Annotated in this window: 55 protein-coding genes and 1 riboswitch (2 of these 56 running past the window's edge); of the genes, 41 read left to right on the forward strand and 14 right to left on the reverse strand. The window is 61.0% G+C overall.

Features of this window, described 5'->3' with window-relative positions:
- From HYX42_RS16205 to HYX42_RS16215, 3 genes are all read right to left on the reverse strand, one after another.
- Positions 1-996 carry the 5' portion of a 7TM diverse intracellular signaling domain-containing protein gene (locus HYX42_RS16205; RefSeq protein WP_293404869.1) on the reverse strand. Its footprint begins 771 nt before the window's first position, so the window shows 996 of its 1,767 coding nt (coding positions 1-996); its start codon is at positions 994-996; its stop codon lies beyond the left edge, outside the window.
- A gap of 89 nt (positions 997-1,085) precedes the next feature.
- Positions 1,086-2,966 (reverse strand): DNA helicase RecQ, encoded by a 1,881-nt coding sequence (recQ, locus tag HYX42_RS16210; RefSeq protein WP_293404871.1) that lies wholly within the window; start codon positions 2,964-2,966, stop codon positions 1,086-1,088.
- A gap of 8 nt (positions 2,967-2,974) precedes the next feature.
- Positions 2,975-3,367, reverse strand: coding sequence for a rhodanese-like domain-containing protein (locus HYX42_RS16215; RefSeq protein ID WP_293404873.1), 393 nt, complete (start codon positions 3,365-3,367; stop codon positions 2,975-2,977).
- A 70-nt stretch (positions 3,368-3,437) separates the two neighbouring features.
- On the opposite strand from HYX42_RS16215, the gene HYX42_RS16220 reads away from it, so the two are divergent.
- Positions 3,438-4,484 (forward strand): homocysteine S-methyltransferase family protein, encoded by a 1,047-nt coding sequence (locus tag HYX42_RS16220; protein WP_293404875.1) that lies wholly within the window; start codon positions 3,438-3,440, stop codon positions 4,482-4,484.
- Positions 4,485-4,615: 131 nt separating this feature from the next.
- On the opposite strand, the gene HYX42_RS16225 is transcribed toward HYX42_RS16220, so the two are convergent.
- A complete protein-coding gene (locus HYX42_RS16225; protein WP_293404877.1) occupies positions 4,616-5,224 on the reverse strand; it encodes a Crp/Fnr family transcriptional regulator in 609 nt (202 codons plus the stop codon).
- A 73-nt stretch (positions 5,225-5,297) separates the two neighbouring features.
- A riboswitch (S-adenosyl-L-homocysteine riboswitch) is annotated at positions 5,298-5,393 on the forward strand.
- Between the two features lie 25 nt (positions 5,394-5,418).
- Between HYX42_RS16225 and metH the strand changes: the two genes are divergently transcribed.
- From metH to HYX42_RS16240, 3 genes are all read left to right on the forward strand, one after another.
- Entirely contained in the window at positions 5,419-8,178 is a 2,760-nt protein-coding gene (metH, locus tag HYX42_RS16230; protein ID WP_293404879.1) for a methionine synthase, read from the forward strand.
- Positions 8,179-8,512: 334 nt separating this feature from the next.
- On the forward strand, positions 8,513-9,322 hold the full coding sequence (locus HYX42_RS16235; RefSeq protein WP_293404881.1) for a glycine zipper 2TM domain-containing protein: 810 nt from the start codon (positions 8,513-8,515) through the stop codon (positions 9,320-9,322).
- 180 nt (positions 9,323-9,502) lie between these two features.
- Positions 9,503-10,804 carry a hypothetical protein gene (locus HYX42_RS16240; RefSeq protein ID WP_293404883.1) on the forward strand — a complete coding sequence of 434 codons (1,302 nt, stop codon included), beginning with the start codon at positions 9,503-9,505 and terminating at the stop codon, positions 10,802-10,804.
- A gap of 15 nt (positions 10,805-10,819) precedes the next feature.
- Here HYX42_RS16240 and HYX42_RS16245 read toward each other — a convergent pair whose 3' ends face one another.
- The gene (locus tag HYX42_RS16245; protein ID WP_293404885.1) at positions 10,820-12,364 is read right to left on the reverse strand and encodes a YifB family Mg chelatase-like AAA ATPase; all 1,545 of its coding nucleotides are present in this window, start codon (positions 12,362-12,364) and stop codon (positions 10,820-10,822) included.
- 224 nt (positions 12,365-12,588) lie between these two features.
- Here HYX42_RS16245 and HYX42_RS16250 point away from each other — a divergent pair, with 224 nt between their 5' ends.
- From HYX42_RS16250 to HYX42_RS16290, 9 genes are all read left to right on the forward strand, one after another.
- On the forward strand, positions 12,589-13,401 hold the full coding sequence (locus HYX42_RS16250; RefSeq protein ID WP_293404887.1) for a TorF family putative porin: 813 nt from the start codon (positions 12,589-12,591) through the stop codon (positions 13,399-13,401).
- A 67-nt stretch (positions 13,402-13,468) separates the two neighbouring features.
- A complete protein-coding gene (glnK, locus tag HYX42_RS16255) occupies positions 13,469-13,807 on the forward strand; it encodes a P-II family nitrogen regulator (RefSeq protein ID WP_007873831.1) in 339 nt (112 codons plus the stop codon).
- 39 nt (positions 13,808-13,846) lie between these two features.
- On the forward strand, positions 13,847-15,409 hold the full coding sequence (gene amt, locus HYX42_RS16260) for an ammonium transporter (protein WP_293404894.1): 1,563 nt from the start codon (positions 13,847-13,849) through the stop codon (positions 15,407-15,409).
- A 169-nt stretch (positions 15,410-15,578) separates the two neighbouring features.
- Positions 15,579-16,517 carry an SMP-30/gluconolactonase/LRE family protein gene (locus tag HYX42_RS16265; protein ID WP_293404896.1) on the forward strand — a complete coding sequence of 313 codons (939 nt, stop codon included), beginning with the start codon at positions 15,579-15,581 and terminating at the stop codon, positions 16,515-16,517.
- Positions 16,518-16,608: 91 nt separating this feature from the next.
- A complete protein-coding gene (gene glcE, locus HYX42_RS16270) occupies positions 16,609-17,718 on the forward strand; it encodes a glycolate oxidase subunit GlcE (protein ID WP_293404898.1) in 1,110 nt (369 codons plus the stop codon).
- 3 nt (positions 17,719-17,721) lie between these two features.
- Positions 17,722-18,489, forward strand: coding sequence for a YoaK family protein (locus HYX42_RS16275; RefSeq protein ID WP_293404900.1), 768 nt, complete (start codon positions 17,722-17,724; stop codon positions 18,487-18,489).
- Positions 18,490-18,493: 4 nt separating this feature from the next.
- Positions 18,494-19,717 (forward strand): glycolate oxidase subunit GlcF, encoded by a 1,224-nt coding sequence (gene glcF, locus HYX42_RS16280; RefSeq protein WP_293404903.1) that lies wholly within the window; start codon positions 18,494-18,496, stop codon positions 19,715-19,717.
- Between the two features lie 264 nt (positions 19,718-19,981).
- Positions 19,982-20,359 carry a VOC family protein gene (locus HYX42_RS16285; protein WP_293404905.1) on the forward strand — a complete coding sequence of 126 codons (378 nt, stop codon included), beginning with the start codon at positions 19,982-19,984 and terminating at the stop codon, positions 20,357-20,359.
- Between the two features lie 15 nt (positions 20,360-20,374).
- A complete protein-coding gene (locus tag HYX42_RS16290) occupies positions 20,375-20,902 on the forward strand; it encodes an EVE domain-containing protein (protein WP_293404908.1) in 528 nt (175 codons plus the stop codon).
- Here the strand turns inward: HYX42_RS16290 and HYX42_RS16295 are convergent.
- Positions 20,820-21,506: a hypothetical protein gene (locus HYX42_RS16295; RefSeq protein WP_293404910.1), complete on the reverse strand. Its 687-nt coding sequence runs from the start codon at positions 21,504-21,506 to the stop codon at positions 20,820-20,822. The genes HYX42_RS16290 and HYX42_RS16295 overlap by 83 nt on opposite strands.
- Positions 21,507-21,615: 109 nt before the next feature.
- On the opposite strand from HYX42_RS16295, the gene HYX42_RS16300 reads away from it, so the two are divergent.
- Complete coding sequence (locus HYX42_RS16300; RefSeq protein ID WP_293404912.1) at positions 21,616-22,296, forward strand: YafY family protein; 681 nt, start codon at positions 21,616-21,618, stop codon at positions 22,294-22,296.
- A gap of 246 nt (positions 22,297-22,542) precedes the next feature.
- Here HYX42_RS16300 and HYX42_RS16305 read toward each other — a convergent pair whose 3' ends face one another.
- From HYX42_RS16305 to lplT, 3 genes are all read right to left on the reverse strand, one after another.
- A complete protein-coding gene (locus HYX42_RS16305; RefSeq protein WP_293404914.1) occupies positions 22,543-23,037 on the reverse strand; it encodes a glutathione peroxidase in 495 nt (164 codons plus the stop codon).
- 200 nt (positions 23,038-23,237) lie between these two features.
- Positions 23,238-24,095 carry a DMT family transporter gene (locus HYX42_RS16310; RefSeq protein WP_293404916.1) on the reverse strand — a complete coding sequence of 286 codons (858 nt, stop codon included), beginning with the start codon at positions 24,093-24,095 and terminating at the stop codon, positions 23,238-23,240.
- Between the two features lie 112 nt (positions 24,096-24,207).
- On the reverse strand, positions 24,208-25,488 hold the full coding sequence (gene lplT, locus HYX42_RS16315) for a lysophospholipid transporter LplT (RefSeq protein WP_293404918.1): 1,281 nt from the start codon (positions 25,486-25,488) through the stop codon (positions 24,208-24,210).
- A gap of 238 nt (positions 25,489-25,726) precedes the next feature.
- Between lplT and alr the strand changes: the two genes are divergently transcribed.
- Together alr and HYX42_RS16325 are read left to right on the forward strand one after the other, a co-directional pair.
- The gene (alr, locus tag HYX42_RS16320) at positions 25,727-26,821 is read left to right on the forward strand and encodes an alanine racemase (protein ID WP_293404920.1); all 1,095 of its coding nucleotides are present in this window, start codon (positions 25,727-25,729) and stop codon (positions 26,819-26,821) included.
- A gap of 97 nt (positions 26,822-26,918) precedes the next feature.
- On the forward strand, positions 26,919-28,655 hold the full coding sequence (locus HYX42_RS16325; RefSeq protein WP_293404923.1) for an AIPR family protein: 1,737 nt from the start codon (positions 26,919-26,921) through the stop codon (positions 28,653-28,655).
- Between the two features lie 129 nt (positions 28,656-28,784).
- On the opposite strand, the gene HYX42_RS16330 is transcribed toward HYX42_RS16325, so the two are convergent.
- Positions 28,785-29,729, reverse strand: coding sequence for a DMT family transporter (locus HYX42_RS16330; protein ID WP_293404925.1), 945 nt, complete (start codon positions 29,727-29,729; stop codon positions 28,785-28,787).
- A complete protein-coding gene (locus HYX42_RS16335) occupies positions 29,729-30,703 on the reverse strand; it encodes a 2-dehydropantoate 2-reductase (protein ID WP_293404927.1) in 975 nt (324 codons plus the stop codon). The genes HYX42_RS16330 and HYX42_RS16335 overlap by 1 nt, the downstream gene beginning before the upstream one ends.
- Before the next feature lie 80 nt (positions 30,704-30,783).
- Between HYX42_RS16335 and radA the strand changes: the two genes are divergently transcribed.
- From radA to HYX42_RS16420, 17 genes are all read left to right on the forward strand, one after another.
- Positions 30,784-32,172, forward strand: a complete 1,389-nt coding sequence (gene radA, locus HYX42_RS16340; RefSeq protein ID WP_293404930.1) for a DNA repair protein RadA — start codon at positions 30,784-30,786, stop codon at positions 32,170-32,172.
- A 134-nt stretch (positions 32,173-32,306) separates the two neighbouring features.
- The gene (locus HYX42_RS16345; RefSeq protein ID WP_293404932.1) at positions 32,307-33,344 is read left to right on the forward strand and encodes a tripartite tricarboxylate transporter substrate-binding protein; all 1,038 of its coding nucleotides are present in this window, start codon (positions 32,307-32,309) and stop codon (positions 33,342-33,344) included.
- 4 nt (positions 33,345-33,348) lie between these two features.
- Positions 33,349-33,819, forward strand: coding sequence for a nuclear transport factor 2 family protein (locus HYX42_RS16350; protein ID WP_293404934.1), 471 nt, complete (start codon positions 33,349-33,351; stop codon positions 33,817-33,819).
- Between the two features lie 29 nt (positions 33,820-33,848).
- The gene (locus HYX42_RS16355) at positions 33,849-34,319 is read left to right on the forward strand and encodes a nuclear transport factor 2 family protein (protein WP_293404936.1); all 471 of its coding nucleotides are present in this window, start codon (positions 33,849-33,851) and stop codon (positions 34,317-34,319) included.
- A 35-nt stretch (positions 34,320-34,354) separates the two neighbouring features.
- Complete coding sequence (locus HYX42_RS16360) at positions 34,355-35,335, forward strand: tripartite tricarboxylate transporter substrate binding protein (protein ID WP_293404939.1); 981 nt, start codon at positions 34,355-34,357, stop codon at positions 35,333-35,335.
- A gap of 58 nt (positions 35,336-35,393) precedes the next feature.
- Positions 35,394-35,795, forward strand: coding sequence for a DUF1924 domain-containing protein (locus HYX42_RS16365; RefSeq protein WP_293404941.1), 402 nt, complete (start codon positions 35,394-35,396; stop codon positions 35,793-35,795).
- A gap of 26 nt (positions 35,796-35,821) precedes the next feature.
- Complete coding sequence (locus tag HYX42_RS16370; protein WP_293404943.1) at positions 35,822-36,301, forward strand: diheme cytochrome c; 480 nt, start codon at positions 35,822-35,824, stop codon at positions 36,299-36,301.
- 4 nt (positions 36,302-36,305) lie between these two features.
- Positions 36,306-36,998: a cytochrome b/b6 domain-containing protein gene (locus tag HYX42_RS16375; protein ID WP_293404945.1), complete on the forward strand. Its 693-nt coding sequence runs from the start codon at positions 36,306-36,308 to the stop codon at positions 36,996-36,998.
- A gap of 104 nt (positions 36,999-37,102) precedes the next feature.
- Positions 37,103-37,771, forward strand: coding sequence for a response regulator transcription factor (locus HYX42_RS16380; RefSeq protein WP_293404947.1), 669 nt, complete (start codon positions 37,103-37,105; stop codon positions 37,769-37,771).
- Positions 37,768-39,126, forward strand: a complete 1,359-nt coding sequence (locus tag HYX42_RS16385) for an ATP-binding protein (RefSeq protein WP_366931160.1) — start codon at positions 37,768-37,770, stop codon at positions 39,124-39,126. The genes HYX42_RS16380 and HYX42_RS16385 overlap by 4 nt, the downstream gene beginning before the upstream one ends.
- A 24-nt stretch (positions 39,127-39,150) precedes the next feature.
- Positions 39,151-39,558, forward strand: coding sequence for a c-type cytochrome (locus HYX42_RS16390; protein ID WP_293404949.1), 408 nt, complete (start codon positions 39,151-39,153; stop codon positions 39,556-39,558).
- Positions 39,559-39,695: 137 nt separating this feature from the next.
- The gene (locus tag HYX42_RS16395) at positions 39,696-40,331 is read left to right on the forward strand and encodes a YbhB/YbcL family Raf kinase inhibitor-like protein (protein WP_293404952.1); all 636 of its coding nucleotides are present in this window, start codon (positions 39,696-39,698) and stop codon (positions 40,329-40,331) included.
- Between the two features lie 295 nt (positions 40,332-40,626).
- Positions 40,627-41,061, forward strand: coding sequence for a glycerate kinase (locus tag HYX42_RS16400; RefSeq protein WP_293404954.1), 435 nt, complete (start codon positions 40,627-40,629; stop codon positions 41,059-41,061).
- 121 nt (positions 41,062-41,182) lie between these two features.
- Positions 41,183-42,121, forward strand: coding sequence for a branched-chain amino acid transaminase (locus HYX42_RS16405; protein WP_293404957.1), 939 nt, complete (start codon positions 41,183-41,185; stop codon positions 42,119-42,121).
- A gap of 111 nt (positions 42,122-42,232) precedes the next feature.
- A complete protein-coding gene (locus tag HYX42_RS16410) occupies positions 42,233-42,442 on the forward strand; it encodes a zinc-finger domain-containing protein (RefSeq protein WP_293404960.1) in 210 nt (69 codons plus the stop codon).
- 115 nt (positions 42,443-42,557) lie between these two features.
- Positions 42,558-43,559, forward strand: a complete 1,002-nt coding sequence (waaF, locus tag HYX42_RS16415; protein ID WP_293405442.1) for a lipopolysaccharide heptosyltransferase II — start codon at positions 42,558-42,560, stop codon at positions 43,557-43,559.
- Positions 43,560-43,597: 38 nt separating this feature from the next.
- Entirely contained in the window at positions 43,598-44,650 is a 1,053-nt protein-coding gene (locus tag HYX42_RS16420; protein WP_293404963.1) for a nitronate monooxygenase, read from the forward strand.
- 40 nt (positions 44,651-44,690) lie between these two features.
- Here the strand turns inward: HYX42_RS16420 and HYX42_RS16425 are convergent, their stop codons facing one another.
- The 3 genes from HYX42_RS16425 to HYX42_RS16435 form a co-directional block, all read right to left on the reverse strand.
- Positions 44,691-45,932 (reverse strand): ATP-binding protein, encoded by a 1,242-nt coding sequence (locus HYX42_RS16425; RefSeq protein ID WP_293404966.1) that lies wholly within the window; start codon positions 45,930-45,932, stop codon positions 44,691-44,693.
- Positions 45,933-46,088: 156 nt separating this feature from the next.
- A complete protein-coding gene (locus HYX42_RS16430; RefSeq protein WP_293404968.1) occupies positions 46,089-46,811 on the reverse strand; it encodes a response regulator transcription factor in 723 nt (240 codons plus the stop codon).
- Between the two features lie 198 nt (positions 46,812-47,009).
- A complete protein-coding gene (locus tag HYX42_RS16435; RefSeq protein ID WP_293404970.1) occupies positions 47,010-48,395 on the reverse strand; it encodes an AmpG family muropeptide MFS transporter in 1,386 nt (461 codons plus the stop codon).
- Positions 48,396-48,426: 31 nt separating this feature from the next.
- Between HYX42_RS16435 and HYX42_RS16440 the strand changes: the two genes are divergently transcribed.
- The 8 genes from HYX42_RS16440 to HYX42_RS16475 form a co-directional block, all read left to right on the forward strand.
- Positions 48,427-49,266, forward strand: a complete 840-nt coding sequence (locus HYX42_RS16440; RefSeq protein ID WP_293404973.1) for a M48 family metallopeptidase — start codon at positions 48,427-48,429, stop codon at positions 49,264-49,266.
- A gap of 125 nt (positions 49,267-49,391) precedes the next feature.
- A complete protein-coding gene (locus tag HYX42_RS16445) occupies positions 49,392-50,555 on the forward strand; it encodes an HPP family protein (RefSeq protein ID WP_293404975.1) in 1,164 nt (387 codons plus the stop codon).
- Between the two features lie 230 nt (positions 50,556-50,785).
- Positions 50,786-52,432 (forward strand): allophanate hydrolase, encoded by a 1,647-nt coding sequence (gene atzF, locus HYX42_RS16450; RefSeq protein WP_293405444.1) that lies wholly within the window; start codon positions 50,786-50,788, stop codon positions 52,430-52,432.
- 52 nt (positions 52,433-52,484) lie between these two features.
- Positions 52,485-53,492, forward strand: coding sequence for an ABC transporter substrate-binding protein (locus HYX42_RS16455; RefSeq protein WP_293404977.1), 1,008 nt, complete (start codon positions 52,485-52,487; stop codon positions 53,490-53,492).
- 2 nt (positions 53,493-53,494) lie between these two features.
- Positions 53,495-54,376, forward strand: coding sequence for an ABC transporter permease (locus HYX42_RS16460; RefSeq protein ID WP_293404980.1), 882 nt, complete (start codon positions 53,495-53,497; stop codon positions 54,374-54,376).
- Positions 54,373-55,194 carry an ABC transporter ATP-binding protein gene (locus HYX42_RS16465; RefSeq protein WP_293404982.1) on the forward strand — a complete coding sequence of 274 codons (822 nt, stop codon included), beginning with the start codon at positions 54,373-54,375 and terminating at the stop codon, positions 55,192-55,194. Before HYX42_RS16460 ends, HYX42_RS16465 begins: the two co-directional genes overlap by 4 nt.
- Before the next feature lie 8 nt (positions 55,195-55,202).
- A complete protein-coding gene (locus tag HYX42_RS16470) occupies positions 55,203-55,409 on the forward strand; it encodes an AtzG-like protein (RefSeq protein WP_293404984.1) in 207 nt (68 codons plus the stop codon).
- Positions 55,406-56,227 carry the 5' portion of an AtzE family amidohydrolase gene (locus tag HYX42_RS16475; protein ID WP_293404986.1) on the forward strand. The gene runs 576 nt beyond the window's last position, so only the first 822 of its 1,398 coding nucleotides appear in the window; its start codon is at positions 55,406-55,408; its stop codon lies off the right edge, out of view. Before HYX42_RS16470 ends, HYX42_RS16475 begins: the two co-directional genes overlap by 4 nt.

Genomic DNA, 56,227 nt, shown 5'->3' on the forward strand with positions numbered 1-56,227 from the left:
GCCGACGGCAATGTTGAGCAGGATAAAACTGGCGTGGGTTGAATAAACGAGATCTGCGACGCCCGCCAGCGGCATGGCGTATATCAGGCCCAGCATGACAAGGTCAAAGTACCGGGAGTAACGCATCGGCGTGCAGACCGCGCGTGCAAACCACAGGGAGATCGATGCGCTGCACAGATTGAACATCACTGCGCCTGCATCGTTGAGCTGGGGTGACTGTGGCCAGGCGTACAGGCCGGCAAGCCCGCTGGAGACCGCCTGCGCACAGGCAAACAGCAGCATTTGCAGCGCCAGCAGTCCGAATGCCAGATCGCGGTAACTTGCCGCGTTAAAGGCGGCAAGCGCCACCATCACCGCGACAAAGCCGAAATAAATGCCCAGCAACATCTGCTCGTTCTGGCGGCTTTCAATGTATTCGGCGTCGCTCAGGATCTGCGGCGGCACCGAGTAGGGCATGCGCAGCTGCCTGACCTGTATGTAATAACGCACGGTCTGCCGGGTGTCGGCGGCGAGCTCGAAGACGGGGTAGCGTCCGCGCTGCGACCAGACGCTGCGCGGCAGATGATCGCCCGCCTGCTGCACCACCCACTGGCCGGACAGGTTGCGGTAATACAGCGTCGCCTCGTCCAGCGTTGGCATGGGAATCGCCAGCCGCCAGCGCGCAGCAGGGCTGGCAATGCTGGCATCAAAGCGCATCCAGAGGGAACTGCCGCCCAGAACCAAAGGCAGCCTTTTGTCCAGCGGCTTGAATACGCCTGCATCCTGGAGCTCGATCTGGTCGATGGTGAAGCTGTTGCTGCCGTCAACCAGGAATTCAAGCGGTGGATCAATGCGGACAGCCTGGCTCTCGGCGTCCAGTGCGACGGACTTCAGTTGCGCTGCGGCAGGCTGCGCGATAAGCAGGGTCGCCAGCGCGATCAGGCACCACAGGCCCCGACAGGCGTCAGCCAGCCTCGACGAGCGGGTGTCTGACCGGTGTTTGGGGTGATGATGCATTTTTTGATTTTGCAGCAAGCCAGCCATTTGAACCACCCTGTTCCCGGACTATCAGGGTTAACAGTCGCAGGCCGGCGGGCTGCCGGACATCAGGCGGCCGCGCATACACGCAGAACTTCTGCGCCATAAGCTTCCAGCTTTTTGACGCCCATGCCGGCAATGCCTTCAAGTTCGTCCATGCTGGTGGGCGCGCGCTCGGCCAGCGCCCGCAGCGTCGAGTCGTGAAAAATCACAAACGCCGGCAGGTTGTGTTCGCGCGCCACTTCGGCGCGCCAGGCCTTGAGCCGGCCCAACCGCTCCAGCGCACCAGCGTTGAGGGCGGCCTCGGCCATGCCCTTGACCGATGTTTTGGTCGCTTTTTTCCCTCGGCTGGTTTTTTCCGCGGCCAGCTGTTCGCGCAACATGACAGCGGTCTCGCCCTTGAGCACCTGCCGCGCATCCGGCATCAGCTGCAGGGTGTTGAAAGCGTCGACATCTACACGCACCATGTTTTTGGCAATCAGCTGGCGCAACACGGCGCGCCACTGCGCTTCGCCGAGGTCTGCGCCTATGCCAAAGGTGCTGAGCTTGTCGTGCTGGTACTGCACGACCTTTTCAGTCGGCTTGCCGCGCAGGATGTCCATCAGGTGGCCGGCGCCGAAGTTGATGCCGCTGGCCTGCTGCACGCGGTAGATGCAGCTCAACATCTTGCGGGCGGGCTCGGTGGCGTCCCAGACCGCAGGCGGGTTGAGACAGTTATCGCAGTTACCGCAAGGCTGGCTGTCTTCACCAAAATAATGCAGCAGGCTGACGCGCCGGCAGCGTGTGTCTTCGGCCAGGCTGAGCAGTGCATCGAGCTTGCCGCGCATCACCACCTTGAACTCTTCGCTGGCCGCCTCGCTGGTGTCTATCATGCGGCGCTGGTTGACGACATCCTGCAGGCCATAGGTCATCCAGGCGTCAGAAGGCAGGCCATCGCGGCCGGCGCGACCTGTTTCCTGGTAATAGCCTTCGATGTTTTTGGGCATGTCCAGGTGGGCGACAAAACGCACGTCGGGTTTGTCTATGCCCATGCCGAAGGCGATCGTCGCCACCATCACCATGCCGTCTTCGCGCAAAAAGCGGTCCTGCCGCTGCTGGCGCAGGGCGCTGTCCAGGCCTGCGTGATAGGCCATGGCCTTGATGCCTGCGTCCTGCAGGGTGTCGGCGATTTCTTCAACCCGCTTGCGCGACTGGCAATAGACAATCCCGGCCTCACCCGCATGTTCGCTTTCAATGAAGCGCAGCAGCTGTCTGGTGCCGTCGGTCTTCTCGACGATGGTGTAGCGGATGTTCGGCCTGTCAAAGCTGCTGACAAAATGCCGGGCGTCTTCGAGCTTGAGGCGCTCGACCATGTCCTGGCGGGTCAGTGCATCTGCAGTGGCGGTGAGCGCCATGCGCGGCACATCGGGAAAGATTTCATGCAGCAGGCTGAGTGAGCGGTATTCAGGGCGGAAATCATGGCCCCACTGGCTCACGCAATGTGCTTCATCAATCGCAAACAGGCTGAGCTTGCCGCGTTCATGCAGCGAACGCAGCAGGTCTTTCATGCGCGGCGTGTTCAGGCGCTCCGGCGCGGCATAGACCAGTGTCAGTTCGCCGCGCAGCATCTGCTTTTCAAGCGCACTGCTTTCCTCGAAACCCTGCGTCGAATTGAGGAACGCCGCCGACACGCCGGCCTCGTGCAGGGCGCCGACCTGGTCGTGCATGAGCGCAATCAGCGGCGAGATCACGATGGTCACGCCATGACCGGCGTTCTGGCGCGCAATCGCGGGTATCTGGTAGCACAGCGATTTGCCGCCGCCGGTCGGCATCAGCACCAGCGCGTCGCCGCCTGCAATCACATGGTCGACGATGGCCCGCTGCGGCCCGCGAAACTCGCTGTAGCCGAAGACTTCACCGAGGATGTCCAGCGGCGTGGGAATGAGGGTGATGGCGGACTGATCTGACAAGGCGCGGCTTACATCTGTTCCCAGGGCAGGCCGTCGAAGCGCCAGCCCGAGATGGTCGAGCGGCGAAACGCTTCGTCAAGTTCGCCTTCAAAACCATGCACCACGTGCTGTACATCGGTAAACCCGGCGGCTTCCAGCGCCTTGCCCGCATCGCGTGTACGCTGGCCGGAACGGCAGATCAACAGCACCGGCTGGTCCTTGCCGCTGCCTTCGCGCAAGACGGCCTCCGCAAACTTCTGGGCGTCCGGTTGCAGGTCGGGGTATTCATACCAGGGTACGTTGACCACATTGGGTGGCCGGCCAACATACAGCGACTCGATTTCCATGCGTACATCGACAAACAGGCTGTTGGTGTGGGACTGGAGCCAGTCCCAGGCTTCTTTGGGTTGCAGGTTTTTCATGGCTTGGGGAGTAAGCCCGTATTGTCATTGAAACCATTGCGTAAATAACAGACCGCCTAAAATGACGGCCATGAAGCCCATCACCTATACCCGCGGCCAGCAGCTGCCAGCCATTCTCGAGAAACGCATTGCCATTCTTGATGGCGCGATGGGCACCATGATCCAGCGTTTCAAGCTCAACGAAGCACAGTACCGTGGTGAACGTTTCAAAAACTTTCACAAGGACGTGAAGGGCAACAACGAGCTGCTCAGCCTGACCCGGCCCGATGTCATCCAGGACATTCATGAAGGCTACCTGGCCGCCGGCGCCGACATGATAGAAACCAATACCTTCGGCGCGACCACCGTGGCCCAGGCCGATTACGACATGGCCGACCTGGCGATTGAGATGAATCTCGAGTCGGCCCGCATTGCCCGCGCCGCATGCGATAAATTCTCGACGCCCGACAAACCGCGTTTTGTGGTCGGCGCCCTTGGTCCCACGCCCAAGACGGCCAGCATCAGCCCCGACGTGAACGACCCCGGCGCGCGCAACACCAGCTTTGAAGAGTTGCGCAAGGCCTATTACGAACAGACCGAGGCGCTGGTCAAGGGCGGCAGCGACGTGCTGCTGGTCGAGACGATTTTCGACACGCTCAATGCCAAGGCCGCATTGTTCGCCATTGACGAGTATTTCGACAATACCGGCGAGCGCCTGCCGCTCATCATCAGCGGCACCGTGACAGATGCATCAGGCCGAATCCTGAGCGGCCAGACGGTGACGGCCTTCTGGCACAGCGTGCGTCACGCACAACCACTGGCCATTGGCCTCAACTGCGCGCTGGGTGCTGCGCTCATGCGTCCCTACATCCAGGAGCTTTCCCGGGTGGCGGGCGACACCTTCATCAGCTGCTACCCGAACGCCGGTTTGCCCAACCCCATGAGCGATACCGGCTTCGACGAAACGCCGGATGTGACCTCACGCCTGCTGCATGAGTTTGCCGCTGAAGGCCTGGTCAATATCGTGGGTGGCTGCTGCGGCACGACGCCTGACCATATCCAGGCGATTGCGAGTGCTGTGGCACCCGTCGCGCGGCGCCAACTCTCATCCGGCGTTTTCTACCGCGAGGCAGCCTGAATTCAAGTCTGAGCGGCCTCTAACGGAGCAGTGTCTTCGCAAGTAGAGCCGCGGAACCGGCTTTGCCGGGCTGCAGGCGAAGCGGCCCCCTCGGGGGGCAGGAAGCTACGCGAAGCGAGCGACCGTGGGGGCTACGTCGGCATTAAATGGTCGATTTCCTGCTGCATGGCTTGCACGAGCTGGCTGTACATCTTGAGCTTTTCCGCCGTGTCGCGCAGCCGCTCCGCGATCCGCAGCGACACGGCGAACATCAGCTTGGCGGCGGTTTTGGGGTCGTTCTCGCCCATTTTTTCAAGCGCTTCGCGCGACAGAACCGCACAGCGCACGTCGGTGCTGGCGGTGCATGAGGCCAGCCGGGGCTGGCCATCGACCAGGCCCATTTCGCCGATCAGGCTGCCCGGACCGACCACGTTCACGGTAAGGGGGGCGTGTCGGCTCACCACGATGCTCTCCACAGTCACTTCGCCTTCGAGCAGCAGAACCATGTAACCGGTATCGGTCCTGTCGCCTTCGTTGATGAATGTGGTTCCCATGGCGATCCTGCGCGGGATCATGTAGCTCACCACGGTCAGGGCCTCATCGGGCGAAAGCTGCATGAGCGCAGTGGGCGCTATCAGCAGGCTGGCTGCCAGCTCTGCGGTGCTTGAGCCTTCGACGGCCCGCATGCGTTCTTTGGGCCGCATGCGTTCTGGCGCGTCAATCGGTGCGGGCCGGCCTTTGCCAAAAAGCTTGTCGAACATGGTCATTTTTCGATTTTTGGCCTGGGCGTGTGTTCCGGTTGGCGCAAGTGTGCGCAGGCGTTTAAAATGATGGTAACCCAAGGAGCGTTGCAGCGAAACCATGATTTCGTCAGGCTTGGGTTACAGGTTGCGCCAGCCGGTGCCCCTGCAGCAACGACGCTCACCTGAGCGCCCATTAAGCCCCAAGGTGAGTCGTGTCCCAAACTGAAAATTCCAGAATCGTTCCGTCCATGAAACTGTCCGGCCTTGAGCCGGTGCAGATTGGCGATGGCACCTTGTTCGTCAACATCGGCGAGCGGACCAATGTCACGGGTTCCAAGGCCTTCGCGCGCATGATCCTGAACGGCGACTTTGAAGCTGCACTTGCCGTGGCGCGGCAGCAGGTCGAGAACGGCGCCCAGATCATCGACATCAACATGGACGAGGCCATGCTGGACAGCCAGGCGGCCATGGTGAGGTTTTTGAACCTGATCGCCAGCGAACCCGACATCTCGCGCGTGCCCATCATGATCGACAGCTCCAAGTGGAGCGTGATCGAGGCCGGCCTGCGTTGCATACAGGGCAAGGGCATCGTCAATTCCATCTCGATGAAGGAGGGGCTGGACTCTTTCAAGCATCAGGCAAAACTGCTCAAGCGTTATGGCGCGGCTGCCGTCGTCATGGCCTTTGATGAAAAAGGCCAGGCCGACACGTATGAACGCAAGGTCGAGATCTGCGAACGTGCCTACCGCGTGCTGGTTGATGAACTCGACTTCCCGCCTGAAGACATCATCTTCGACCCCAACATCTTTGCCATTGCCACCGGCATCGAAGAGCACAACAACTACGCGGTGGACTTCATCAATGCCACGCGCTGGATCAAGGAGAACCTGCCGGGCGCCAAGGTGTCGGGCGGCGTGTCTAACGTGTCGTTCAGCTTCCGCGGCAATGACCCTGTGCGCGAAGCCATTCACACCGTTTTCCTCTATCACGCCATCAAGGCGGGCATGGACATGGGCATCGTCAATGCCGGCATGGTCGGTGTGTATGACGACCTCGAGCCCACGCTGCGTGAACGCGTTGAAGACGTGGTGCTCAACCGCCAGCCTGTATATAAAGAGGGCGAGCAGGAACTCACACCGAGCGAGCGCCTGATTGAAGTTGCTGAAACTGCGAAGAGCGGCGCGAAAGACGACAGCAAGAAAAACGAGTGGCGCGCGCTGCCGGTGCGCGAGCGCCTATCACATGCCCTGGTACACGGCATGAACGAGTTCATCACTGAAGACACAGAAGAGATGTACCAGGCCATCCTGGCAGACGGTGGGCGGCCATTGCATGTGATCGAAGGCCCGCTGATGGACGGCATGAACATCGTTGGCGACCTGTTTGGCCAGGGCAAGATGTTCCTGCCGCAGGTGGTCAAGAGTGCCCGCGTGATGAAGCAGGCCGTGGCGCACCTGCTGCCCTACATCGAGGCTGAAAAACTGCTGCTCGAAGCCGCAGGCGGTGACGTCAAGACCAAGGGCAAGATCATCATTGCCACGGTCAAGGGCGATGTGCATGACATCGGCAAGAACATCGTCACGGTGGTCTTGCAGTGCAACAACTTCGAGGTCGTCAACATGGGCGTGATGGTGCCCTGCCATGAGATCCTGGCGCGCGCCAAGGTTGAGGGTGCCGACATCGTCGGGCTGTCGGGCCTGATCACACCCAGTCTTGAAGAAATGCAATACGTGGCATCCGAGATGCAGAAGGATGACCATTTCCGCATCCGCAAGATCCCGCTGCTTATCGGTGGAGCGACCACGAGCCGCGTACACACGGCCGTGAAGATCTCGCCGCACTACGAAGGCCCGGTCGTCTATGTACCGGACGCCTCCCGCAGCGTGAGTGTGGCGCAAAGCCTGCTGTCTGACCAGGCGGCAAAGTACATCGATGAACTCAATACCGATTACGACAAGGTGCGCAGCCAGCACGCCAACAAGAAGCAGGTGCCTATTTGGCCGCTGGCAAAGGCACGTGCCAATGCGACGAAGATCGACTGGGCCGGTTATACGCCACCCGTGCCCAAGTTCACCGGCCGCCGCGTCTTCAAGAACTTCGATCTGGCTGAGCTCGCGAAATACATCGACTGGGGGCCATTTTTCCAGACCTGGGATTTGGCCGGGCCTTTCCCTGCCATCCTCAAAGACGAGGTCGTCGGTACAGAAGCCGTGCGTGTGTATGCAGACGCGCAGCGCATGTTGCGCCGCCTGGTCGAAGGACGCTGGCTGACGGCCAATGGTGTCATCGGCCTGTACCCGGCCAACAGCGTGGGCGACGACGTTGAAATCTACACGGATGACTCGCGCACTGAAGTGGCCATGACCTGGTTTGGCCTGCGCCAGCAGGCGGAAAAAACGGCGGTTGAAGGCGTGATGCGGCCCAGCCGCTGCCTTTCAGATTTTGTCGCGCCCAAGGCGTCAGGCGTTGCCGACTACATCGGTTTGTTTGCTGTCACGGCCGGTTTGGGGGCGGAGAAAAAAGAGAAGTATTTCCAGGATGACCATGACGATTACTCGTCCATCATGCTGAAAGCCCTGGCTGACCGGCTGGCCGAAGCCTTCGCCGAAGCCATGCACCAGCGGGTGCGTACAGACCTGTGGGGCTATGCGCAGGGCGAAACGCTCGATGTTGAGGCGATGATCGCCGAAAAATACCGCGGCATACGCCCTGCACCGGGCTATCCGGCCTGCCCCGACCACAGCGTCAAGCGGGACATGTTTGAACTGTTGAAGGCTGATGACATCGGCATGGCCCTGACAGAGAGCCTGGCCATGACGCCCGCAGCCAGTGTCAGCGGCTTTTACCTGAGCCATCCTGACAGCACCTACTTCAATGTTGGCAAGATCGGGGACGACCAGTTGCAGGATCTTGCCGCGCGGCGCGGCGCGCGCGCAGAAGATTTGCAACGCCTGCTGGCACCCAATCTTTAATTCCAATTCCGATTAAAAACAATCACTGCGTTGCTTCGTCTTGCCGTGCTACAGCACTGTCTGCGACTTCGCGCCTTGTTCTCGCTTCTAATGGGAACTGGATAGGGTCGGCTTGGGCGAGCTTTACGGCGGGTTTACCGTAAACGGCCGGTATTTACAAAAAGACACGTGGCGTTTATTGGCCTTGTGTACCTTTTGGCCTGTAAAGCGTTGAGAGATTGCGCAACTCGCCAAAAGAGTGGCCAGCATGGTACAACCGCAAATTATGGGCTGGCGGTTGCCCTGACAGCCCGCCAACAGAGCGCCCAGAAAAGTCATACCGGAGGTCATTGCCATGAACACATACAACACGGATAACCTGCAACCAGGCCAGCAACCCGCTTCTGCGGCGAACAAGCCGCTGTGGGCCGCAGTCGGAATTCTGGGCGTCGCCGTGCTCGCCATGGGCGGCTTCATGATTTACCAGCAGTCGAAACAGTCGCCGCCTGCGGAGAAGGTCGCCCTGGCGGCGCCATCACAGGCAGCGCTGGGTGCGCCGTCCATGGCGGCTTCCGCAACCGCCGCCGATGACATGATCGAGAAACCTGCTGCAGCTGCCAAACCCGCGCCTGTGCCAGTGCCTGCACAAAAGGTGGTCAAGCCAAAACCGGTTCCGAAACCCCAGCCTGCGACAGCAGGTGTCTCGCCCTCGCCTTCCTCGGTGCCTGTGCCGGTCGCGGTTGCGCCAGCACCTGTGTGCGGTTATTGCGGGTCGATTGAATCCGTCACACCGGTGACGCGCTCCACCAAACCGCCGGGAGTGGGTGTTGGTACGGTTGCCGGCGGTGTGCTTGGCGCCGTGCTGGGCAACCAGATAGGCCAGGGCAATGGCCGCACGCTGGGCACCATCATAGGCGCGGTGGGCGGCGGCTTTGCTGGCAACGCCATCGAAGGCCAGATGCGCAAGGAAACTGTCTATCAGGTCAATGTCCGCATGGAAGACGGCTCCCACCGCACCATTGAGGTCGCCCAGCCACCTGCAGTGGGCAGCCGTGTGACGGTCGAAGGCTCGACCATCCGCAGCAATGATGGCGCCGTATATCGCGCTCCGGCGCCGGTGACGCCGAACGTCGTGCAGCCCGCCCCAGTGCAGCAGGGCGGCTGATAGCCGGAATGGCACGCTCGCCAAAAGGCACCGCATGAAAATGCGGTGCCTTTTTTCATGGCCGTCACCTCGGATTCTCCTGAAGGGCGGACGCTATCATTGCCCACCTGAAAGCGCCAATGCGGTCCGGGATTGTGTCCGTGACGCAACTGGCTTCACCTGTCGACGAAAAAAAGCAATATGTTCCGGCTTGTCCTCATTCTCTTTGGCGCTGATGCGCTGATCAAGCGCTGGAAGATTTTCTTTTTTGCCGGTCTGCTGACCATGGCCGCAGCCGCCGTGTTGCTGGTTGACCTGGTGGATGGGGTGGCCAACGTCACGACCTGGGTGCTTGGCCTGTTTCTGCTCATCCAGGGACTGGCAGAGATAGCGGTAGGCGCCAGCCATACCGGTTCGCGCCGCCGGCTTGAAATGCTCCGGGGCGTCGCCATGGTCGTCGTCGCAAGCCTGGTGCTGGATTTTCCGTGGGACAACGCGTTGACTGCTGGTGTGCTTTTCGCCGCTGCATTTTTCTTCAATGGTGTCCTGCGCATTGCCTCCAGCCTGCTGGTCCGGTACCCGCGCTGGCGCCTGTCCAACCTGATTGGCTGGGGCTACCTGCTGATGGCCGTGCTCCTTGTCACCGAGTGGCCGCTCAGGCCGGAAATGAATGTTCCCTTTTGTCTGGGCCTGGCTTTGCTGGCAGGCGGCCATGTGCTGGCTCGCGGTGCCTGGCGCCTGCGACGGCTGCCACGCGGCTCAAGGCTGGCAGCCATTGAAATTTACCGCCGCCGCAGGGATTTCGCGGACATCCCTTCGCCTCCTCGCCCCGCTGTGGCAAATGCGGACAATCCGCATGCCATGGTTGTTCACGTCTGGACCGCTACTGGTCTGGCCGATGAGCGCGTACGCATGCCGCTGATCGACAGGTATCTTTTTGCCCTGTCGCGCAAGGGCAGCGTGACCACGGGTCATGTGGCGCTGTCGTGTGGCAATGATCTTTACATCAGCCATCATCCGCGCGTGCGGCTCAACATCACGCAGCAAAACGTGGTTGACCAGGTGCGGGCTACCAGCAGTAACGATCATCCTGGGATGTGGCTGCCTTCCTATGCGCAGGAGGCCAGCGACACCCGGCCCGCGACTGTCAATATCCGCTTCCGTGTGTTTCAGCTCTCGCATCTGCAGGCTTTCTGGGACGATTACCAGCGGGATGACACCTATAACCTGACCAGTCGCAACTGCTCGGTTGCGGTGACGGAGGCGATTGACGCCGCAGTCGAAGGCGTATTTGCCGACAAGCCCTTCTGGCGAACCTTGCTGCGGCTTGCGGTGCATCCGGACATGTGGCTTGCCGGCAGTGTCAGGGTGCGGGCGGAATCCATCGCCTGGACGCCGGGGTTGGCACTGGACTACGCCAGCGCCCTGAGGCGCATCACGCATCCCCGCCATGACCTGAAAATGCATCTGTCGCACTGGTTGAAAGCGCGGCGCCGTCATTGAAGACGCCGCGGTCTGTCAGGTGGCGGCCTTGAGCGAACGCCGGTATTGAACCGCTTCGGCCACGTGAGTCACCTGAACTGTTTCCGCGCCGGCGAGGTCGGCAATGGTTCGTGCGACTTTCAGGCAGCGGTGAATGCTGCGGCCTGACCAGCCCAGCCGGGCTGCCGCCGTGTTGAGGAATTTTGCAGAGGCAGCGTCCAGCCGGCACTGCTCGTCAATCGCCTGGCCTTCAAGCGCCTGGTTGCTGCTGCCTTGCCGCGCGATGGAGCGTTGCCTGGCCTGAACCACACGCTCGCGTATGGCTTGTGTTTTCTCGCCGGGCGCGCTGTTGATGAGTTCATCTGCAGCCAGACTGCCCACTTCGACGTGCAGGTCAATGCGGTCCAGCAAGGGGCCGCTCAACTTGCCCTGGTAGCGCGAGACCTGCTCTGGCGAGCATCGGCAGGTGCGCAGGGTAGAGCCGAGATAACCGCAGGGGCAGGGGTTCATGGCGGCAATCAGCTGGAAGCGTGCAGGGAACTCGGCCCGCTGTGCAGCCCGCGAGATGGTGATGTGGCCTGATTCAAGTGGTTCGCGCAATGCTTCCAGCGCTGCGCGCGGAAACTCCGGCAGTTCATCCAGGAATAAAACGCCCCTGTGCGCCAGTGAGATTTCGCCCGGGCGTGGCGGGGATCCGCCGCCAACGAGCGCCACGGCGCTGGCTGTGTGATGCGGGGCGCACGTGGGCCTGACAGCCCATTGGTCGAGCGAAAAGCGCCCGCCCAGTGACCCGACCGCAGCGCTCTCAAGCGCCTCTTCGGTGGTCATGGCCGGCAGCAGGCCTGCAAAGCGCTGTGCCAGCATGGATTTGCCGGAGCCCGGGGCGCCGACCATCAGCACGCTGTGTCCGCCTGCTGCCGCGATCTCCAGCGCCCGCCGTGCCGCTGCCTGCCCCTTCACGTCTGCCATGTCGGCATAAGGTATGTGGACAGATGGTTCGGCGGCATGGATGCGGCTCCAGCCCTCCTGCTCTTCTGTGGCGGCATCGCCCGGCAAAAACCGTCTCACAACGTCCAGCAGATGCAGTGCGCCGTAAATTTCGGCGCCCGGTACCAGGGCGGCTTCCTGGGCGCTGCCCGCCGGGAGTACCAGTCTCGGCATGCTGCTCGTGTGGCCGCCAGCATTGCGGTTGATGGCCAGGCTCATGGCCAGCGCGCCGCGTACAGGACGCAGTTCGCCACCCAGCGACAGCTCGCCGGCAAATTCATAGCCCTGCATCTTCAGGGGGTCGAGCTGCCCGCTGGCGGCAAGAATACCCAGCGCGATCGGAAGATCAAAGCGGCCGGAGTCCTTGGGCAAGTCCGCAGGAGCCAGATTGACGGTGATTCTTTTGTTGGACGGAAACTCCAGCCCGGTATTCTGAATTGCAGAGCGCACCCGCTCGCGGGCTTCCTTGACCTCTGTTTCTGCAAGCCCCACAAGCGTGAAGCTGGGCAGCCCGTTTGCCAGATGAACCTCTACAAAAACCGGGCGCGCCTCCATTCCCAGCAGTGCACGACTGTGCACTAAAGACAAGCTCATCCGAAAATCCCCCCATGAAATGCATCAATGTTGTGCATATTTGCGACCAACTTGGTGCATCTTTATTTTTAGTGGTATTTACCCCACGCAAGCTATAACGCGTCAGTCCTTGCGTCGGTAGACTTCGCCTGTTCATGCAAGGAATTTGCTTTGGCACGGTCCGTGCTAGACGGTACTCGCTTGAATAGCCTCGTTAACTTAAACAACTCTCTCCGGAGCATTCCATGAAACTTATCCCCATCCAGATCGCTCTCGCGGCCGCTGTGGCCCTGTCAGGCGCTGCATCCGCGCAAACCGCAGCTGCACCGGCTGCACCTGCATCCCCATGGTCTTTCAACATTGCCCTGACCTCGAACTACAAGTTCCGCGGCCAAGACCAGGATACTTCGCGCACCCGCAGCTTTAAGCCTGCCCTGCAAGGCGGCATTGACTACGCATTTGCCAACGGGTTTTACCTCGGCAACTGGAACTCCACGGTCAGTTTCTTGGATCCTGATCCTGCAAACACCACCGGCAAGCGCGCCAACCTGGAAATGGACTTCTACGGCGGCTACAAGTGGGCCATCGGCGACTGGGGCTTTGACATTGGCCTGTTGCAGTACTACTACCCCAATGCCACCAAGGCCAACACGACGGAAGCCTACATCGGCACCAGCTACGGCCCAGTCTCTGCCAAATACTCCAACACCCTTTCCAAGGGTTACTTCGGCACCGGCATCGGCACCGTCGCCGCTCCTACCAGCGATGGCCGCGGCACCCAGTACCTGCAGTTCGCTTTCGCCAAGGAGTTCATGCCCAACTGGACTTTCAAGGCTTCCGTTGGCCAGACCACCTTCAAGAGCGCAGTCAAGGCAGCGGGCATCCCCAACTTCACCGACTACAGCCTCGGTGTGTCGTATGACTTCGGCAACTCCCTGTCGCTGGCTGGTTACGTCCAGGGTGCAAGCCAGAAGAACTCCTACAACTACACCGTTGGTGGCGTGACCAAGTCGCTCAATCGCGACACCTTCATCCTGACCCTGACCAAAGCGTTCTAAAGCCACAAAGGCGGCAGCCCGGTGGGCTTGCCGCCTTTTTATAAATCATCCTGGAGGAAATCTGAACATGAAACTCGTTACGGCCATCATCAAACCGTTCAAGCTGGACGAAGTGCGCGAAGCACTTTCCGGTATTGGCGTCCAAGGCATTACGGTCACTGAGGTCAAGGGTTTTGGCCGCCAAAAAGGGCACACCGAGCTGTACCGTGGCGCTGAATATGTTGTTGATTTCCTGCCCAAGGTCAAGATTGAAGCTGCCGTGTCTGACGACCTCGTCGATCGTGTGATCGAAGCCGTCGAAGGCGCTGCACGCACCGGAAAAATTGGTGATGGCAAGGTTTTTGTCTACAACCTTGAGCAAGTAGTGCGTATCCGGACCGGCGAAACCGGCAAGGAAGCGCTGTAAGGCCTCACCCATCTACAAGCCAAAAAAGAGAACACTGACATGAAAAAACTACTTGCTTCCCTGGTACTGGGATTGAGTTTGCTGGCCTCGGGCGCCGCCGTGCTTGCGCAGGCACCTGCTGCTTCCGCCGCTTCCGCCGCTTCCGCTGCTCCTGCAGCTGAAGCCAAACCGGCCGCCTCTGCAGCTGCTCCCGCTGCTTCTGCCGCACCAGCCTCCGCAGCTGCTGCACCAGCGCCTGCTGCCGCCGCTTCTGCTCCTCCTGCACCCGTTCCCAACAAGGGCGACACCACCTGGATGATGGTGTCCACCCTCCTCGTGATCCTGATGACCGTCCCTGGCCTGGCCCTGTTCTACGGCGGTCTGGTCCGCAGCAAGAACATGCTGTCCGTCCTGATGCAGGTCATGGTGACCTTCTCCATGATTGTCGTCCTCTGGGTGCTCTACGGCTACAGCCTGGCATTCACGGAAGGCAATGCCTTCTTCGGCGGCTTTGACAGGCTCTTCATGAAGGGTATCTGGGACAACGCTGCCGGCACATTTGCGAGTGCGGCAACCTTCAGCAAGGGCGTCGTGATTCCCGAGATCGTCTTTGCTGCATTCCAGGCTACCTTCGCCGGTATCACCTGCTGCCTGATCGTCGGTGCTTTCGCAGAACGTATCAAGTTCTCCGCAGTACTGCTGTTCATGGCCCTGTGGTTCACCTTCAGCTACGCTCCTGTTGCCCATATGGTCTGGTTCTGGATGGGTCCTGATGCCTACACCGGCAAGGAAGTCGTCGATGCAATGAACGCCAAGGCCGGTTACATCTGGCAGATGGGCGCCCTTGACTTCGCCGGCGGTACTGTCGTGCACATCAACGCCGCTGTTGCCGGCCTGGTCGGTGCCTACATGGTTGGCAAGCGTATTGGCTACGGCAAGGAAGCCATGGCTCCTCACAGCCTGACGCTGACCATGGTCGGTGCTTCCCTTCTGTGGGTGGGCTGGTTCGGTTTCAATGCCGGCTCCGCACTCGAAGCCAACGGTTTCGCAGCTCTCGCCTTCATCAATACCCTGGTTGCAACCGCAGCTGCTGTGCTGGCATGGTCTGTTGGTGAAGCGCTGATGCGCGGCAAGGCTTCCATGCTCGGCGCCGCATCCGGTGCAGTGGCAGGCCTCGTGGCCATCACGCCAGCAGCCGGCAACGTCGGCATCGGTGGCGGCCTGGTTATCGGCCTGGTTGCCGGCTTCGCATGCCTCTGGGGTGTGAACGGCCTGAAGAAACTGCTGGGTGCTGACGACTCGCTCGACGTGTTCGGCGTGCACGGTATCGGCGGTATCCTCGGCGCCCTGCTGACCGGCGTGTTCAATTCGCCAAGCCTGGGTGGCCCTGGCTACACCGCTGACTGGGTGACAGCCACCATGGTTACTGCTGCCGATTTCTCCGTGGTGTCGCAACTGTGGATCCAGGCCAAGGCTGTGCTGATCACCATCGTCTGGTCCGGTGTCGTGTCCTTCATCGCTTACAAGGTTGTTGACCTGACCATCGGTCTGCGTGTCAGCGAAGAAGATGAACGCGAAGGCCTGGACATCACGTCCCACGGCGAAACTGCCTACAACCGCTAAGAATTAACCGGACTGCCCTGAATTCGAAAGCTTTCAGGGCGCTCTGTTAATAGCTAGAGAGTCTCCTTTGGATGTTCAGCCTGCCGGTGCAAACTGGCAGGCTGTTTTTTTTGCCTGTACAGTTTGTGATCACACCCGACCAAGCTGACCAAAGCTGAACAAGGCATCCATGACCTGGCAAACTGTCGTCACACAACCCTCTGCCCTGGGCGAATCACCCTTCTGGCACCCTGACGAGCAGATGCTTTACTGGGTGGATATTCCCGGCAGGCAGGTTCACCGCCTCAATGTCTTCATGGGCAGCATTGAAAGCTGGGCCATGCCGTCGGAGCCCGGCAGCATCGCACCCGTGAAAGACGCTGCAGGCGGAAGCGACGGCCTGGTGATCGCCTTGCGCGACGGCATTTACCGCGCGAGGCACTGGGGCGCTGAGCTGCAGTTGATCGCGCCTGCCCTGCATGACCCGGCCAGCAGCCGCTTCAATGACGGTAAAGCCGACCCGGCGGGCCGCTTCTGGGTTGGCACGATTTACGAGCCGCGTAACGCGGCAAAGGCGCAACTTTATTCACTCGATGCCCGGACTCCAATGCCCGGCCAGATGTATGGATTGCGAGTCATGGCCGGTGGCGCCACAACCGCCAACGGACTGGCCTGGTCACCCGATGCCAAAACCATTTACTGGTCAGATACGCCCTCACACACCATACGCGCCTGGGACTGGGACATCGATGCCAACACCATGGGCGGCGAGCGCATCTTCAAGCGCTGGCCGGCCAAACCGGCAGGCTGGCAGAGCGGCATGCCCGGCTACGATGGCCGCCCTGATGGTGCGGCGGTTGATGTGCAGGGCAACTATTACGTGGCCATGTTTGAAGGCGCGCGTGTGCTCAAGCTCTCGCCGCAGGGTGAGGTGCTCACAGACATACCTGTGCCCACGCAGTGTCCGACCATGCCCTGTTTTGGCGGCGCCGACCTGCATACGCTCTACCTCACCAGCGCGCGCCAGAACCGACCTGATGCCGAGTTGCAAACCTACCCCGACTCGGGCTGCGTGTTCTCCATGCAGGTCGATGTGCCGGGGATGCCGGTCAATTTTTTCATCGATTGAGCAGTTGCATCCGGCGCGCCAAAAAAACCGAACAGCCCGCGTTCAAAAAATTCAAACTCTGCGACCTGCACCCCGCGTAACATCAAGGCCCATGGATTTCCACGCTAACGCCATTGCTTCCCTTGCCGACCGCGTGCGCAGCGCCGCTGCAGTCGCAACGCCACTGCGCATCAGAGGCGGGGGCAGCAAGGATTTTTACGGCCAGGCGTTGACAGGCGAGGTTCTTGAAACAACGACGCTTGCAGGTGTGACCAGCTATGAGCCCAGTGAGCTGGTCGTCACTGCAGGCGCCGGCACACCGCTGGCGGAGCTCGAAGCCTTGCTGGCCGGGCATGGCCAGTGTCTGCCTTTCGAGCCGCCGCACTTTGCCGGCAAGGCAACGGTTGGCGGCATGGTGGCCAGCGGCTTCAGCGGTCCGGCGCGTGCCAGTGCGGGGGCGGTGCGCGATTATGTTTTGGGCCTGCAGCTCATCAACGGCAGGGGTGAACACCTTACCTTTGGCGGCCAGGTCATGAAAAACGTCGCCGGTTACGACGTTTCACGCCTCATGGCCGGGGCCATGGGTACGCTGGGGCTGATCACCGAAGTCAGCCTCAAGGTGTTGCCGGTGGCCCCTGCCGAAGCGACCTTGCGCTTTGAATGCAGCCAGGCCGAAGCCCTGCAACGCCTCAACGCATGGGGCGGTCAGCCGCTGCCGCTCAATGCCAGCTGCTGGCTTGAGGAGAACGACACCGGCACGCTTTACCTGCGCCTGCGCGGCGCCATCGCAGCGGTTGAAGCGGCCTGCAAAACGCTGGCTGCCTACGGTGGTGAAAGAAAAGAAAACGTGGCGTCGGACTGGGATGCCTGCCGTGACCAGCGATTGCCGTGGTTTGTCGAACGCTCTGATACGCATGATCTTTGGCGACTGTCGGTGCCGCAAACCGCGCCCGTGCTCAACCTGCCTGAGTCCCCCCTCATTGAATGGCATGGTGCGCTGCGCTGGGTACGGGCCTCTGCAGAACATGCACAAAGCCTGCGCGATGCAGCAGCGGCTGCAGGTGGCCACGCCACGCTGTTCCGCTCTGCCGCCCATGGCGGCAGCAAGCTGGCACGGCTTGATGCGCTCAAGCCGCCGCTTGATCGTATTCACCACCGGCTCATGCATGAGTTTGACCCGGCCGGCATCTTCAACCCCGGCCGCATGTATTGCGGGCTGTAACGCATGCGCCGCCTTCGCCACCTTACCGGGCAGCACCGCACGCCTGCCACCAACCGCCTGCTGGGGGCCGTGCTGGCCTTTGTGGCTGGCGCCATCAACGCGGGCGGGTTTCTGCTGGTCAGCATGTACACCTCCCACATGACCGGGTTTGCCTCCATGCTGGCCGACAACCTGGTGCTCGGCAACATGAAGCTGGTGCTGGGTGCGGCGGGTGCTTTGCTCACCTTCACGGCGGGCGCAGCCACCACAGCCATACTGGTCAACTGGTCCCGCCACCACTGGCTGCGAAGTGAATACGCGCTGCCGCTGATCATCGAGGCGGCGTTGCTGCTCGTCTTCGGCCTCATGGGGGCCAACATGGGCCACCAGACCCCGTTTGCCGTGCCTATGACCGTCCTGGTCCTCGCCTTCACCATGGGCCTGCAAAATGCACTGGTGACCAAAATTTCATCGTCCCAGATCCGCACCACCCACATGACAGGCGTGATCACCGACCTCGGCATTGAAATCGGCAAGCTGCTGTACTGGAACCGCACGTCAAGGCCGCCCGAGTCGCGCGTGCGTGTCAACCGCATCAAGCTCCGGCTCTTCGGTACGCTGGTTGGCATGTTCATCACCGGTGGGCTGGTGGGGGCGCTGGGCTTCAAGTACGTGGGGTTCATCTGGGTCGTGCCGCTGGCCATCCTGCTGTTTGCCCTGTCGCTGCCGCCGCTTTACTCAGACTGGCGGCGCAGATTGCGGCGCAAGGCCCTGATTGAGGCCAGGCCCTGAACCCATGCAAACCCATCTCGCCCCGCAATACAAAAACACTGCCGACGGCCAGGAGGCCGAAGCCATACTGCGCAAGTGCGTGCACTGTGGCTTTTGCACCGCCACCTGCCCCACCTACCAGTTGCTCGGTGATGAGCTCGACGGCCCGCGCGGCCGCATCTACCTTATCAAGCAGGTGCTTGAAGGCGAAACACCCACGCGCAAGACGCAGATGCATCTCGACCGTTGCCTGACCTGCCGCAACTGCGAGACCACCTGCCCCAGCGGCGTTGAATACGGCCACCTGGTCGACATAGGCCGCAAGCTGGTGGATGAACAGGTCCCCCGCCCTGCCGGTGAAAAAGCCCTGCGCTGGGCCTTGAAGGAGGGCTTGCCCTCGCCGTTGTTTGCGCCTGCCATGAAGCTCGGGCAATCGGTGCGCGGGTTGCTGTCTGAATCGCTCAAAAACAAGGTGCCCGCCAAACAGGCGGCTGGCACATGGCCAACGTCCAGGCATGCCCGCAAGGTCTTGATGCTCGAAGGCTGCGTGCAGCCGGCCATGATGCCCAACATCAATTCGGCCACGGCCCGAGTGCTTGATGCGGCAGGCATTGAAACCGTGGTGGCGGCCAAGGCCGGTTGCTGCGGCGCAGTGAAGTTTCACCTCAACGACCACGAAGGCGGCAAGGCCGAGATGCGGCGAAACATCGATGCATGGTGGCCGCATATTGAGGGCGGAATTGAAACCATCGTCATGAACGCCTCAGGCTGCGGCGTCACCGTGAGGGACTACGGCCACGTGCTCAAGGACGACGCGCAGTATGCAGCCAAAGCCGCACGCATCAGCGCCCTGACGCGCGATCTCAGCGAGTTGTTGCCGGAACTGGTCGAGCCGCTGCGCGCACGCGTTGCCGCCAAAGGCGGGCAGATCGCCTTTCACCCGCCCTGCACCCTGCAGCACGGGCAAAAGCTGCGCGGTGGCGTTGAAAAACACCTGGGCGATCTCGGCTTCAACATCAAGGTGGCCAGTTGCGAGTCGCACCTGTGCTGCGGCTCTGCGGGTACCTATTCGGTGCTCAACCCTGGCATCGCCTACCAGCTGCGCGACCGCAAGCTGGGCAACCTCGGCGAGATGAAGCCCGAGGTGATTGCCTCTGCCAACATAGGCTGTATCACGCACCTGCAAAGCGGCACCGCGACACCTGTGCGGCACTGGGTCGAGTTGCTGGACCAAGCACTGATGCGCTGACATGGCGTGAGATCCCTGGTCTTTTCAAGCAGGGGCCGCAGAACCGGCTCTGCCGGGCTGCAGGCGCAGCGGCCCCCTCGGGGGCAGCCAGTTTTTGGGGTCAGAGCCCAAATTTGCCCAGCCTTTGGCTTGCCCTGCGGGTGCGGTGCAGACACCGCAGCAAAATTGGTGTCTGACCCCAATAATTGGCGTGGGGCCATACTGACACCACGCTGTCAGTAGCAGGTCATCATGATCAAGGCTTCTTCAACAAAGGAGCTTCCCATGAAAAATGCCATCAGCTGGTTTGAAATCGGCACCACCAACCTCGCCAAAGCCACCGCCTTTTACGAGGCCGTGCTGGCCCACAAGCTTCGGCCTGAAAACATGGGGCCATCTGAAGGGGCTGTGTTTGCCTATGACCGGGCGGCAGACGGGATCGGCGGCGCACTCATGTGCGGCCCGACAGCGCCCACGCCTGGCGCGCAGGGCACGCTGATTTATCTGGACGCGTCGCCTTCACTTGACGCAGCACTGGCAAGAGCCGCTGCAGCTGGCGGCAAGGTCGCGCTGCCGCGCCAGGCATTGCCGCCGGGCATGGGCTTTTTTGCCCACATCACCGACCTTGACGGCAACCGCGTCGGTTTGCATGCGCTGGCTTGAACCGGAGTGAATGCCATGACGCAAAAAAACTGGATAGCCGTGGCGAGTGCAGAACATGCCAGGCTGTGTCTTCATTCCAGGCCGGGCTTCATGCAGGTCAACCACGGCAAACTCGCGCCCTTGAAACGGATTCAGCCCGGCGACCTCGTGGCCTATTACTCGCCCACCGTGGTACGCGGCGTCAAGGATGCGTTCCAGAGTTTTGTCTCCATCGGCATCGTTCAGCCCGGCCCGCCCTACACAGGCGTCATGGGAAATGGCTTCGTACCCTGGCGGCGCGATGTGGCCTATGTCAAATCGACAGAAGCCTCCATCCTGCCGCTGCTCGACGACCTTGAGTTCGTGGAAGATCGCCAGCGGTGGGGCTACAAGTTCAGGTTCGGTTTGTTTGAAGTTAATGACCACGACATGTGCCTGATTGCGCGGGCCATGCAGGTAGATCTATCGGCCATTGATTCCCTCATACAGGTTCAGGCATCTTCTCGCGCAGAAAACGCAAAAACTGGTCCGGCAGACGGCCACCAGTTGCACGAGCAAGCTTGACTGATGACCATGCCTGAGCGTACATGCCTCGCCAGTAATAGGCCGTAGCCATGGACGCGTGGACGTAGCCCTTTTCGGGCTCCCTGGCTAGCGCTTCCGCGTAGAGGCTGTCTGACCGGGCCAGTAGACGTTCCCTGTCTTCTTGCGACATCTTCTGGTCGTCAACCGCGCACAGCGCCATCACGCGTGCGGCATCGGGTGCCATGCCCCGAACGTATCGGTTAAAGGAAAGTGCCTTCTCGAACTGCTGCACCGAATCGCAGTTCTTGCCTTTGTCGTGAAGTACAACGGCGAAACCAAAATAAACTTCAGGATTGTCAGGAGCAAGAATCCAGGCCTGATTGAAACGGCGCATCGCATTTTCGAGGTCGTCGCGGCCATAAAAAGTAAATCCGTTTTCGACGAACGCAGCGCTTGCTCTCTCGCGGCTTCCGTACTGGCGCACAGTGTCAAAAATCAGTTTCTCATCAGCCGCACGCAGAGCAGGGTTGGCGCTTCGATCAAGGCCTCTATAGCCCGGGAGTTGATCTGCAGGCTGGGCGAAAGCAGGCACAGCTACCGAGAGGGGTGTTGCCAGCAATATGGGGATCAAATACTTGCGCATGAAACTCCTGACGATGCGGCATGTGCTGAAGGCTGCCACGAACCCATTGTCACTTGGCCTTGACCACACGCAAAATGTTAGTTCTACCCACCAAACTTAAACCCGCTTCATGCGCCGCGCAGACCGCCTCTTTCACCTCGTCCAGCTGATTCGCGGCCGCCGCCTGAGCACGGCTGATTTTCTGGCGCAGCGGCTGGAGGTCTCTGCGCGCACCGTGTACCGCGACATCGCGGACCTGCAGCATCAGGGTGTGCCGATTGAAGGCGAAGCCGGTGTGGGTTACAGGCTGGGCGCGGGCTTTGATTTACCGCCGCTGATGTTCACCCAGGCCGAAGCGCGGGCGCTGGTGGCATCAATACGGCTCGCGCAGGCCTGGCTGGACCCGGCGCTGGCGGCAGATGCACAGGCGGCGTGGGGCAAGGTGTTGTCGGTGCTGCCGGCCGCCGCGCAGGCCGCCGCCGAAAGCCTGCCGGTGTATGCCCCGGTGATTGCGCCGGATGCTGATCTGCAACAGACCCTGCAGCAACTGCGCGAGGCAGTCCAGTCACGCCACAAGCTCAAGGTGTCTTACCGCGACCTGTCTGGCCAGGCCAGCGAGCGAGTGCTGTGGCCGCTGGGCTGCTTTTACTGGGGCGCGGTCTGGACGCTGGGCGCCTGGTGCGAGTCGCGGCAGGCGTTTCGCAGCTTTCGCATTGACCGCATGCATGCCGTCACACTCCTCGACGAGCGCTTCGTGCATGAAGAAGGCCGAACGCTGGCGGATTTTCTGCGTGGGGTGAAGTCGCGTTGAGATTTGGTTTCCCGGCTGTTGATGATTTGCTACATATTTTGTAGCGGCTCACGTACGTATTTAAAGGGTTACAGCCTGATTTGATGCTTAAAACAGGCCATTTTCCCCGGTTTTGAGCGGTTTTTTCAGCTCAAGACTGCAAACAAGCTCAAAAAGTTAATATGGAAGTTAACTTTCGCTGTATTTTTAACGTATACGTTAAAAATTAAACCATTGTCACCGCTGCAACGCCTTTGGCCCGGCATTTCACGCCGCCAGCGCAGTCTCAATGTCCTTGGCCAGGTCTGCCGGTTTGTCGGTGGGCGCGTAGCGGCGAATCACCTTGCCGTCCTTGCCGACCAGGAACTTGGTGAAGTTCCACTTGATGGACTTGCTCCCCAGCAGGCCGGGAGCTTCCGCGCTCAGCCATTTGTAGAGCGGGTGCGCGGCGGGGCCGTTGACGTCGATTTTGGACATCATGGGGAAACTTACGCCGTAGTTGAGCTGGCAGAACTGCTCGATTTCCCCATCGGCGCCCGGGTCCTGCGAGCCGAACTGGTTGCACGGAAAACCCAGCACAGCCAGGCCCTTGCCGGCGTAGCTCTTGTGCAGATCTTCGAGCCCACCGAACTGCGGCGTGAAGCCGCATTTGCTGGCGGTGTTCACGATCAGCATCACCTTGCCCTTGAACTCGTCCAGCGGAACGTTCTTGCCATTGATGTTGGTCGCTTCGAAGCCGTAAACCGTGTCTGCGCTGCTCATGAGTGCTCCAGTTGTTTTGGCGACTTTAACCCGCGGGGTGGGGAATGGCTAGATGGACGGCGGTCTTGCCCTTCACAACCAGGCCGGGACTCGCCCCGGCGCGCGAGGCACTTTTCTTTGCTTCGCCAAAAGAAAACTAACGAAAAGAAAAGGCGACCCCCGGCCTGGTAGTAAAGGGCGCAAATCCTCACCGAGCGCAGTCATTTCTCTGATGCCAAAGCCGCCAGCAAAGCCGCAACAACAATCAATCCCCCACCAACCAGAATCCGCGGCGTAAAAACCGCAGCACCCAGCAAGGCAGCCGACCCACTGGCAAAAAGAATCTCCGTCAGCATGACCAGCGACGTGGTGCTCGCAGCCAGCCGCGCCGCCCCGTACTGAAGCGCCGCATTGCCCACAAGAAAAGCCACACTCAAACCAATCGCCACAGGAATGCCTGCAGCGGCAAGTGCAGGCGCCGGAACCGCGTGCTGCGCCATGCCGACTAGCGCCACGCCAGTCGCGAGCATGGCGCCGCCGCCGAACATCGCCAGCATGCGTGAGCTGTCGGGCACAGCTTTCATTTTGCGCAGCAGTGCGTTGGTCACCGCAAAACTGAAGCCACCCAGCAGCGCCAGCCAGTCGGCCGCAGTTTGCGGAATCGGCCAGGGTGAATCAGGTGTCTTCAAAACAATGAGCACGCCTGCCATTGCCAGCACCAGCCTGAGCAATGAGCCCCTCGATGGCTTTTCACCCAGCAGGTACCAGCCCACCAGCACTGACCACGCCGGCATCAGGTAAAACAGCAGCACCACCCGCACGACATCGCCTACCGTGACGGCCCAGTTGAAGCCGACGTTGGTGAAGCCTGCAGCAATCGCCAGCAGCCAGAGTTGGGGGTGGGTCAGAAAGCTGCGCCAGCTCGCTGGATACGCGATGAGCAGCGCGACCAGTGCAAAAACATAAACCAGCGCGGTAGACCAGAGCGGGTGCAGCCCGTGCTCTTGCAACTGCCGGAAGGGCCACCATGACACGCCCCATACAAAAGCATTGCAAACCAATGCTCCCGCGGCCTTCATGGCCCCCACGCTTTTCACTGCGTGTAATGCGCTGCCCCCCGAGGGGACTGATTTTCCTTGGGGCGGCCCGGCGGAAAATCGCCCACCGCCTTCCTGCTGCTTCATCAGCTTGTCAGTGACTGTTATCGCTGCGGGCGATGGCGAGCAGATGGTCGACCTGCTCCTTGTGCTTGACGAGGTTGCTCTTGTGCCAGTACTGGATGAGGGCCATGAAGCTGGCCACCACGACGCCGAAGCCGGTGATGGCACCGAAGGCCGACAGGCCCATGCCGGTTGACAGGCTGTAGCCTGCGCCCAGCGCAAGAATGCAGGCCTGTTCGTTGAAGTTCTGTACGGCAATCGAGCGGCCCGCACCCATGAGGTTGTGGCCGCGGTGCTGCAACAGCGCATTCATGGGCACGACCAGGAAGCCGCCCAGGCCGCCCAGCAGGATCAGGAAAGGCGCAGCCACCCAGACATTGCTGATGAAGTTCATCAAAATGACCAGCACACCCATCGCAATGCCCAGTGGCATGACACTGGTGGCCTGGTCCAGCCGCATCTTCATGGACGCGACGATGGCGCCGACCGCCGTGCCTATGGCCACCACACCCACCAGTGACGAGGCCTGCGTGGTGCTGTAACCGAGCGCCGCCGCGCTCCAGGCCAGCACGATGTAGCGCAGGTTGCCCGACACCCCCCAGAACAGCGTGGTGGTAGACAGCGAAATCTGACCAAGCTTGTCGCGCCACAGGGCCGAGTTGCAGTTCCAGAAGTCAGGCAGCAGTTCAAGTTTGTTGCGCGGCATGGGCCGCATCTCGACGCCGGTATTGGGTATGCGGGTGTTGAACCACGCGGCAACGGCATACAGCAATATCAGCACGGCAATCGCGGCTTCGGGGGCGGTGTCCACGCCGGTTTCAAGAAACGGCAGGTCTATGGACAGCAGCCTTGAAGACACATGGTGCCCGACCAGCTGGCCGCCCAGCAGCACGCCCAGAATGATGGATGAAATCGTCAGCCCCTCGATCCAGCCGTTGGCCTTGACCAGTTGCGACGCGGGCAGCAACTCGGTCAGGATGCCGTACTTGGCCGGCGAGTAGGCTGCAGCGCCCAGGCCGACGATGGCATAGGCCATCAGGGGATGCGTGCCGAACAGCATCATCAGGCAGCCCGCCACCTTGATGGCGTTGCTGATGAACATGACCTTGCCTTTGGGCTGCGAGTCGGCAAACGCGCCCACAAATGGTGCGAGCACAACGTAAAACAGCGCGAACATCGGCACCAGTGCCGCAGGCTGCCACTTGGGCGCACCGCTGGTCTTGAGCAGCTCGACGGCGGCCACAAACAGCGCGTTATCAGCCAGCGAGCTGAAGAACTGGGCTGCCATGATGGTGTAAAAACCGCGCTTCATTAAACTTCGTGTGTCACTTCATGGGCATGCACCAGCACTATGGGCTGCTGCAAAAATTGGGGGTGTCTCCAGACCAAGCTGGTTTATAGCATGGGGGCTGCTGTCAAAATCCATAGTGCAGCTGTGTAAAGCACTTAATGTCTGTTTTGTAAACTTCGGGCTCGGGCTTACCCTGATTCCTGGTGTTGTCAAAATAAACAACGCACCACCCGAATCACCGCCGTCCCCATTTACCCGAATGCCCCGTCCCATACTCGCCACCATACACACCGCCGCCCTGGCACATAACCTGGCGCGTATGCGTGCGGCGGCGCCTGACGCGAGGGTCTGGGCCATCGTCAAGGCCAACGCCTATGGTCACGGTATAGAGCGCACGTTTGATGGCCTGCGCAGCGCCGACGGCTTTGCGCTGCTCGACCTGTCTGAGGCGCAGCGCCTGCGCGCACTTGACTGGCGCGGCCCCATTCTTCTGCTGGAAGGCTGCTTCGAACTGCGTGACCTTGAGTTGTGCTCACGCCTGGGCCTGTGGCATGTGGTGCATTGCAACGAGCAGATCGACATGCTGGCCACCCACAAGACGCAGCTGCCGCACCGCGTGTTCCTGAAGATGAACTCGGGCATGAACCGCCTCGGCTTCACGCCCGAGCGCTACCGCGCTGCATGGACGAGGCTCAACGCATTGCCGCAGGTTGAAGAGATTTCGCTGATCACGCATTTCTCTGATGCAGATGGGGCCAAGGGTGTCCAGGCGCAAGTCGCGGCCTTCGAAGCCGTTACACATGACCTGCCCGGCGAGCGCAGCCTGAGCAACAGCGCCGCCGCCCTGCGGCATGGCGATGTGATGGCGCCAAAGTCCGACTGGATCCGCCCCGGCATCGCCGTGTACGGCAGCTCGCCTGACTTTCCCGAGCGCAGCGCGGCCGAGTGGGGCTTATTGCCGACCATGACGCTGGCCTCAAAAATAATTGGCGTGCAGGAGCTGCAGGCCGGTGACACGGTGGGCTATGGCTCCAGCTTCACGGCGGACGGCCCGCTGCGCATAGGCGTGGTGGCCTGCGGTTATGCAGACGGCTACCCGCGTCACTGCACCACCGGCACGCCGGTGCTGGTTAATGGCGTGCGTACGCGCATGGTGGGCAGGGTCAGCATGGACATGATCACGGTTGACCTGTCGCCCGTGCCAGATGCCCGCATCGGCAGCGACGTCACGCTGTGGGGCCGGGCAGCCAATGGCGAGGTGCTGTCGATTGACGAGATTGCGCTGGCCGCTGGGACGGTCGGCTATGAACTCATGTGTGCGCTGGCGCCGCGGGTGCCTGTGGTTGTGGGTTAGGTACTCTGTGAGGTTCGCACTGACTAACCGGTGCAATCGTTAGCCTTGCGTATTGACGACAGATAGCTTGGTGTAACTACCTTAAATTGGAGATGAAATGGCGACTCTCTTGGACTGGAATGCCCTAGAAACCAAGCTTCAAACTTATAAGGAGCAATATGACTGTGAGAACGTGAGCGCTGCTCTCCCTTGCTTGGTGTTGGAGTACGCACTCGCGATAGACCCAGAGGAGGTCGAAGATTCAATTACGGATGGCGGTGATGACCGAGGTGTGGACGCCGTATATGTGGACTCCAGAGAAGGAAGCAACGTAATACATCTTTTCCAGTTTAAGCATGTAACCACCTTCGAAAAATCCAAAAACAATTTCCCCTCGAACGAGATAGACAAGCTTCTTTCTTTTTGTGCCGATCTTCTTGAGAACGCTCCGGGCTTGAAAAAGACCTGCAATGCGGTGTTATGGGAGAAGGTCCAACAAATCTGGGATGCATTACAAAAACCAAATCCTTCTTTTGAGATTCATTTGGCGGGAAACATGCAAAGTCTGTTGCTAGCTCAGAAAAAGAGACTAGAAGGCGCATTAAAGAAATACCGAAGCTTCAGCATTTACGAACACACACTCGAATCTATTGTGGCGATGCTGCTACAGCACAAACACGTAAAAGTAGATGCGCATTTGCAGTTGGTCGATACCAATTATTTTGAAAGAACTGACGGCAATATACGAGGGTTGATTTGTACGGTCGAGGCACAAAGCATAGTCAGATTGATCGCGGATGAATCCCGTGAAGAAGTGAATGCAGCGGTTTTTAATGACAACGTGCGCGTGTATCTGACGAAGAAAAATCAGATCAACCGAAAAATAATTAGCTCCGTTGTATCAGATAAAAATTCTGAATTTTGGTATTTGAACAATGGCATCACCATGACATGTGATTCTTTTGCCTATCAAGCCGGTCAGCGAGCACCACTGGTAACGATTAAGAACCTCCAGATTGTTAATGGCGGACAGACATCTAATGCGCTGTTTGAGGCCAATCGAGAGCATCCTGACAAAGTGAAGACGGCTTTAGTTCTCGTTCGCATATACGAGACCAAGACTAAAGAGATTAGCAACAAAATTGCAGAATCCACAAACAGCCAGACGCCGATCAATACCAGAGATTTGAGGTCGAACGATGAGATCCAAAAAACTCTTGAGTCCACCTTTTTGGACCTCGGTTATTACTATGAGCGAAAAGCAAAAATGCATGCGGAAGCGCCGAAAGCAGCGCGTATCGACGCGTTAGTGGCAGGACAGGTATGTCTCGCTTATCACTTGTGTAAGCCGGAGGTGGCGAAGAAGGATAGGTCGAGAGTTTTTTCTGATCTTTACGATGAGGTGTTCAACGAAGGCTTGACTCCGAAGACGATTCTTACGCCATTAAAAGTGCTCGAAAAAATTGAAGAAATAAAAAGAGATTTACAAAGAAAAATCCGAAAACAGGAGAAATTCGATCCGGACAAACGGTTTCTAATCGATGGTGCTTACCACGTGCTCTATGCGGTACACGCGCTTTGCGTCCACAGAGAAATCGATCCTTTCGACCAAGTAAAGGCATTTAAACTAATTGAAGAAGCTACCAAAATTGTTTCTGACTTGGTTAAGGCGGAAGTTCGCGCTGATGACGGCTTTTCTTTCAATAGATTTTTCAAAGACGCGAAAACCCGGATAAAAATTGATGGCGCTATTTCAAGCCATCGTTTACGAAAGATAACCTCGAGGGCAACAGCAAAATCTAAAGCTAGCCCAGAAAAATCCATTCGTAAAACAAAGCAGAGTAAGGTGGCGTAAATTTGAGCCTAGAGCTTCTGCTCGCTCGCCGAGCTCCGCAAGAGTCTGGAGCTTGAGCTTATGTGTTGCGTTTTAGCAATGCCGATGATCTGAGAATCGAAGATTGTGATGATGATTTTGAAGAGGAGTCTAGTCATCTGCAACGGTGCGGGTTGGCGAGCGCTTGCGTAGCCCCAGTGCCATCACCGTACCCACCACCAGCAGCGCACCGGCCACCTGCATCGGTGCAATCGACTGGCCGAGGATCAGCCAGGCCAGCACCATCGCACACACGGGCTCGACATTCATGATGGCCGAGTTGCCGGCCACGCCCAGTTTGGGCAGCACGGTGAACATGATGGTGAAGGCCGTGCCGTATAAAAACGTCAGCGCCGCCAGGCCCCACCACCCAGCCGCGGCCTGCGGCATGTGAAAGCCGCCCTGCGTGGCGACCATGCCCAGAGCGACGATGCCCGCCAGGCCCAGCGTGCTGGCACTGCGCAGGCGGCCGTCAAGGCCGGCGGTTTCATGTTGTGTCAGCACCAGCGCAAGCCCGAAGGATGCGGCTGCGGCCATCGCAAACGCCACACCCGCGCCTATGCGCGCCCACTGGCCTGCCGCGCCAAGTCCCGATGCGGCGCCGAACACATCCAGCGCCATGCACACGCCGACCAGAATGAAAGGCATGGCCAGCAGGGTGGCGCGCTCGGGTTTGTGGCCGTAAAAAATGCGGTTCCAGATGGCCGTCCACAGCGGGTAGGTGTTGAAGGCCAGCAGCGCCAGCACCACGGGCAGGCGCGCCACGCCTGAATAAAGACACAGGCTTTGCACACCTATCAGCAGGCCGATGGCAAGCAGAAAAGTCTTGTGCCTGCCCGTCAGCGCCACCCTGGCGCCGTGAAGCATAAAAAGAACCGTCACGATGCCGGCTGTCACAAAGCTGCGAACCGTCACGGCTGTGGCCACATCGACCCCGTTGTTGAACGCAAATCGCGCTGCCACATGGTTGGCGCCCATCATCAGTGCGATGAGCAAAAGGGTTGCAAAGGCAGTGCCACTGAGTGCGCGTGTCGGCTTCGCTGCCGTCACCGCCATCAGTAAAGTCCCCGCATGCGCGCATTCAGCCGCGCCAGTCCCAGCAGCGCGTCGGTAAACGGCGTGGCCACACCGGTCAGTTGCCCCAGTTCGCGTACGGCAGAAACCAGCGCATCAAGCTCAACCGGCTTACCCGCCTCAACGTCCTGCAGCATGGATGTCTTGAACGCGCCCAGCTTGCGTGTGATGACGTGGCGCTCTTCCGGTGTCTGGTCAATCGGTATGCCGACACGCGCGCCGATTTCTTTTGCCTCAAGCATCACGTTCGAGGTGAAGCCGCACACCAGTTCGTCACCCATGATGAGGTCCGACGTGGCACCTGTCAGCGCGCTGATGGGGTTCATGGTCATGTTGCCCCAAAGCTTGTACCAGATGTCTTTCTGGATCTGCGCCGACACCGGCACCTCAAAGCCAGCCCTTGCAAGCAGCGCTGACAGTGCTTCAACGCGCGCTGTCTTCCGGCCCGAGGGTTCGCCGATGATGAGTGTGTTGCCCTTGTGGTGGCGTATCAGGCCGGGCTCATCCACCAAGCCACTGGCATGCACCACGCAGCCGATGATGTTCGCCGCGGGTATCGCCTTTTCAAGCGTGCCGTCAGGGTCAACCGTGCTCAGCCGCTGGTTGGCGCGCGCGCCGCCAAAGCCCTGCAAAAACCACCAGGGCACGCCGTTCATCGCGGTCAGCACGATGGTGTCCGGTCCTATCAGCGGCGCGATGTGGCGCGCCACTTCAGCCAGGGCCGGGGCCTTGACGGCGAGCACGACCAGGTCCTGCACACCAAGGTCTGCCGGTTGTGCGCTGGCCTGTACTTGCTGCGCGGTGATGTTGCCACCGTCGTTCAGCCGCAAGCCGTGCTGCTGCAGGGCTGCAAGCGTCGCGCCGCGCGCCACCACGCTGACATCGCAGCCCGAAGCGGCCAGTTTGTGGCCAATCCAGCCGCCAATGGCGCCAGCGCCGTAAATACAGACCTTCATTGTTTTATTCCTGGTGAGAAGTAGCTGGTAAAAACAGTGAGTACTGTTTATTTATACAGCCATGCAGTAACATTGCACGCATGGCAAAAGACAAGACCATTTATACCTGCACCGAGTGTGGCGGTATCAGCCCCAAGTGGCTGGGCAAGTGCCCGCACTGCAATGCGTGGAACACATTGATTGAATCAGTGGCCGAGAACAGCTCCGGCGTGAAGAACCGCTACAGCAACCAGCACCAGGGGCTGGCCAAGGCCTCAGAGCTCACCCTGCTGTCTGACATCGACGCGACCGACATGGAGCGCACACCCACCGGACACGAAGAACTCGACCGCGTGCTGGGCGGTGGCATTGTTGAAGGCGGTGTGGTGCTGATTGGTGGCGACCCCGGCATCGGCAAATCAACGCTGTTGCTGCAGGCGCTTGATTCATTGCAGCGTGCGGGTCACAGCACTCTTTACGTTACGGGCGAAGAAAGCGGCGCACAGATCGCCCTGCGCTCGCGGCGGCTTGGGCTTGAAGGTTCGCAGGTAAAAGTCCTGGCTGAAATCCAGCTCGAAAAAATTCTCGCTACCCTCGAAGCAGAGCGACCCATGATCGCCGTCATTGATTCCATACAGACGGTGTATTCAGACCAGCTCACTTCTGCACCAGGCTCGGTCGCCCAGGTGCGAGAGTGCGCAGCGCACCTCACACGCGCCGCCAAGGCCAGCGGCGTCTGCATCGTGCTGGTCGGCCACGTCACAAAAGAAGGCGCGCTCGCCGGCCCGCGTGTGCTTGAGCACATGGTCGATACCGTGCTGTACTTTGAAGGCGACACCCATTCAAGCTTTCGCCTGGTGCGCGCCATCAAGAACCGCTTCGGCGCAGTCAACGAGATTGGCGTTTTCGCCATGACCGAAAAAGGCCTCAAGGGCGTCAGCAACCCGAGCGCAATTTTTCTCAGCCAGCACACAGAACCGGTACCGGGCAGCTGCGTGATGGTCACGCTTGAAGGCACGCGCCCCATGCTGGTCGAAATCCAGGCGCTGGTGGACAGCGGCGGCCCCAGCCCGCGGCGGCTTTCTGTCGGGCTGGATCGTGACCGCCTGGCCATGCTGCTGGCCGTGTTGCACCGTCACGCCGGTGTCGCCTGCATGGACCAGGACGTGTTCGTCAACGCCGTGGGCGGTGTGCGCATCAGCGAACCTGCGGCCGACCTGGCCGTGATGCTGGCCATCACCTCCAGCCTGCGCGGCCGGCCGCTGCCCAAAGGCTTTATCGCCTTTGGCGAAGTCGGCCTGGCCGGTGAAGTGCGTCCCGCCCCGCGCGGCCAGGAGCGCCTGAAGGAAGCCGCCAAGCTCGGCTTCAGCATCGCCATCGTGCCCAAGGCCAACGCGCCGAAAAAGAACGACAAGGCTTTCGAAGGCCTGACCATTCACGTGGTCGAACGCATTGAGCAGGCGCTGGAGGTGGTGCGCAGCCTGAACTGAGAAGGTTCTCCGCAACCACCGGCGTTAAGGTAGATGACCGATACCCTCTGGGCATCACTTGTATGTTTTCGCACTCTGCCCTGAAAAGCTAAGCATGCTTATCGTTTCCTCCATAACAAGGACTGGAGACAAGCATGAAGCCAATGCAATGGCGTCTGAGGAAAAAACGCGTGCCCGCCGATGTACTGTTTCCGGGTTTCTGGACAGCCGCCGGAAGACCCCTCTTGGCGGCAGCCCTGCTGGCCGTTTGCCTGGCACCTGCCGCGCAGGCCCAGACGGCCACCTGGCCTGCCAAACCCATCAAGATCGTCGTGCCCTACCCGCCGGGCAGCAGCCCCGACCTCATGGGCCGGCTGCTGGCGCAGAGCTTCCAGGCCACGCTGAAACAGACGGTGGTGGTCGACAACAAGGCCGGCGCACTGGGCATCATTGGCACGCAGGAGGTCGCGCGCAGTGCGCCTGACGGCTACACACTGTTGCTGACCACCAATACCACGCAGGCCGCCAATGTCGCGCTGGTGAAAGACCTGCAGTACGACCCCATCAAGGACTTCGCTGCCATCAGCCTGCTGGCTACCGCACCCATGATGCTGCTGGTGCCCGCTGATTCGCCCATCAGGAATGTTGATGAACTGGTGCGCCAGGGTCGCGCGGCAGGCAAGGGCCTGTCTGCCGGTTATGGCTCGGCTGCGTCGCAGGTCTCAACGGCCAAGCTGCGTTTTGCGGGCAAGCTCAACATCGTAGATGTGCCGTACAAGGGCATACCGCTGGCGGTCAATGACATGCTGGGCGGGCAACTGGCCTTCACCTTTGCAGACCTGCCGCTGGCGCTTCCCCTGCTGCGATCAGGTCGCGCAAAAGGGCTGGGCGTGACATCGCTGCAGCGCGTCGCAGCAGATCCGCAGATACCTGCGCTGGCTGAAACCTTTCCCGGCTTTGAGGTCACAGGCTGGCAGGGCCTGGTTGCGCCTGCAGGCACACCCGATGCCGTGATTGAAAAGCTGCATGATGCCGTGAAGAAGGCGCTGGCCGAACCGCAAAACGTCGAACGCATGAAAAGCCTGAGCTTCACGCCCTCCACGTTCACGGCAAAGCAGTTCTCCGGCTTTATCGTGCAGGAAGTGGCCAAGTGGAAGGAAGACGCCAAACAGGCCGGCATGACGCCGCAATAAAGACATGGCGTTTGTTGCTTCAGAAACCTTCAGCTTCGGCACCTGGATGGCCGTACACGAGACCGTGCAGGCCTATGCGAATGCGCTCGACCATGGCGACATCGACGGCATCCTCGCGTGTTTCGATGCCAGCGCCGAGTGGCACTATTCCCCGACGGCCATGCGCCGCGGCCACGACGAGATACGCGCATTTTTTGAAGAGCGCATGAGCGTCTGGGCGCGCACCAGCCATGCCGTCTGCAGCCCGGTGCTCACGCCCGGCAGCCGGCCGGGCGAAGTGCGGTCTTCGGCCTACTTCAACTCAGAGCACATCCTGCAGGACGGTTCGCGTTACCGCGGCTGCGGACGTTATGTAGACAACATCGATCTGTCGGGCGAGCGCCCGCTCATCACTCGCCGGCAGGTGCTGGCCCATATCCTCGAAGGTTCGAACCGCGTCTACAACTATCTGCCGCGACTCGTGCCTGCTTCCTGAAATCCAACCACTCACCTGAAAGAAAATCCATGCCTTCCAGCTCCAGCAAGTTCACCTTTGACACCTGGTACCGCGTCAACGAAGCGCTGCAGGGTTATGCCGATGCGCTGGACCGCGCCGACATGGACAAGCTGCTCTCGTGGTTCGATGAAAAAGCCAAATGGCTGTATTCACCCACCGCCATGCACCAGGGCCATGACCAGATACGCGCATTTTTTGAAGAGCGTCTCGGCAAGTTTGCGCGCACCAGTCACAACGTCTGCCCGCCCGTTCTCAAGGCCGGGCCTGAAGAAGGCGTGGTCGAATCCACCGCCTATTTCACCGCTGAGCACCTGCTGTTTGACGGTTCGCGCTACCGGGTCAACGGGCGTTATGTAGACCTTGTAAAAGTCAGCGGCGAGCGCGGCAGCATCCTGCAGCGATCAGTGGTTGCCCATGTCACCGAGGGCACAGACCGCGTCTACAACATGCTGCCGCGCAAGGTCTGGCAGCCGAAGTAGGCAGTCGTCGAATCCCACCTCTTGAAAGCCCGGCCATGAACAAGAAATCCGTGAATGTTTTGTTCAGCGCTGCTGCGCTGATGCTGACGGCGTTTGCCGTATCGCCGGCGCGTGCCGACTTTCCCGAGCGCCCGGTGCGCTTCATCGTGCCCGCCACGGCGGGCGGCACGGCCGACATCCTGGCGCGCCTGCTGGCGCAGAAGCTGGGCGATGTATGGGGCAAGCCGCTCATCGTTGACAACAAGCCCGGCGGTCCGGGCGTGGTGGCCGACGAAACGCTGGCCCGTTCAAAACCCGACGGCTACACCATGGGCCTGGCGACCAGCAGCCGTGCCATTGCACCGCTGGTCCTCAAGGGCCTGAGCTACGACGTGAAGAAAGATTTCGCCGCAGTGGCAACGGTGGCCACCTCGCCCGGCCTGCTGGTGGTGAACAGTTCTGCACTCGATGTCAAAACAGCGAAAGAAGCTTTTGACCTCGCAAAGGCCAGCCCCAACAAATACAACTACGCCTCACCCGTCGCGCTGACCAATGGGCACCGCAGCATGGAACTGCTCAAGCGCGCCTCCGGTGCCCAGATCCAGCACGTGCCCTACAGGGGCGGCGCGCAGGCTGTGACGGATCTGGTCGGCGGGCAGGTGCAGTTCCTCGTCATCTCCATCCCCACCATCATCGGCCAGGTCAAGGCCGGCAAGGTGCGCGCACTGGGTGTCACCACATTGCAGCGCTTTGAAGGCATGCCCGATGTGCCCACGCTGGCAGAAACCGGCTTTCCCGGTTTTGAGTCGCAGGAGTGGTATGGCATTTACATGCCGGTGGGCGTTCCGGCGGCCATCATTGACAAGGTGGCGGCGGACGTACAGCGCATCCTGCGCAGTCCTGATGTGCGCGAGCGTTTTATCGCGCTGGGTGCGGTTCCCGCGCCGGGCGGGCCTGCCGATCTCGACCGTATGTTCCAGAAAGAATCGGACCTGTGGACCCGGCTGGTTGGTGAGATCAAGCTGCAGGCGGACTGAGCCCCTGTTAAGAAAGTCTTAATTTGCGCTGCCTACCATGGCTATCCATGGAGGTGCCATGCATATTTCGTCTCACTTTTTCCGCGCGCTGATCGTCGTCAGTGCAGCCCTCGGCCCGTTTGCCCACGCCATCACACCGGCAGAGCAGCTTGCCGCGTACACCGCACAGGCCGGTGCGCCCGCGCAGGCTGCACGCGGGCAGCAACTCTTCAACGCCAGGCATGGCAAGGAGTGGAGTTGTGCCTCCTGCCACACAGGCATGCCTACGGTGGACGGCAAGCACGCCAGCACCGGCAAAACCATCGGCCCCCTGGCGCCTGCCTTTAACCCGGAGCGTTTTACGGACACCGCAAAGTCCGACAAATGGTTCCGGCGCAACTGCAATGACGTGATGGGCCGTGAATGCACGGCTGCCGAAAAAGCCGATGTGCTGGCCTGGCTGCTGACGCTCAAGCGCTGATCTACAACTCTTACCGAAAGACAGCCATGTCACTTTTGCAATCCAGTCTCTTCGCCGGCGTGTTCACCGGCTTTGCGGTCATCTCCGGCCTTGCCCTGGCGGATGGCCCTGCCAACACCGTGCCGCTGTTGCCCAAATACAAGCAGGAGTGCGCTGCCTGCCATACGCCTTACCCGGCGGGCATGCTTCCTGCGGGCTCATGGAAACGGGTGATGGCCGGTCTGAACAAACACTACGGCACCGATGCGTCGATGGATGAAGCCAGTGTGCGCGAGATCAGTGCCTGGCTGGGCGCGAACGCCGGTACCTACAAGCGCGTGAGCGAGGAACCGCCGCAGGACCGCATCACCCAGTCAGCCTGGTTTTTGCGCAAGCACAATGCGCGTGAAGTAGCACCCGAGGTGTGGAAGCGTGCGTCTGTGGGCAGTGCCTCCAACTGCGTGGCCTGCCACACGAATGCGGCGCAGGGCAATTTCAACGAGCGCGACATCCGGATCCCGAAGTAACAACATGGCCAATACCGATAAAAAAATCCTGGTGTGGGATGCACCCGTGCGCGTTTTTCACTGGCTGATGGTGCTGAGTTTTGCCGGTGCCTGGCTGACGGCTGAAAGCGAACGCTCGCGCCTCATTCATGTGACGCTGGGCTACACCCTGGGCGGCCTGGTGGCGTTTCGTATCCTCTGGGGGCTGGTGGGTACGCGTTATGCGCGGTTTACAGAGTTTGTGCGTGGCCCGGCTGCCATCAGGGGTTACCTGACGCACATGCTGCGGCTTGCAGGCCATGTGTTTGCGCCGCGCGCTGATTCCGCGCGTCAGCAGGCGGGCGCTGTCCACACGGCCCAGCCAGAGCACCATGTGGGTCACAACCCGGCTGGTGCCGTGGCGATAGTGTTGTTGCTGCTCTCCAGCGTGCTTATTGTTGCAACCGGCTGGGCCACCTACAACGACATCGGGGGCAACTGGATTGCCGAATTGCATGAAGGTGCTTCGTCGTTCATGCTGGCTTTGGTGTTTGTGCATGTCGCGGGTGTGGCGCTGGCGAGCTGGCTGCACCGTGAAAACCTGGTGCGCGCCATGCTCGACGGCAAAAAAGACGGCGTGGCCCATCAGGGCATTCGCCGCAGCTGGTCCGTGCTGGCGGTCATCATGCTGCTGGCAGTCATCGGTTTCTGGTGGCTGCAGTGGCGTGGTGCCGCTTGACGGCAGGCCGCACAATACGAGGCCTGGCAGGACTTCGGCGAAAACATCGCCGGTGCCGGCCATGGCCCCGGCAAAAAACAATGTACTGACACAGGCACGCATCCATGCGCGTACTACTTGCTGAAGACGATCCGATTCTTGGCGACGGCCTGCAGGCCGGGCTTCGCCAGTTGGGTTTTCAGGTCGACTGGGTGCGTGACGGCCTGGCTGCAACGCGCGAGCTGGCTGGCGGCGCCTATGCCGCTGCGGTGCTGGACCTCGGTCTTCCCCTCCGGGATGGCCTGGATGTGCTTCGCGCCACACGCTCCCGCAACATCAACACCCCCGTGCTGGTGCTGACCGCACGCGACGCCGTGCCGGACCGCATCACAGGCCTTAACCTGGGCGCAGATGACTACGTCGTCAAACCGGTGGACCTGCATGAACTGGCCGCGCGCCTGCGTTCGCTCGTGCGCCGTGCGAATGGGCAGTCGCAGGGCATCCTGCATTGCGGCGCTGTGTCGCTGGACCCGTCAGCGCGCCAGGTGCTTCATGACGGCAGGGCTGTAGCCTTGTCGTTGCGCGAGTTCGACCTGCTGCACGCGCTCATGCTGCACCCGGGCCGCGTCATGTCGCGGGAGCAGCTTGAGCAGCAGCTTTACAGCTGGGGTTATGAGGTCGACAGCAACGCCGTCGAGGTGCACATCCACCACCTTCGCCGCAAGCTGTACCCTGGCCTGATCCAGACCGTGCGCGGCGTTGGATACATCATGCCGAAGGAGGTCATTGCGTGACACTCACGGTGCCGCACCAGTGGTCGTTGCAGCGCCGTCTGCTGATGCTGGTGCTTGGCATGGTGGCCGCCTTGTGGGTGGTTGCAGCAGGCGTGACCTGGTATGACGCCCGCCATGAACTTGACGAACTGCTTGACGGCCACCTCGCGCAGGCAGCCGCCCTGCTGATCGTGCAGCAGGCCACCGAAGGGAGTGACGACGGCATTGCAGATGCGCCATCGCTGCACAAATATGCGCCGCGTGTGGCGTTTCAGGTATTTCACGAAGGGCGGCTGGTCATGCGCTCTGCCAACACGCAGGCCGTGCCCATGTCGCCCGTGAGCGCCGGCTTTGCCACCGTCACCCTGGCCGACGGCCAGGACTGGCGCGTCTTTGGCGCGAGGGGCGCACACAATGATGTGCAGGTGTATGTCGGTGAGCAGACAGCCGCGCGTCACGAAGTCATGCGCGCCATCCTGCGCAGCGTTCTCTGGCCGTTGATGGTCGCCTTGCCCCTGCTGGCGCTGGCTGTCTGGTGGGCGGTGCGCCGTGGGCTGCTGCCCCTGTGGCAACTGGGGGATGCGCTGGGTCAGCGGCAGGCCAGTGACCTTGAGCCCGTGGTGCTGGCCCACATGCCGTCTGAAATGCAGGCGCCCGTCAAGGCGCTCAACGACCTTTTCGCGCGTGTGGCGCGCATGGTGGAGTCCGAGCGCCGCTTCACTGCTGATGCCGCGCATGAACTGCGCACCCCGATAGCTGCCATTCGTGCCCAGGCCCAGGTCGCGCTAGGCGCCGGCACGGACACCGCGCAGCGTGAGCATGCGCTGCGGTTCACGCTGGCGGGCTGCGACCGTGCCACCAGGCTTGTAGAGCAATTACTGACGCTGGCGCGTGTAGAGGCTGCACCTGCGGCGAATGCATCGGCACTCGACATGGCCGAACTGGTGCGCCGCGTGGCAGCCGACCTGGCGCCGGACGCACTGGCACGCAAGCAGCATCTCGAGCTTGATGCCGCGGACGGCTGCATCCTCATGGGCGACGAGGTGCTGACAGCTGTGCTGGTGCGCAATTTGCTGGACAACGCCATTCGCTACAGTCCCTTGCAGGGGACTGTCCGCGTGCACGTGGCCACCGGGGACGGGTCGCTGTCACTGCGCGTGGAAGACAGCGGCCCCGGCCTGGATGATGAAGCCTTGAGCCGCCTGGGCGAGCGGTTTTACCGCCAGCCTGGCCAGGACCAGCCAGGCAGCGGCCTGGGCTGGTCAATAGTAAAAAGAATCGCGGCGGTCACCGGCGCAGAGCTGGAGTCTGGCCGTTCCCCCGAGCTTGGCGGGCTGGCCGTGAATGTGCGCTGGCCAGTGGCTACCAGGCCATGAATGGAATTTTTGAAGGTTGAAACCATGAACTCCACCCGACTTGCGTGCCTTCCCTTTCTTGCACTGGCGCTGACCCAGCTTCAGACGGCGGGCGCGCAAACCCTTCTGACCGGCGAGCAGGTCTACAAACAGACCTGTGCGGCCTGCCACGGCAGCGGTGTGGCGGATGCCCCCCAGTTTGGCGACCGCAAAAAATGGAAACCCCTGATCGCCGAAGGCCAACACGTGCTCACCGCCCATGCCTGGGTGGGGGTGCGAGGCATGCCGTCCAAAGGTGGCCGTGCCGATTTGTCGCTTGAAGAGTTCGCCCGCGCCGTGGCATTCATGTCACGCGAGGCGGGCGGAAAGTGGCAGGACCCGGACCCCAAAATGATGGAGAAAATCCGGCATGAAGAAAAGCGCCGGATCGCGAGCGTCAATCACAAGAAGTGACATGCCCAACCACAGGCGTTTGTGCTTGTGCCCGGCGGGGGTGCGTGAAGGCGGTTTTTCCTACAGCTGGCCTGCCCGCGTGCGGTTAACTTCAATCCTGTCACCACAACATCGCTTGCCGCAGGAGCCAACTTTCCATGCTTGAAAACCTTCCCGATGCCCTTGGCCATGCACTGCGCGACCTGCGTGCCGGCATGGACGAGCTTGCCTTCAACACGGCCGGGCTGCGCAGCGGTATGGCGGCCATCACGGTCACCAGCCTGGCATTTGTTGACCACGGACCGGTTCCCGCACGTTACACCGCCGATGGCGAAGGCCTGTCACCACCGCTGCAGTGGGGCGGCGTGCCGGCAGGCACCGAGTCGGTGGTGCTGATTGTTGAAGACGCCGACGCCCCCACGCCGCGCCCGCTGGTGCATGCCATCGTGGTAGATCTGCCCGCGGGTGACGGCGGCCTGCCCGAAGGCGCGCTCAGAAGCCCCGACCACGAAGGCCAGGAGGTGCATGAGGGCCGCAACTCCTACCTGATGGCCGGCTGGCTACCACCCGACCCGCCGCCCGGCCACGGCAAGCACCGATATGCCTTCCAGGTGTTTGCGCTGGGCGCCATAGGCGTGGGCGAGGAATTCGGCGACACCCCCGGCCGCGACGCCCTGATGTACGCCATACGCGAGCGCGCCATTGCCAGCGGCCTGTTGATCGGCACCTATGAGCGGCCGGACACGTCCATCCCCATGGACAAGCTGGTGCCTGTGATACCTGCTGGCGCCTGATTAGCGACAGAAGTGAGTAAATTTGCTATAAATTTAGTAGCTGTTCACGTGCGTATTTATTGGCCTGCAGCCCGATTTGATGCCTGAAAATCAGCTTTTTGGGCTGTTTTTTTCATTTTTTAGCGCCCGCACGGCTTTTGGAGGACGAAAAGTTAATACCTATATTAACTTTTCATAATTTTTAACGTACACATTAAAAATATGCCGTAAAGCGCAAAAAATCTTTTAATGCGCATGGCCTCTATCTAAGCGTTGCCCACAAGTCTGGCTATTTCGGTGCTGCGAAAATAGCCCCATGAACTTTCAAAAGATATTCGTCCCCATCGCAGGCATCGCCGCCGTCGTCCTGGCTTACCGTTTCTACGGCTGGCAGGGTGTGGCCGGTGTGGTGTCCATGCTGGTGTTCTGGGTGCTGCTTAACTTCAACCGCATGATGCAGGTGCTCAAGCGCGCCGCCAACCGGCCCATTGGTTATGTTGACAGCGCCGTCATGCTCAACGCCAAACTCAAGCCCGGCATGACGCTGATGCATGTGATTGCCATGACCAAGGCACTGGGCGAGCTCAAGTCGCCAAAAGACACGCAACCCGAGGTGTTCGCCTGGACGGATGGTTCCGAGTCGCGTGTGACTGCCACCTTTGTCAGCGGCAAGCTGTCGCACCATGAACTCTTCCGTCCGCAGCCCGAAGACCCGCCGACACCCACCCCGCCCGAGCTGCCCCCGGCCTGATCTGGCGATAGTTCGCCCGCCCCGTAAAATCGTTGTTTCAGGTTTTGCAGCTCCCCGCCGGCCGGCGGGCTGCACCTGACTGAGCAGAACAACCACGACATCACCACAGGATCACATCACCATGTCCCCAGTAGCACCCTCCATGGCAGACCGCGACGGCAAAATCTGGATGGACGGCCAGATGGTCGACTGGCGCGACGCCAAGATCCATGTGCTCAGCCACACCCTGCATTACGGCTGCGGCGCGTTTGAAGGTGTACGCGCCTACAAGACCGTGAACGGCACCGCCATCTTCCGCATGGAAGAGCACACCGAGCGTTTTTTCAACAGCGCCAAGATTCTGCGCATGAAGATTCCCTTCACCCAGCAGGAAATCAACGAGGCGCAAAAAGCCGTTGTGCGCGAGAACAAACTTGAAAGCGGCTATCTCCGCCCCCTGACCTGGATTGGCTCGCAAAAGCTGGGCGTCAGCCCGCGCGGCAACACCATACACGCCATGGTCGCGGCCTGGGAGTGGGGTGCTTACCTGGGTGAAGAAGGCATGAAGCGCGGCATCCGCGTCAAGACCTCCAGCTACACCCGCCACCATGTCAACATCACCATGACGCAGGCCAAGGCCGTCAGCAACTACACCAACTCCATCCTCGCCAACATGGAGGCGCTGGACGATGGCTACGACGAGGCCCTGCTGCTCGATGCTTCGGGTTTTGTGAGCGAAGGCGCAGGCGAGAACATCTTTATCGTCAAGGGCGGCGTGGTCTACACGCCCGATCTGTCGGCCGGCGCACTGAACGGCATCACCCGCAACACCATCCTGCACATCTGCAAGGACCTGGGCCTGGAACTGGTGCAAAAGCGCATCACGCGTGACGAGGTCTACATCGCCGACGAAGCCTTCTTTACCGGCACGGCCGCTGAAGTCACACCGATTCGCGAACTCGACCGCATAGAGATCGGCATAGGCTCACGCGGCCCCATCACCGAGAAAATCCAGAATGCGTTTTTTGACATCGTCAATGGACGTAATCCAAAGTACGCCCACTGGCTCACCAAGGTATGAGCCCCCACGCTTGTCACTTCGTGTACTACGCTGCCCCTTTTCACGTTGTAAGGGGCCGTGCCTTGCCTGGGGCGGCCCGGCGCTGCGGCATTCTTTGAAAGCACAACATATATGACCACCACAGCATCCGTTGAACTGCTTGCTTCCGACCTGAACCACCAGGGCGGCGTGTTCTGCCCCAGCCCCAAGGCCGACATGAAGATCTGGAACAGCCACCCCAAGGTTTACCTGGACGTGGCGCGCACCGGCAGCGCCAAGTGCCCGTATTGCGGCACGGTCTACGCCTTGAAGGCCGGCGAGCATTTCGGTTCTGGCCACTAGGACCTGCTTGGCCACATCCCTGCAAGCAGCCGCCGCGGAACCGGCTCCGCCGGGCCGCCAGCGGCGCCCCCCCGGGGGGGAGACGGCCGCAGGCCGTCATGGGGGGGCTTCGTTAATCATTGCCCCGCAGTGGATCGGCGACGCGGTCATGACCGAGCCGCTCATCCGTCGCCTGGCAGCGCGCGGCGAAAAACTCACCGTCGGCGCGCTTCCCTGGGTCGCGCCGGTCTACCGCGCCATGCCCCAGGTGGCCGAGGTCATTGAATTTCCTTTCGCGCATGGCGGCCTGCAGTTCCGCGAACGGCGTGCGATTGCCAAACGCATTCAGGGCCAGTTCGAAAGGGCCTACGTTCTTCCCAATTCCCTGAAGAGCGCACTGCTGCCTTTTCTGGCCAGCATCCCCGAACGCATAGGCTATTTCGGCGAGGCACGTGTTGGCCTGCTGACGCATCGCCTCAAGAACCCGAAGAACAAGCCACCCATGGTGGCGTTTTATTCGGCCCTCAGCGGTGAGGGCGGACTGGATGCAGACCGTCCGCAACTGCAGATGGGCGAAGCAGACATCGACAAAAGCCTGTCCGAACTCGGCGTGCAGCGCGGCGGGTTTTACGTGTTTGCGCCTGGCGCTGAATACGGTCCGGCCAAGCGCTGGCCTGCCCAACACTTTTCAGAACTGGCTGCGCAGCTCGACAAGCCCGTGATGCTGCTCGGCTCCGGCAAGGAGGCCGCGCTGTGCGACGAAATCGCAGCGCCGGTCAATGCCGCGAAGGCAGGCCAGTGCATCAACTTTGCAGGCCGTACCTCGCTGCTTCAGGCCCTGTGCCTCATCGCCGCAAGCAAGGCCACCATCAGCAACGACTCCGGCCTCATGCATGTGGCTGCAGCATTCGGTGTGCCGCAGGTGGCCATATTCGGCTCATCAAGCCCGCTGCATACGCCGCCGCTAAGTGGCAAGGCAGCTGTGCTCTGGCTCAAAAATGATTTGACCTATCAGCCGCCGCTGGACTGCGCCCCGTGCTTCGAGCGCGAATGCCCGCTGGGCCACACGCGCTGCCTCAATGACATCAGCGCGCAGCGCGTGCTTGACGGCTTGCAACAGGTCGCTCCGTCAACTTGAAAGACGCCTGGTGACCGGGCCACATACAGGGGAAACACATGACTGCAAGGCAAACATCGCTCAAGGCCATGCTGGGCACAGAGCTGCCCCTGATCCAGGCGCCCATGGCTGGCGTGCAGGGCAGCGCCATGGCGGTTGCAGTCTGCAACGCTGGCGGCCTGGGGTCCCTGCCCTGCGCCATGCTGAGCCTGCAGGCCCTGCAAGGCGAGCTGGACACCATCAGCAAACAAACCAGCAAGCCGTACAACGTCAATTTTTTCTGTCATGAGCCGCCGGTGGTCAGCACCGAACGCGAGGCGGCATGGCGGCAAGCGCTGGCACCCTATTACGCCGAACTGGGTCTGGATGTAGCCACCGTGCCACCGGGTGCGGGCCGCTCGCCTTTCAGCCACGAAGCGGCCGATGTGCTGGAGGCCTTCAAGCCCGCTGTGGTGAGTTTTCATTTCGGCCTGCCTTCACCAGACCTGCTGGCCAGGGTGCGCGCCTGGGGCGCCGTTGTACTGGCATCGGCGACCACGGTGGCTGAAGCGCGCTGGCTGGAAGCGAACGGCGCTGACGCCATCATTGCCCAGGGGCTGGAAGCGGGCGGCCATCGCGGCATGTTTCTCACGGACGAGGTGAGCACCCAGCTGGGCAGCTTTGCGCTGCTGCCGCAGGTCGTGAATGCGGTGGGTGTTCCCGTGATTGCCGCAGGCGGTATTGCAGATGCCAGGGGTGTGGCCGCAGCGATGGCGATGGGTGCTTCCGCCGTGCAGGTGGGCACGGCCTATATGTTGTGCCCGGAAGCCACCACCAGCGCCGTGCACCGGGCGGCGTTCAAAAGCGGGGCTGCCAGCCATACCGCATTGACCAATCTGTTCACCGGCAGGCCGGCGCGAGGCATCATGAATCGTGTCATGCAGGAACTTGGCCCCCTGAGCGCCGCGCCGCCGGCATTTCCACTGGCCACTGCCGCGATCGCACCGCTGCGCGCGCGCGCCGAAAGCCTGGGCCTGGGTGATTTCTCGCCCCTCTGGTCTGGGCAGAACAACAGCACTTGCAGAGAAATTCCTGCAGCGCAACTGACACGCGAGCTGATCGCCGGCGTTTGATTGGCCCCGGCCAGATTCGGCCCATGGAGAAAAAGAAGGCTCAGGCCTGATGCACTGGCAACTCGACAACGAATGAAGCGCCACCGCCCGGCCTGCCTTCACACCGCGCCGTACCGCCGTGGCGCTGGCTGATGGACTTGACCAGCGCCAGGCCCAGGCCCACACCGCCCTCACGCTCGCTCGCGCCAGGCAGGCGATAGAAGGGCTCAAAGATGCGCTCGCGCTGGGCTTCGGGCACGCCGGGGCCACGGTCGTTCACCTTGATGACGGCGAGTTCACGGCTGCCCCGCTTGACCTGCGAGAGCTCAAGGCTGATGTCGCCATTGCTGTATCGCCTGGCGTTCTCAAGCAGGTTGCGGATCAGGCGGCGCAGCAGGCGTGGCGAGCCCTGCAGCGTCAGGCTGCGGCTGGTGGTGCTTACGCCCAGGCTGGTATTACCCGACTGACCCGACTGGCCCGGCGATGCGGCATCCAGGTCTGCACTCAGTTCAGCATTGACGCGTGAGCATTCTTCTGCGGCAAGCCCGGTGAGGTCCAGGCGCTCAAAGGGTTCGGCATCGGATTGCCGTGCATCGAGCCGGCTGGCCAGCAGGATTTCGTCAATCAGCTGGTCGAGCTCGTTGATGCTGCGCGAGATTTCCATGCGCTGCGGCGAGTTGGCATCGGCACCCATCAACTCAAGGCCCATGCGTATGCGGGCCAGGGGCGAACGCAACTCGTGCGATGCGTTGGCCAGCAGCGACTTGTGTGAATTCATCAAGGTTTCAATGCGCTCGGCCGCGTGGTTGAAACGCGCGGCCAGGAAAGCCACCTCATCGCTGCCTTCGGCGCTGACGCGTGCAGACAGGTCGCCTTCGCCCCAGCGCTCGACGCCGCGCTGCAGCGACTCCAGCCTGAGCGTCAGGCGGCGCATGACCGGATAGGCGCCGACGGCAACAGCCAAGCCGACAACGATGAGCATCCAGCCAAAGTCAAACGGCGGGCGGCCCCATGGCGGCGGCGGCGGGCGCTTGGGGCGCGGCATCAGCAGCTTCAGGTTCTGGCCATCCCTGGTGACGACGTCGAACTCCAGGTCATCACCCAGCTTGCGGTCGGGTTTTGTCTGTGCGGTGCCAATGACTTCGCCATTCGTGTTGTGCACCAGCACCTCGCGTATGGGCAGTTGCGGCGGGTCTTTGGTGAAGCGCCAGGCGGCAGCGACCAGAAAGGTCAGCACCACCACGGTGGCGACCACAGCCAGCCAGATGCGGACATAAAGGTGTGAGGTGAACCGTGTCCACATATGGAGCTCCTATAAACCCAATTGTCGGGCGCATGGCGTCGTTGCGCGGTGCTCGGAATCCTCATGCACCGAGGTGCATTCCGGTGTCCTGCGCTCCGGGCGCCTCGCCCTGCATCCCGACAATTGCATTTCTAGAAGCTCCATAGCCATTTTTCTTCAGTCTTGTTGTTTGGCGAAAACGTAGCCCACGCCGCGCACCGTCAGTATGCGTTTCGGGTCTTTCGGGTCGGCCTCGATGGCGCTGCGTATGCGGCCCATGTGCACGTCGATGGATCGGTCAAAGGCCTCCAGTTCACGGCCGCGCACGGCTTCCATGATCTGGTCGCGGCTCAGCACACGGCCGGAGCGTTCGGCCAGCGCCACCAGCAAGTCGAACTGGTATGACGTGAGCTCGCAGGCGTTGCCTGACACCGTGACAGTGCGCGCGTCGCGGTCGATTTCAAGCGAGCCGAAACGCATGACTTTCTGTACGCCGTTGCTGCCACTTGCGCTGCCGGTTTCGCCGCCACGGCGCAGCACGGCGCGTATGCGGGCCAGCAACTCGCGCGGCTCAAACGGTTTGGGCAGGTAGTCGTCAGCGCCGATTTCAAGGCCGACGATGCGGTCCATCGGGTCGCCTTTGGCAGTCAGCATCAGCACGGCGGTGCCGGCCTGCTCGCTGCCCTGACCCTTGATGCGGCGACAGACTTCAAGTCCGTCCATGTCGGGCAGCATCAGGTCCAGGATGACGAGGTCGGGCGTGCTGGTCTGCAGCGCTGCGAGGCCGCTGTTGCCGTCGGCTGCATGGGTAAAACCATAACCAGACTGGCGCAGGTATTCACCCACCATGTTGGCCAGGCGGGTATCGTCTTCAATCATTAAAAGTTGCTGTTGAGCCATGAGCGAGTCCTCCTTGACGCGGCAAGCGCGTGAATCGCAATGTGTAAATGGTGCGTTGCACGCAACAAGTGCGCTTGTAGCCACCGTAAAGTTGCGGTAAACCGGCAACGGAGCACGACCTTATAACGGCTCCATGCCCTTTGCTGTAAGACAAAAACACCCCTCAACCCAAGCATCCGCGGATGACTTCACGCCTCTTCAGGCTCCTTCGGGCTTTTTCATCCGTGATGCCAGCCACACCAGTACCAGCACCGGCAGGCCAAGGATCGCAGTGGCGGTGAAGAAGTGCGTATAGCCAAAGGCATCCACATACTTGCCTGAATAACCCGCCAGGAATTTTGGCAGCAGCAGCATCATGGAGCTGAACAGCGCGTACTGCGTGGCCGAATAATTGATGTTGGTCAGGCTTGAGAGGTAGGCAATGAATGCTGCCGATGCGATGCCGCTTGAGAGGTTGTCTGCAGAGATCACAAAGATCAGCGCATTGACGTCATGGCCGCGCGAACCCAGCCAGGCGAACAGCAGATTGCTGCCGGCGCTCAGCGCGGCACCCAGCATCAGCACTTTCATCACGCCGAAGCGCATGGCCAGCGCGCCGCCGATAAACGCGCCGGCCAGCGTCATGATGACGCCGTAGATCTTGGTGACGGCCGCCACTTCATCCTTGGTGTAGCCCATGTCCACATAAAACGGGTTGGCCATGATGCCCATCACGACATCGCTGATGCGGTAGATGGCGATCAAAGCAAGTATCAGCACGGCCTGTTTGCCGTAGCGGCGTAAAAAATCGGCGAAGGGCTCGACCAGCGCGCTCTTGAGCCACTCGGCCGCATTGCGTGACGGCGCAAGCGGCCGCGCTGCAGGTTCTGGCGACAGCAGCACCGTGGCAACGCCCAGCAGCATGGATACCGCCATCACCAGGTAGGCTGTCTGCCAGGCACCCTGCTGATAGCCCGTGACACCCGCCACCTCTGCACGTGCTGCAATCCACAGCGCGCCTGCACCCGCCCAGATCATGGCGATGCGGTAACCCGTCTGGTAACTGGCGGCCAGCGCGGCCTGGCGCTGAACATCGGCCGATTCGATGCGATAGGCGTCAAGCGCGATGTCCTGCGTGGCCGAACCAAAGGCCACGGCCAGAGCACACCACACCACAGGCATCAACGCCAGTCGGGGGTCGGTCAGCGCCATGCCGACAAGTGCGGCAATGATGGTCAGTTGCGACAGCAGCAGCCAGCTGCGGCGGCGGCCCAGCAGGCGTGTCAGCACCGGGATGGGCAGGCGGTCCACCAGGGGCGCCCAGACCCACTTGAAGCCATAGGCCAGGCCGACCCAGCTTAAAAACCCGATGGTGGTGCGATCAATGCCGGCTTCGCGCAGCCAGAAGCTCAGCGTGCCGAATACGAGGAGCAAGGGGAGACCGGCAGAAAAACCCAGCAACAACATGCGCAGGGTGGCTGCTTCCGTATAGACCTTCCAGACATCGCGCCAGCCCGCCTTTGCGGCAGGCGTGGTGCCAGATGTGTTGACAGAGGGCTCGTGACTGGAAGCGGACGCAGTAAAAGAAGGGGTTTTTTCTGACATGGGTCTTTCTGTTTGTCACTATTATTCACGCATGTGCTATCTATGTGAGGCCAAAAATTCTGCCTGGGCTGGCCGCCGGGGTTTCATGCTGGGCGCCGGCATTGTGGCCGCCACTGCTGCCGTGCCAGCGCTCGCGCAGGTAGAGGTCGGTCCGTCGTCCAACTTTCGCAAGCTGATTCCGGCTGAAGACCTGGAAAACGCCGCCTCGCAGGAATACGCCAAGATGATCGCTGAGGCCAAAGCCAAAGGTGCGCTTGCACCCGCCGGCTACCCCCAGCTCCAGCGGCTGCGCAACATCGCTTCGAAACTGATACCGCAAGCCGCGCAGTGGAACGACCGCGCCAGACAATGGAACTGGCAGGTCAACCTGCTGGGCAGCAAGGAGCTCAATGCCTTCTGCATGCCGGGCGGCAAGATCGCCTTCTACACCGGCATTCTGGACCAGCTCAAATTGACCGACGACGAAGCCGCCATGATCATGGGCCACGAAATGGCCCACGCGCTGCGCGAACACGCCCGCGCCCGTATCGCCAAAAGCCAGGGCACGGGCACGTTGCTGTCGCTCGGTGCACAGCTGCTGGGCCTCGGCCAGATGGGTGATCTGGCCGCCAATGTGGGCACACAATTGCTCACGCTGCGTTTCAGCCGTGAGGACGAAACCGATGCCGATCTGGTGGGTCTTGAACTGGCCGCGCGCGGCGGCTACAACCCTCAGGCCGCCGTCAGCCTCTGGGAAAAAATGGGCCAGGCCGGCGGCGGTGCTGGTGGCCCCGGCTTTTTGTCTACCCACCCCTCTGGCCCTGACCGCATCCGCCAGCTACAGGCGAATGTGCCCAAGGTTCAGGGCCTGTATCAGCGCGCCCGCGGTTAAAAGGCAAAACGCAAAAGGCGGAATGTCGCTCATCTGACGTGACGCCGGCTATGGCGGCAGTCCGGGCCGCAGTGTCCTAAACTCCGCAGGTGAGTTTCCCATCTCCACACGCTGACTCCCACGAAGTGCAAGGACGTTCAAACAGCGTGCTGTCGCGCAACTGGTGGCGTGCCTTTCTTCCCGGCCGTGCAGGCGTTGATGCGCGTGAAGGGCTGCGGCTGGTAGCAGGCGCATTCCTCGGCATAGTGCTCACCGGATGGCTGTGTCACCTGCTGGGTGTTTCCGCGACGCCCTCCCTGCCCTGGCTGGTCGCACCGCTGGGTGCCAGTGCCCTTCTTGTTTTTACAACCCCCGCCAGCCCCATGGCCCAGCCCTGGGCGGTTGTGGCGGGCAACACATTGTCGGCATTGGTGGGCATTGCCTTTGCGCATGGCATGGGCTTTCCGCTCCTGCCTGAGCTGGCTGCGGGCATGGCGGTCGCTACTGCCATCGTCGTCATGCTGGCCTTGCGCTGCCTGCACCCGCCCGGCGGCGCGATGGCGCTGATGATGGTGCTGGGCGGCATTCGCGATCCAGGCTTTGCGCTGTATCCCGTCATGCTCAACTCGGTGTTGCTGGTGCTCATGGGCATTGCCTACAATAACGCCACGCGCAGGCCCTATCCCCATATGCAGCTGGCTGCCGACGACCATGCCATGTCCGGCCATGAAGACCAGCTTGATGCCGACCTCGACGCCGTGCTGGCGCGCTACAACCAGGTGCTGGACATCAGCCGTGACGACCTGAAGGCGCTGCTGTCGGAAACGCAACTGCGCGCCTATGACCGCAAGCTGGCCGATGTGCGCTGCGCAGATATCATGTCGCGGCAACTTGTTACCGTTGAATTCGGCACGCCGCTGCAGGAAGCCTGGGCCCTGCTGCGCGAGCGCCGCATCAAGGCGCTGCCGGTGGTCGACAAGGCCTTTCGCATCGCCGGCATCATCACCGTGGCCGATTTCATGCGCGCGGCCGAGCTTGATCTGTATGAGGGTTTTGACGAAAAGCTGCGCAAGCTGATTCGCACGACACGCAGTTCGTATTCAGACAAGCCCGAGGTCGTGGGTCAGATCATGACCCGCAATGTGCGCGTCGCCGGCGAGCAGAAAAGGCTGGTAGAACTGGTGCCGCTGTTCGGCAGCACCGGCCACCACCACATTCCCATCATCGGTGAGGGCGGCAAGCTCACGGGAATGATCACGCAGTCCGACCTGGTCGCTGCGCTGGGCCGCGCTGTCGATCCGGCTGCCTAGGCATCTGGACCCTGCTGGGCCCAAAGGGGCTCCCTCTGCATTTCAACACTGACTCCTGAACAACCGGGCTTGGCACACCTCTTGCATCTATTCTTGGATACAAGATTGGATTTCTCAAAATGGTGCACAGCGTCATTCCCGATGTTCAGAAGCCGGCTGCCTCAAATGATGCGAGTGCTGACTTGCATAGATTCGCTCAGCAGGCTTGGATTTCCCGTTTCGACAAACCCCTGGTTTCGGGTGCGAAGGGCCCGCTGGCCGGTCTGCAATTCGCCGCCAAGGACAATATAGATGCACTTGGCCTGCCAACCACGGCAGCCTGCCCGGCCTTCAGTTACCAGCCTGCCGCACATTCGGCGGTGGTGCAAAAACTGCTCGATGCTGGTGCAGCGCTGGTCGGCAAAACCAATCTTGACCAGTTTGCCTGCGGCCTCAACGGCACGCGCTCGCCCTATGGCGCCGTGCCCAATGCCATCAACCCCTTATATGTATCGGGCGGCTCCAGTTCAGGCTCGGCCTATGTGGTGGCTACGGGCCAGGTTGAGTTTGCGCTGGGCACCGACACGGCAGGCTCCGGCCGCGTGCCGGCGGGGCTGAACAACATTGTGGGCCTCAAGCCGTCGCGGGGGCTGATCAGCACGCGCGGTGCCGTGCCAGCGGCGCAGAGTGTCGATTGCATCTCGATTTTTGCGCGCACTGTTGCCACGGCGGTGAAGGTGCTGGAAGCCGCCATGGGCCACGACCCGCTCGATGCGTACTCGCGCAAGCTGACCATGACGAGCAAGGCCTTTGGAGCCAGCTTCCGTTTTGGTGTGCCTTCAGCCGTGACCTTTATGGGCGACGCCGCTGCGCAGGACGCATTTGATCTGGCCATCAAAAAACTGGAAGCCATGGGCGGCAAGGCCGTGCGCATCAACTTCGCTCCGCTGGCCGAAGCCGCTGCGCTGCTCTATGAAAGCGCACTGGTCGCAGAACGCTACACCGCCATCAAAAGCTTTTTTGACGCGCATGAAGCCGAGGTGATAGAGCCGGTGCGCAGCATCATTGCCGCAGGCCGCAACTACAGCGCGGCTGACCTGTATGAAGCGCAGACAAAACTGAAAAGCCTGGGCCAGCAGGCCAATGCCATGTGGCAGGACATTGACGTGCTGCTGGTGCCAACTGCGCCCACGCATTACACGATTGCACAGATGCAGGCCGACCCGGTGGCGCTCAACCGCAACCTCGGCGCGTACACCAACTTCGTCAACCTGCTCGACTACGCTGCGCTGTCCGTGCCCAGCAGCATGCGTGCCGATGGCCTGCCCTTTGGCATCACCCTGATTGGCCCCTGCGGAAGTGACTGGCAGCTCGCCGACCTGGGCCAGCGCTACCACCATGCCACCGGTCTCACGCTGGGCGCCACCGGACAGCCCCTGCCTGCGCCGTCAAACATTCACGGACTGAAAACTGAGGCGATGGTTCGCGTGGCCGTGGTCGGCGCGCACCTCTCGGGCATGCCGCTCAACATACAGCTCACTGAACGCGGCGCATCGCTGGTGGGCGAAGCAAAAACGTCAGCCGATTACCGCCTCTATGCCCTGCCAGGAACGACCCCACCCAAACCCGGCATGCTGCGCGTCGCACCAGGCCAGGGCGCATCGATTGCGCTTGAGATCTGGCAGATGCCTGCCGCGCATTACGGCTCGTTCGTCGCGCTGATTCCCGCGCCGCTGGGCATAGGCATGCTGGCGCTCGAAGACGGCAGCAGCGTGCAGGGTTTTGTATGCGAGCCCGAAGCCCTCAAGGGCGCAGAAGACATCACACAACACGGTGGCTGGCGTGCCTTCATGGCATCGCTGAAAAACGCAAAAGCCGCCACAACAACGACAGCCTGAGACATACAGCTTCCCAATTTTTTTAACCATCACGTAAACCCAGGAGCCCTTCATGACCAAGCCAGTCCAGACATCCGCCCCAGCTGCAACCCGCAGAAAAGTCCTCCAGACCGGCGCTGCTGCGCTGGGCGTGATGGGCATGCCCGCCATCGTGCGTGCACAAAGCGGCCCCAAGATCCGCATCGGCTTCTGGCCAGTTGCCGCAGGCTTGCCGTTCTTCGCTGCGATTGAAAAAGGCTACTTCAAGCAGGCGGGTCTTGACGTCGAGCCGCTGAAGTTTGCAGGCGCACAGCAGGTGATGGAAGCCATGCTCTCGGGCCGCTCCGACGGCAGCTCCAACGGCACCGGGTCGGCCAATCTCGGCATCGGTGAAATTGCCCAGCCCGGCCTCTTCAAGATCTTCGCCACCAACCCCAGCAATGCGAAGTTTGTGCTCGATGAATTCATCGTGCCGAAAGACAGCCCGGTCAAGACCATGGCTGACCTGAAGGGTAAAAAGATAGGGTCAGGCCCCGGCATACAGAACGTCACCCTGTGCAAGACCATGCTGGAGCGCGCAGGCGCCAGCGGCACCACGGTGGTTGAACTGCCGATTGGCCAGCACGTCGCCTCGCTGGTCGCCGGCCAGGTTGACGCCTGCTACACGCTGGAGCCTACAGGCACCATTGGCCGCATGAACGGCACCACGCGGGTGCTTGAAGCCGGTGTGGTTGCCAAGTACATCCTCGGTGATGCGATGGCCCCGTGGCATGGTGGTGCCGCCAGCCTGACGACGGAGTTCATCACCAAGAACCCCGACGTCGCCAAAAAGTTCATCGCCGCCTACGCGAAAGGCATAGAGCTGGTGCGCACGCAGCCGGCAGAGGCCCGCCAGTACATGAAGGGCTACACAGCTATTGAGGGTCCGCTGACCGGCGAGGTGCCGCTGGCATCCTACATGCTTTACAACGAGTTCAAGCCCAGTGACGTCGCCTACTTCCAGAAGTTCTACGACCTGTTCACTGAGAAAGGCATTTTCAACAAGAAGGTCGTTGTCGACGGCCTGCTCTACAAGGGCTGATCATGGCTGAACTCACTTCTTCATCTGTGGTGGTGCCGGTTGCACCGGCGGCCACATCACCTGCGCCATCCAGGCCAGCGGTCAAGGCCTGGACGCCACCGGCAGGCGCCGCGAGCATCCCGCGCAAGAAAGCCAGCTGGGGCAAGCTGCTGCCCTTCATAGGGCCGATTGCGCTCTTCATCATCTGGGACCTGGTGGTGCGCTTCGGCCTCATCAAGGCCATCCTGCTGCCCAGCCCCGGCGACACCGTCGTGGCGCTGGTCACCGGGCTGGCTGGCGGCGCGCTGCTGCTCGACTTTGGCGTTACCGTGCTGCGCACACTCGAAGCCTTTCTGCTGGCTGCGGTAGTTGGTGTGCCTTTGGGCGTGCTGCTCGGCAGCAATGAAAAAGCCTACCGCAGCGTCGAATTTTTGATCGACTTCTTCCGGTCCACACCGTCGTCGGCATTGATCCCGCTCTTTCTGCTGATCTTTGGTGTATCAGACATCAACAAGGTGGCGATTGCGGCTTTCGGTGCCTTCCTCATCGTGGTCTTCAACAGCGCCTACGGTGTGATCAACGCGCGCAAGCAGCGCGTGATGGCGGCCAGGGTGATGGGCGCTTCGCGCTGGCAGGTCTTCAAGGACGTGCTGATCTGGGAAAGCCTGCAGCCTTCGTTTGTCGGCCTGCGCTCGGCGGTGTCGATGGCGCTGGTGATTGTGATCGTGGCCGAAATGTTCATCGGCTCCGACAACGGCCTGGGCCACCGCATCATCGATGCGCAGCAGGTGCTCAACGTCAAGAGCATGTACGCGGCCATCCTGGCTGCCGGTGCCCTCGGCTATGCGCTGAATATTCTGTTTCTGGTCGCCGAACGCAAGATCGTTCACTGGAGTGGAAGATGACTGAAGTCCTCAATGCACCTGTATTTGCCGATGTCCCCACCGTGCCCTTCGCACCCGGCCCGGCAGGCACAAACATCACGATTCGCGGCCTGACCAAATACTTTGCGGGCTGGCCGCTGTATGAGGACTTCAACCTCGACATCCCCAAGAACAAGATCGTCTCCGTCTTCGGGCCCAACGGTTGCGGCAAGTCGACGCTGATCAACATGATCGCCGGGCTGGTGCCGATTGATTCGGGCGAGATATTGTTCGACGGCAAGTCGCTCAAGGACACCAAGATAGGCTACGTCTTCCAGAACTACCGCGAAGCCATGTTCCCGTGGATGCGGACCATAGACAACATCGCCTACCCGCTCAAGCTCGAAGGCAAGTCAAAGGCGCAGGTCGACAAACGCATGGCCGAGCTGGTCGCCTCGTTTGACGTGAAGTTCGATTTGAACCGCTACCCGTATGAACTGTCAGGTGGGCAGCAGCAGACCGCATCCATCATGCGTGCGCTCGCACCCAACCCCGAGGTGCTGTTTCTCGACGAACCTTTTTCTGCACTTGATTTCGAGATGACTTTGTTCATCCGCGAGAAGCTGCAGGAAGTCTTCATGCAGACCGGCACCACCATGCTGCTGGTCTCGCACGATCTTGAAGAAGCCGTTTACCTGGCCGACCAGGTGCTGCTGCTGACCAAGCGCCCGACCAAGGTGGCCGAGATTCTGAACTACGGCGACGCGCGCCCGCGTACGCTGGAGACATTGAGTTCTGCCAGTTTTGTCGACATGAAAAAGCTCAGCCTGGAGATCTTCCAGCGCGAAGTGCGCCGGTAGGGGCAATCATGGACGACACCGAAGCCCTGGCATTTGTAAAAGCCGCAGCAAAAGCCGTCTCGCTGCCGCTGGATGAGGCGCAGGCCCAGCGGGTAGCGGTGCACATGCAGCGCACGTCTTTGATGGCGGCGCAGCTTGATGCCTTCAGCATGCATGTCGACATGGAGCCGGCCGAGGTCTACAGCCCCGCGCCCTTTCCGAAAAAGCCCGCATGAAAAATATCGCCTTCGGCAGCGCCGAACTGATACGCGGCATCGCTGCCGGAGAGTTCAGTGCGCAGGAGGTGCTGGCCTCTTCCATTGAGCGCATTGAAGCCACCGACGGACGTGTCAACGCCTTCACCGGTAAAAGCTATGAGCGCGCAAGGCGCGAAGCCGCGGCCATTGACCGCATGCGCGCGCGTGGCGAAAAATTGCCGCCGCTGGCTGGCTTGCCCTATGCGGTGAAAAACCTGTTTGATGTGGCCGGTGAAGTCACGCTGGCAGGCTCACGCATCAACCGCGGCAACGCGCCTGCGCATGAAGACGCGTTTCTGGTACAGCGCCTGCAGGCCGCGGGCGCGGTGCTGGTGGGCTCGCTCAACATGGACGAGTACGCCTATGGCTTCACGACAGAAAACACCCATTACGGCCCCTGCCATAACCCGCATGACCTCAACTGCGTCGCCGGTGGTTCATCGGGCGGTTCGGGTGCGGCGGTGGCGGCGCAACAGGTGCCGCTGACGCTGGGGTCGGATACCAACGGCTCTATACGTGTGCCCGCATCGCTGTGCGGCGTCTGGGGGCTCAAGCCGACTTTTGGCCGCCTCTCGCGGCGCGGAACCTACCCTTTTGTCCACAACGTTGACCATCTCGGCCCGCTGGCAGACAGCGTTGAAGGCCTGGCACTCAGTTATGACGCCATGCAGTCACCCGACGCGCTGGATGCAGGCTGCCATGCGTTGTCGGTACAGCCCGTCGCCGCAGATCTGCGACGGGGCATTGACGGCCTGCGCATTGGTTTGCTGGGCGGCTACTTTGCCGACAACGCCAGC

The sequence above is a fragment of the Polaromonas sp. genome (assembly GCF_016185115.1).
Lineage (GTDB): Bacteria > Pseudomonadota > Gammaproteobacteria > Burkholderiales > Burkholderiaceae_C > Polaromonas.

What these genes read in the sequence shown, in the direction of transcription:
- HYX42_RS16395 (WP_293404952.1), top strand. Translation starts at nt 39,696, where the DNA reads ATGCTTGAAAACCTTCCCGATGCCCTTGGCCATGCACTGCGCGACCTG.
- HYX42_RS16305 (WP_293404914.1), bottom strand. Translation starts at nt 23,037, where the DNA reads ATGAGCAGCGCAGACACGGTTTACGGCTTCGAAGCGACCAACATCAAT.
- glcE (WP_293404898.1), top strand. Translation starts at nt 16,609, where the DNA reads ATGGATTTCCACGCTAACGCCATTGCTTCCCTTGCCGACCGCGTGCGC.
- HYX42_RS16310 (WP_293404916.1), bottom strand. Translation starts at nt 24,095, where the DNA reads ATGAAGGCCGCGGGAGCATTGGTTTGCAATGCTTTTGTATGGGGCGTG.
- HYX42_RS16465 (WP_293404982.1), top strand. Translation starts at nt 54,373, where the DNA reads ATGACTGAAGTCCTCAATGCACCTGTATTTGCCGATGTCCCCACCGTG.
- HYX42_RS16345 (WP_293404932.1), top strand. Translation starts at nt 32,307, where the DNA reads ATGAAGCCAATGCAATGGCGTCTGAGGAAAAAACGCGTGCCCGCCGAT.
- HYX42_RS16430 (WP_293404968.1), bottom strand. Translation starts at nt 46,811, where the DNA reads ATGGCTCAACAGCAACTTTTAATGATTGAAGACGATACCCGCCTGGCC.
- HYX42_RS16240 (WP_293404883.1), top strand. Translation starts at nt 9,503, where the DNA reads ATGTTCCGGCTTGTCCTCATTCTCTTTGGCGCTGATGCGCTGATCAAG.
- radA (WP_293404930.1), top strand. Translation starts at nt 30,784, where the DNA reads ATGGCAAAAGACAAGACCATTTATACCTGCACCGAGTGTGGCGGTATC.
- HYX42_RS16350 (WP_293404934.1), top strand. Translation starts at nt 33,349, where the DNA reads ATGGCGTTTGTTGCTTCAGAAACCTTCAGCTTCGGCACCTGGATGGCC.
- HYX42_RS16300 (WP_293404912.1), top strand. Translation starts at nt 21,616, where the DNA reads ATGCGCCGCGCAGACCGCCTCTTTCACCTCGTCCAGCTGATTCGCGGC.
- HYX42_RS16435 (WP_293404970.1), bottom strand. Translation starts at nt 48,395, where the DNA reads ATGTCAGAAAAAACCCCTTCTTTTACTGCGTCCGCTTCCAGTCACGAG.
- amt (WP_293404894.1), top strand. Translation starts at nt 13,847, where the DNA reads ATGAAAAAACTACTTGCTTCCCTGGTACTGGGATTGAGTTTGCTGGCC.
- HYX42_RS16215 (WP_293404873.1), bottom strand. Translation starts at nt 3,367, where the DNA reads ATGAAAAACCTGCAACCCAAAGAAGCCTGGGACTGGCTCCAGTCCCAC.
- HYX42_RS16425 (WP_293404966.1), bottom strand. Translation starts at nt 45,932, where the DNA reads ATGTGGACACGGTTCACCTCACACCTTTATGTCCGCATCTGGCTGGCT.
- HYX42_RS16290 (WP_293404908.1), top strand. Translation starts at nt 20,375, where the DNA reads ATGACGCAAAAAAACTGGATAGCCGTGGCGAGTGCAGAACATGCCAGG.
- HYX42_RS16440 (WP_293404973.1), top strand. Translation starts at nt 48,427, where the DNA reads ATGTGCTATCTATGTGAGGCCAAAAATTCTGCCTGGGCTGGCCGCCGG.
- glcF (WP_293404903.1), top strand. Translation starts at nt 18,494, where the DNA reads ATGCAAACCCATCTCGCCCCGCAATACAAAAACACTGCCGACGGCCAG.
- HYX42_RS16360 (WP_293404939.1), top strand. Translation starts at nt 34,355, where the DNA reads ATGAACAAGAAATCCGTGAATGTTTTGTTCAGCGCTGCTGCGCTGATG.
- HYX42_RS16335 (WP_293404927.1), bottom strand. Translation starts at nt 30,703, where the DNA reads ATGAAGGTCTGTATTTACGGCGCTGGCGCCATTGGCGGCTGGATTGGC.
- HYX42_RS16245 (WP_293404885.1), bottom strand. Translation starts at nt 12,364, where the DNA reads ATGAGCTTGTCTTTAGTGCACAGTCGTGCACTGCTGGGAATGGAGGCG.
- HYX42_RS16325 (WP_293404923.1), top strand. Translation starts at nt 26,919, where the DNA reads ATGGCGACTCTCTTGGACTGGAATGCCCTAGAAACCAAGCTTCAAACT.
- HYX42_RS16380 (WP_293404947.1), top strand. Translation starts at nt 37,103, where the DNA reads ATGCGCGTACTACTTGCTGAAGACGATCCGATTCTTGGCGACGGCCTG.
- HYX42_RS16410 (WP_293404960.1), top strand. Translation starts at nt 42,233, where the DNA reads ATGACCACCACAGCATCCGTTGAACTGCTTGCTTCCGACCTGAACCAC.
- lplT (WP_293404918.1), bottom strand. Translation starts at nt 25,488, where the DNA reads ATGAAGCGCGGTTTTTACACCATCATGGCAGCCCAGTTCTTCAGCTCG.
- HYX42_RS16400 (WP_293404954.1), top strand. Translation starts at nt 40,627, where the DNA reads ATGAACTTTCAAAAGATATTCGTCCCCATCGCAGGCATCGCCGCCGTC.
- HYX42_RS16220 (WP_293404875.1), top strand. Translation starts at nt 3,438, where the DNA reads ATGAAGCCCATCACCTATACCCGCGGCCAGCAGCTGCCAGCCATTCTC.
- glnK (WP_007873831.1), top strand. Translation starts at nt 13,469, where the DNA reads ATGAAACTCGTTACGGCCATCATCAAACCGTTCAAGCTGGACGAAGTG.
- HYX42_RS16235 (WP_293404881.1), top strand. Translation starts at nt 8,513, where the DNA reads ATGAACACATACAACACGGATAACCTGCAACCAGGCCAGCAACCCGCT.
- HYX42_RS16370 (WP_293404943.1), top strand. Translation starts at nt 35,822, where the DNA reads ATGTCACTTTTGCAATCCAGTCTCTTCGCCGGCGTGTTCACCGGCTTT.
- HYX42_RS16420 (WP_293404963.1), top strand. Translation starts at nt 43,598, where the DNA reads ATGACTGCAAGGCAAACATCGCTCAAGGCCATGCTGGGCACAGAGCTG.
- HYX42_RS16455 (WP_293404977.1), top strand. Translation starts at nt 52,485, where the DNA reads ATGACCAAGCCAGTCCAGACATCCGCCCCAGCTGCAACCCGCAGAAAA.
- HYX42_RS16390 (WP_293404949.1), top strand. Translation starts at nt 39,151, where the DNA reads ATGAACTCCACCCGACTTGCGTGCCTTCCCTTTCTTGCACTGGCGCTG.
- HYX42_RS16285 (WP_293404905.1), top strand. Translation starts at nt 19,982, where the DNA reads ATGAAAAATGCCATCAGCTGGTTTGAAATCGGCACCACCAACCTCGCC.
- HYX42_RS16250 (WP_293404887.1), top strand. Translation starts at nt 12,589, where the DNA reads ATGAAACTTATCCCCATCCAGATCGCTCTCGCGGCCGCTGTGGCCCTG.
- HYX42_RS16365 (WP_293404941.1), top strand. Translation starts at nt 35,394, where the DNA reads ATGCATATTTCGTCTCACTTTTTCCGCGCGCTGATCGTCGTCAGTGCA.
- HYX42_RS16355 (WP_293404936.1), top strand. Translation starts at nt 33,849, where the DNA reads ATGCCTTCCAGCTCCAGCAAGTTCACCTTTGACACCTGGTACCGCGTC.
- HYX42_RS16375 (WP_293404945.1), top strand. Translation starts at nt 36,306, where the DNA reads ATGGCCAATACCGATAAAAAAATCCTGGTGTGGGATGCACCCGTGCGC.
- HYX42_RS16295 (WP_293404910.1), bottom strand. Translation starts at nt 21,506, where the DNA reads ATGCGCAAGTATTTGATCCCCATATTGCTGGCAACACCCCTCTCGGTA.
- HYX42_RS16265 (WP_293404896.1), top strand. Translation starts at nt 15,579, where the DNA reads ATGACCTGGCAAACTGTCGTCACACAACCCTCTGCCCTGGGCGAATCA.
- alr (WP_293404920.1), top strand. Translation starts at nt 25,727, where the DNA reads ATGCCCCGTCCCATACTCGCCACCATACACACCGCCGCCCTGGCACAT.
- HYX42_RS16405 (WP_293404957.1), top strand. Translation starts at nt 41,183, where the DNA reads ATGTCCCCAGTAGCACCCTCCATGGCAGACCGCGACGGCAAAATCTGG.
- HYX42_RS16460 (WP_293404980.1), top strand. Translation starts at nt 53,495, where the DNA reads ATGGCTGAACTCACTTCTTCATCTGTGGTGGTGCCGGTTGCACCGGCG.
- HYX42_RS16225 (WP_293404877.1), bottom strand. Translation starts at nt 5,224, where the DNA reads ATGTTCGACAAGCTTTTTGGCAAAGGCCGGCCCGCACCGATTGACGCG.
- HYX42_RS16275 (WP_293404900.1), top strand. Translation starts at nt 17,722, where the DNA reads ATGCGCCGCCTTCGCCACCTTACCGGGCAGCACCGCACGCCTGCCACC.
- HYX42_RS16330 (WP_293404925.1), bottom strand. Translation starts at nt 29,729, where the DNA reads ATGGCGGTGACGGCAGCGAAGCCGACACGCGCACTCAGTGGCACTGCC.
- HYX42_RS16470 (WP_293404984.1), top strand. Translation starts at nt 55,203, where the DNA reads ATGGACGACACCGAAGCCCTGGCATTTGTAAAAGCCGCAGCAAAAGCC.